The following is a 57,671-nucleotide window of genomic DNA, read 5'->3' on the forward strand; positions in this document are numbered from 1 at the left end:
AGCCCGGTATATTCGACGATCTTGTTAATTCGATTAAAAGTCCTTACGATCCTTGGATGACTGTTGCCGATTTTCGCAGTTATGTCGATGCGCAAAATCGTGCCGAGAAAGCCTTCGTAGATACTGAGCGATGGACCAAAATGAGTATCCTCAATTGTGCTTCGAGCGGAAAGTTTTCGACCGATCGAACCATAGGCGATTATAATCGGGATATTTGGAAGCTGACACCTGTTCGGATAGATGAATTATAACTCCGTTCTTGGCCTAAGAGCCGTTAAAATTTTAGACGTGGGATCTGCTTGTCAAGGAACGCAGTAAATCCAGTACCTAACGTTCATGAAGACCTGGCAATCTCCCCGGCAAATGAAAGTGCGAGCTGTGGTGGGCGCGGTCACTCGCCCGACAGGACGCCGTGAATACGTCCATGTAGGCTCGACGGCGGCTTTCCCTGCCGCCGACGCCTGTCGGTCGAGCAACCGCACCCTCTTCGGAACCGGAATTGCCAGAACGGAGATTTGCATATCAAAAAATTAGATAAAGAACACAAATCTACGAACTTTCACAGTAATTATACTCATCGTAGATCAAAATTCGGCGCCGGGGTGACCATCAAAGGACGCCGTGAACCCCGCACCTAAATTATCCAAGATAATTAACCATAGTCAATGGGCTATGGAATTTAGGTGGCTGGATTTAGGTGCCGGCTAAAGAGAAGTTGGCTTAATTGCCGTTTTTGTTGCAAGGAAGTGTCGTTAATGTTTGATATCGTGCTCTATGAGCCTGAAATACCGGCGAATTCCGGTAATATCATTAGGTTATGCGCCAATACCGGTGCGAGTTTGCATTTAATCGAGCCGTTGGGCTTTGATATGGATGACAAAAAACTGCGCAGGGCCGGTTTGGATTATCATGAATGGGCAAATGTCTGTGTTTACGGTTCGTTGGCCGATTTTGTCGATCAACGCAAACCGCCAAGGTTGTTTGCATTATCAACCAAGGGGCGCAAAGTCTATAGTGAGGTAGGTTTTGAGCCGAAAGATGCGTTTTTGTTCGGACCGGAATCGCGCGGTCTGCCCGCCTCGGTTTTGACAACGATGGAACGGGACAAATTACTGTATTTACCGATGCAGCCCGATAGTCGTAGTTTAAATTTATCCAATACCGTTTCGATTGTATTGTATGAAGCCTGGCGGCAACAGTCGTTTGTCGGAGCGTTAATCAAATAAGCTGGTTAGCATTGCGCAGGTGAGACTAAGTCCCAAGCGCCGGCGTAGATCGAAGGATGGGGTTTGAGGTCATACGCATCAAGCTAAAAACAGCCAACCCGCATCACGCTCTTTCCCAAGCTCCAGAGACTGTGAAAGTATTCCAAATCTAAGCGGCTCTCAGGTTGCCCAGCGCGGCATTTTTTTGAAAATTCAGGTTTTGCTGCCTATGGCATCGTTTTTATTTAAGCCAACCAGCCAAAATCCGTCATTTTTTATGCATATTCCATGTTTTTTAGCGTATTTCCTGGTCTCCGGACGCAATAATCCCTCAGCGCGTCAGCACCGAGAATCGTGAGTAGGCGCGTGAAGTTGTAGGCTAAAACCATCAGGCTAAATTCGCCTCGACACTTTTCCAAGCCTCGCATCAAGAAGTGGTTCATGCCCGCGCGATGCTTGAGCGTACCAAAGGGGTGCTCAACCAAGGCCGCGCGTTTCTTCATGATGCCCGGTTGTTGTTCCATCCGCTGGCGGTGGCGTTCGATGACGTCTTCATGCTCCCAGCGCTGAATTTGTTTGATCGTGGCTTTTTCGGTTAAACAGTGTTCGCGTAGGGGACACTGGCTGCAGTCGGCGGGCTTGCTTTTGTAGCCGGTCATCCATTTGCCGTTTTTTTGATGGGCTTTGCCGCTGACAGTCAATAGCTTGCCTTGTGGGCAACAATAGGCATTTTGTTCCGGGTCGTAGCTGAACTGCTCGCGCGTCAAGCGTCCCTTCGCGGCGATGGCTTTCGACTTATCGGGTATGGCCACATATACGGGAGTGTTTTGGTCTTCGCAAGATTTCAGTTGGTTGCCTTCGAAATAACCACTGTCGGCAAGCCCGGTCAGGCTTTCGGACTGCAAGGTCTCTTGCGCCTTTGCCATCATCGGCGCCAGCTGATGAACGTCATTACCGGCTTGTGTGACCTCGTCGACCACGATCAGTTTGTGCCGGTCGTCCACGGCAATTTGGACATTGTAGCCGGAAACGGTTTGTCCGCGTTTGGTCAGCAAGCGGGCATCGGGGTCGACGGTGGAGACTTGTTTGTCGCCGCTGGTTTTGAGCTGTTGCAGCAAGGCTTTTTTCTCGGCTTGTTTAGTTTGCAATTGCTCAAGCTTTGCTGGCAGCTGTTCATCCTCAACCAGGCTGCCTAGGCTGGCTCGGTCATCGGCGGAATCCTGCTCGGCGAGGGCTTGTTGGTAGTCGGCGATTTTCCGGCTTAACTTTTCAAGCTGTTTGTTGAGTTTATCTTCGGTGTAAATCCCCGCTTTACTGGCGTTGGCATTGAAAAAGCTGCCATCGACGGCGACTTGTTCGCCACCGAACAGCGTGAGTTCTTTGCACAGCAATAGGAAATCGCGGTTCGCCGCCTTTAAGGCATCGCTATTGCCTTGGCGAAAGTCGGCGATGGTTTTGTAGCTAGGCTGTAAGCCTGCGATCAGCCACATCACTTCCAGATTGCGAGTGGTCTCTCGTTCCAATTTACGGCTACTGCGAATACCTTGCAAATAGCCATACAAATACAGCTTCAATAACGCCGCCGGATCATAAGCCGGCTGCCCGGCACCAATGACCGGCTCGGTGTTTTTGAAACCTAAGACATACAAGTCCAACGTATCGACATAGGCATCAATGGCTCGCACTGGATTATTCTGACTAACATAGTCATCAATACAAAGCGGCAACAGCATGTCTTGCTGGCGGTTTAATGCGCGATGATAGCGGCGGGATGACATGGCGGTTTGTTAACGGGTAGTGGTTAAGTAATATATATTATAGTGTATGGACTGCAATAATACTTTCACAGTCTCTCCAGCTTGGGAAAGACGCACCGGAAGCTCCAGCTTCCTGAGACCGACACAAGCTCCGCACATTCTTAATCAACCCCGACTCGCCCGCTCGTTCAATCTTTCTTGATTGTCGGGACGCTAGGGCTTCCTGAATAGGTTACCCAAGCTGGAGCTTGGGTAACAGCATAAAATCTTTTCACCATTCACCATTACAAAATCATAGACCGTAGACAGTGAATTTGTAAAAATTTAGCTAGCTTTCGGCTTTTAATTCGCGGTCCAATAGGTTTTGCACGGCAGCCAGCGGCGATAAGCTCTCATAGAGTACTTTGTAGGTTTGTTCAGTAATCGGCATGTCGATGCCGTGGGTCTGCGCAAGTAAATAAGTTTCTTTTGCAGCCGACACGCCTTCGATTTCTTGGTCGATTTCTTCACGGGCTGCGGCGCGATTTTTGTTCTGTCCGAGCGCAAGTCCGAAGCGCCGGTTTCTTGATTGGTTGTCGGTACAAGTTAAAATCAAGTCGCCGAGTCCGGCAAGGCCCATGAACGTTTCTTGTCGGCCGCCGAGTTCTAAGCCGAGCCTGATTATTTCATGGAGTCCCCGTGTAATGAGTGCGGCGCGTGTGTTGGCGCCGAAATTCAGACCGTCTGCAATGCCCGAGGCGATAGCCAATACGTTTTTAACCGCGCCGCCGGTTTGTACGCCGATCATGTCGGTGCTGGTGTAAGTGCGGAATCGTGCGCTGTGGAAGATTCGGGTTAATAGTTCAGAGAAGCCGGCATGATTAGATGCAATTGTAATTGCCGTCGGTAAATCGGCCGCGACTTCGCGGGCAAAAGTCGGACCGGATAAAACCGCAGTCGGAGTCTCTTTGGAAAATATGCGTTCGACCGAGTAATGTAACAAATACCCGTCGTTTGGTGCGAACCCTTTGGTAGCCCAGGCGATTTGCACCTGTTGGCCGGTAAATCGACGTAGCTTGATCAGCGTGTCCTTGAATGCATGACTAGGAACGGCAATCAGGATTAAGTCGCTGAATGCTGCGGCTTCGGCAAGTTCAGAGCTGGTTTCAAGGGTGTTGGGAAAAACAAAACCGGGCAAGTATCGCTGATTGGTTCTATTCTGTTGTAGTGTTCGAATATGGATTGGATCGTGTCCCCACAGCAGCGTACGATAGCCGTTTCGGGCTGCTTGTATCGCTAAAGCAGTGCCCCATGACCCGGCACCGAGTACGCTGATAGTTGAGGTCATAAGTCTTTAGTTGACCTTATTTGAGCCGGGAGCTTGCTGTTTGGCTTGTTGTAAGTGCTGAGCGTAGAGCGCATCGAAGTTGACCGGGGCCAGAAGCAGTTGTGGAAAACCGCCTTTGGCAACCAGGTCCGAAACAGCTTCGCGTGCATAAGGGAATAATATATTGGGGCAGAAGCTGCCGACCATCGGCCCCATTTCTTCTTCGCTAAATCCCTTCAAGGCATAAATGCCGGCTTGGCAGACTTCAACCAAGTAAGCGGTTGATTCGCCGCATTTGACCGTGACGGTTACGGTCAAGGAAACTTCATACATGTCGTTTTCCAAGGTTTGTACATTAGTGCCAAGATTGAAATCGACTTTCGGTTCCCATTTTTCGGTAAAAATCTTCGGAGAATTCGGTGTTTCGAACGAAATGTCCTTGGTATAAATTTTTTGAATCGAGAAATGCTTTTCTGCGGGGTTGTTTTCTTCGGCCATGGGTTTTAAGTCCTGTTTTTATGAATAGAAAAATTTTAACTTTATGTCGTAAAAAGCTAGGAAAATCAGTTTTTGTTTTTACTAGCGATTTTAATAGGGAGTTTGTTTTCTTCCCAAGATTGCATGCCGCCGATGATGTTGTAAACATCTGAGAAGCCGGCCTTGGTTAAGGTTTTGCAAGCCGGTACGGAGCGCGTTCCCGTTTGACAGACCACGATGACCGGGTGGTCTTTGTGTTGAGCGAGTTCGCCAAGTTGGTTTTCCAGTTTGGCGAGCGGAACGTTGATGGCATTTTCGATAGCGCCTTTAATGAATTCATGCGGCTCTCGAACATCAATGATGATCGCGTCGCTGGCATTCATTTTTACGACTGCCAATAAAGGGGAGAGTGCTTTGAATTTATTGAACAGGCTCTCAAATAAGTCTTGAATCAGCAGGAAGGTGACGACTGCTAGTGCCAGCGACAATAAATAATGATTTAAGATGAACTCTATTAAACGATCCATTGGGTGATTGGTAAGGTAATTAGAAATTAAGGTGAAGGAAAAACAGTTGGTTTAGCAAGTGGTGCAAAAAACGTCACGCATCATTTTAATGAGTTTAAGCATGCGTTCGTCGTCGATGTAATAAAAAACCCGGTTGGCTTCTTTTTTAGAGCCTAAAATGCCTTTTTCTCTTAGAATAGACAAATGCTGAGAGATGTTGCTTTGGCTGGTTCCGACTTGCTCGACTATGTCCTGAACGTTAATCGATTCACTGCCGAGTACACAGAGTATTTTTAAACGAAGGGGATGGGACATAGCTTTCAGGCAGCGAGCAGCCCGGTCAATTTCCGCGTCGTTATTGATTAGATGATCTTCGTCATGATCCATGGAGTATCGATTCTTAAAAACCAAGCAGTGTGGGCTCAGGGGTGTCGAGAATTAGACTTCGATCGGTTGCCCTAAAAGCTGCAAATATGACCGCGAAGTATATTTATACACAACATTTGCTAACGTGTATTACTATAATTATAGTGACAAGCCGGATCTGACTATTAACAGTGAATTTCAAATAGCCAGTAAATCTAACAAAATGAGCGGCGCTTTTCAATCATTTTGACTGATTGCGACAAACACGCCATTAAAAACGGGCATGAAGCGACTCCCTATACACTCAAAAACTAGCTAAGGAATATGCACAAAATAACCTCTACAAGTAGTAGGCTTTGCGGCGTTTCGGTCGCTCGCTTGACAGGACGCTGTGAATACGTCCATGTAGGCTTGACGGCTGCTATCCTCGCCGGCACCTGCCCATCGAGTCGCCAAACCCCTTTCCAACAATTGTCGAAGTTATTTTATGTTCATTCCTTAACGAGTATGGGCATGCAGCCGCCGTTTGGAATGACGGGAAGATCCTTATTTACAGAGGCTTGAACGGCTTTATGAATAAAATTTTCGTCGGCTTCGCTTGGTTAGCGCTGAGCGGTTTAGCTGTTCAGGTTGCAGCGGAAGAAAAAAATCGGGACTTGGTTAAAATTCAAGCCGAAATCGATGCCGTCAATCGGAATATAAAGCGGATTGAAAAAGAGCAGGGCGCATTGTTGATGCAGCTGGCGGAAATTGAAAAATATTATGGTAAGACCGTCGCAACCCTAAAACAATTGCAAGGACAGATCGATAGCAAGCAACGAAAAATTAAAGATTTGCGCGAAAAAACGCGTTTATTGCAACTTGAAATTGCTGAACAAAATGAAGGGTTAAGTAATCAAGTTAAAGCCGCTTACGCGATGGGTCGGAAGGAAAAGTTGAAGTTGATGCTAAACCAAGAAGATCCGGCTTTATCCAGCCGTATTATGGTTTATTATAACTATCTAAATAAAGCGAGGCTGGAGAAATTGACAGGAATCGGCCAAACGGTCATAGAGCTCACCGAGCTGGAACGGGAAAACTTAAAGGAAAGTCAATTACTCGAGCAGACTTTGCAGTTAAAAAAAACCGAGCAAGAGGCATTGGACCGAAGCCGGTTGCAAAGGAAAGAATTACTGGTCCGTCTTGAAAAAGATTATTCCTCCAGCAAGCTTCGATTGAGTCAATTGCGGGAAGGCGAGGCTCGGTTACAAAAATTGGTTAATGGTTTACAACAAGCGGCGATTAAACAGCCGTTTGAACCGGAACCTGGAAAACCGGTCATAAAGCAGCAAGAGCCAGTCGATTGGCCTGTTAAGCCTTTCGCATCCTCGCAAGGAGACTTGCCTTGGCCTGTTAAAGGCCAATTAGTGAAAAAATTCGGTAGCCCCAGGTTGGGAAGTCGTTGGGACGGCGTTTTGATCGGTGCGGGCGAAGGTACGGAAATAAGAGCAGTTTCTGCGGGCAAGGTTGTATTCGCCGATTGGCTAAGAGGTTATGGTTTGTTGACGATCATCGATCACGGCAATGGTTATATGACGCTCTATGCGTTCAACCAAAGCCTTTATAAATCGGTCGGCGACCGAGTCGCTCCAGGCGATGTGATTGCCTCGGTCGGTAAAAGCGGCGGTAGAAGTAAGGCGGGGCTGTATTTTGGAATACGCAAGAATGGCAAGCCCGTCGATCCGGTTCGGTGGTGCCGCAAAACAGATCAGGATCGCACAGGATAAATGTAGTAATTATTCATATCCCTCTATCATTCCCACGCTCCAGCGTGGGAGTGAAGACCGAGACGCTCTAGCGTCTCGTACCGCTGGAGCGGTACTCAGGCATTCCCACGCAGAGCGTGGGAACGATAATTGCCGGGGGACTGAATAGTTACTAAATGTATTATTTAAATCGGAAATCAGAAGTTTGGAGTTTTTAGGGCTATGCAGAAAAAAAGTTTATGGGGTTTGGTTCTGGGAATGTTCCTGGGCATTTTTATCAGCGTTGGCGGTAATGTCCTGGCTGAACGCGGTAGTCGATCATCGGAGACCGAGGTGCTGCCTTTCGAGGACCTTCGTACCTTTACCGAAATCTTTGGACGTATCAAGCGCGATTATGTCGAACCGGTAACAGACAAACAGTTGCTCGAACATGCAATTCGCGGCATGTTGATCGGGCTCGATCCGCATTCGGATTACCTGACCGGCGATCAGTACAAGGAGCTTCAAGAAGGTACAACGGGACAATTTGGCGGTTTGGGCATTGAAGTCACAATGGAAAACGGTTTTGTCAAAGTCGTATCGCCGATTGATGATACGCCGGCTCAACGAGCCGGAGTGCGGGCCGGAGATTTGGTTGTCCGCTTAGACGATCAACCGGTTAAAGGGATGTCTCTTGGTGATGCCGTAAAATTGATGCGAGGTGATCCGGGTAGCAGAATAGTATTGACCATTATGCGCGAAGGCGAGGAAGCGCCGTTGAAAATTGAGATCATCCGGGACATTATCAAGGTTAAAAGCGTTAGAAACCGGCTTCTTGAAAAAGATTACGGTTATTTGAGAATCAGCAGCTTCCAATCTAAAACCGGAGAAGGTTTACGCAAGGCTATGGCGGAATTAGAAAAGGAAAACGATGGAAAACTAAAAGGATTAGTACTGGATTTGCGCAATAATCCCGGCGGTGTCCTAAATGCAGCCGTTGATGTAAGCGATGCTTTTCTTGATAAAGGCTTGATCGTATATACCGAAGGACGTATTGAAAATTCCGAGATGCGCTTCAATGCCTCTCCGGACGATGTGCTCGATGGCGCGCCTATTGTGGTGTTGATCAATGCCGGATCCGCTTCGGCATCTGAAATCGTAGCCGGTGCTTTACAGGATCACCGGCGAGCGGTCATCATGGGCGAGAAATCGTTCGGTAAAGGTTCGGTACAAACTGTTTTGCCAACTAGTGGCGGAGCGGCAGTCAAGTTGACCACCGCGCGTTATTTTACGCCTTCGGGCCGCTCTATTCAGGCCGAAGGTATCGAGCCGGATATACAATTGGCTCGCTATAAGTTGGAATCGGTAGAGGGACCTGACTTTAAGCCGGTCAAAGAAGCCGATTTGTCGCGCCATTTAACTAACGGCAACCGGTCTAAAAAGAAGCCGGAGTCAAAGGATACAGAGCAAGATCAAGAGAAAAGCAAATTGGAAATTACCGATTATCCGCTTCATGAAGCCTTGATGTTGCTGAAAGGGATCGCAATTTTGCGGAATTAACGTTTCGACTGGCGCATGAGACCCCGGCATTTCATTGGTTTATTAATCTTTGGGATGTCGGGGTTTTTTATTGCCTTGCATCCGGCCGCGGCAGAGTTAAACGAACGTTCGCGCATCGCCATTATTATGGACGATATGGGCAATAGTCTCGAAACCGGTACTGCCGCAATCGGATTGCCCGGTAATATCACATATTCGTTTTTGCCGTTTGCTTTGCATTCCAGGCGGTTGGCATTACTTGCATCGCGTCGCGGTAAGGAAATTATGTTACATGCGCCGATGCAGGCACTAAGCGATAAGCCTATGGGGGCAGGCGGGTTAACCGTATCGTTGGATCGCAATGAGGTCGTGCGTCGGTTTTCGGCGCAATTGGCGGCTGTTCCGGGTATTTCGGGTGTCAATAATCACATGGGCAGCGCCCTGACGCGTGATCCGGTAACGATGGGATGGCTAATGGAGGTCTTAGCGAGGAAGCCCGATGCTTTGTATTTTGTCGACAGTGTGACGACCGATCACTCGGTAGCCAAAAAAGTGGCGGATGCTCATCGAGTCCCCGCTTTGAGTCGGGATGTTTTTTTGGATCATGAGGGTTCGAAAATTAAGATCCGCGCACAATTCGAATTGCTTATTTCGATCGCTAAACGGCGTGGTCATGCCGTGGCGATTGGGCATCCGAGAGTGAATACATTAAAGGTTTTACGGGAAAAATTGTCGGACTTGGATCGAATCGGAGTCGAATTAGTACCGGTTTCGGCACTATTAGCGCAATACCCCAGTCCTCGGGCATTTCCGGTTAAACAGCGCAAATTGCCTGTTCAAATAGTCGAGCAAAAAGCGATGGAACCCTTGAAAAGAAGGCAACATAAGCCAATACGGATTAGGGCAATACCTTTAAAACCAAGCGTTCAAATAGCAAATGACAAGATAAAGGTCCGAGAATTTGATCTATTCTAATAGTCAAGGATTACGATATACCCATCGCAGATCAAAATTCGGCACCGGGGCCCGTCAAAGGACGCCGTGAACCCAGCACCTAAATTCCATAGGTCTTTGGCAATGATTCAAAATCATGGCTTATTTAGGTGCTGGATGAATTATCCAAGACAATTAACCATGGCCAATGGGCTATGGAATTTAGGTGCTGGGTAAATACGTCCATGTAGGCTCCATGCTGGCAAACCCTGTCAAAATTCTCACTGAGCGAGGCTTCGGCGATGAGGCGTCGGACATCGGAAAAGGCAAAACTAGTTCGCCCCTTGGCCTGGTGCCGACGCTGCGGATCCGCTTTGATGCGGTCGGAATATATCCAGGTGATGGTGGTGGCCATCATACAGAAATGCAGGTGGTTGATCACGGCCTGGGCGTTGCGGCACTGACATTTTTGGCTGCCGATGTCTTGCTTGAGCTCTTTAAATCCGGATTCGATTTTCCACCGCGCGCCATAATGGCGAATTCAAATGGATATCCCTTTTATGTCAACATTTGAATCATAGGCTATGATAGGAACGGTTGAGCGAGGGGGGTTAGCCGGCATAAGCGCCAACTTAGCGCTCATTCTATGGTGCATTTGCCGCTTTATGAAAAACAACACAGGTTCCGAGGAGGGTACGGTTGCTCGACCGACAGGCGTCGGCGGCAGGGATAGCTGCCGCCGACGCCTACATGGACGTATTCACCCAGTCCCTAAATTCCATAGCCCATCGGTCATGGTTAATAGTCTTACTAATTTAGGGGCTGGGTCCTGTCGGGCGAGTGACCGTACCCACCACAGTTTGCACTTTCATTTGCCTGGCGGTTGCTGGACCTTCATGAACGTTACTTAAGTTGGCGCCATTGGGGTTAGCCGGCATCTTTTCAGTCCGGTGTTCGATGCCGATTCTTATATTTTTTAATAAAAACAATAACTTAGATATTTTTGGGGGTGATGCTTATGCAGAAATGGCAATCGACCGATTTGGATGCCTACCGGCAAATCGGCGATCCGGACGTCGATCGCTTGGTCGCCAAAGTGTTGTCCGATCAGCAAGGCGAATCGTCCGGCAGGTTCGCATACAATGCGTTACTTTTGCTGGCCGACAAATTAATTGAAGTGCCGGAATTGTCGATCATCGAGGACTCCAGGTTGAGCCGCCAGTTGAAATCGATGCCGAAACCATTGGCAGATTACTACGATCCGATGGAGGTGCCCGATTGGGTCGACTCGGCTAAGCTGGCTATGGGCGCCAAGCTATGGCAGGAGAATACGTTGATCACCCTCATCACATTATATGCCGCTAGTCTGCCGGCGTGTTATTTGATGAAAAACGGTATTCCGGCGCTCTACCAAACCGAAAAGCTGCGCGAGAAAAAATATATATTTCAACGAATCTATGAAACAGGGTTGATGCTGGCCGCGACGATGGATCAGGGCGGTATCAAAATTGTCGAGGATGCCGAATTCGAGGACGATCGATTACTCCTGGAAGTTTTACAAAAACTGGATAGCGAGGGACAGTGGCAGCGACAGGGACGATGCTGTTGCCGGACGGCTGGAAATTCGAAAACACCGATCGATCCCGCATTAATCCGGGCGGAAATCGAGAAATTACGCGGTAAACCTAAGCGTTATTTATGGGGCAAAGGCTATATTGCCGCCAAAAAAGTCCGTTTTTTACATGCTTCAATGCGTTTCATGCTGACTCAGCCAGGAGCCTGCCGGGCCTGGGGCAATAAAGAGAACCCTCAGTCGTTGGCCGAAACCATGAGTCACCGAAAATCGCCATGGGACACCGAACGATACGGCGTCCCGGTCAATCAAGAGGATTTAGCCTATACCTTGCTGACCTTCGGATTGGTCATCCCGAGGGGGCTTGAAACCTGGGGGTTACCGCTTAGCCTTGAGCAAAAAGAGGCCTTTCTGCATTTATGGCGTTTGATCGGCTACATCATGGGCGTCGATCAGACGTTATTGACCGATAAATGGGATGAGGCGCTAGCTCTTTATGAGACGATACAGCAGAGGCAAGCAGGACCTTCCGATGAGGGAGTCGTTCTGACCGACGCGCTGATGGGCTTTCTTGGCGATTACATGCCTCATCTACCGGGATTAGCGCACCGGCTCTCGGCTGCGATGATCATCAATCAACTAGGGATGGAGCATGCATCCTTCATTTTAGATGAAACGCTAATCAAGGAAACGCGTAAGTTTTGGCGGTGGCCGATATATAAAGTCGCTGCAAAATCTTTTCGCGGCTATTTGATCATGCGAGAGAAGGTATTCAAACGATTCAAGTATCTTGGCGGTTTGACCGTTAACCGTATGCATGAGGCCAGCGAGTTATTGATCGACAGTTGGCAGGACGGTTATAGTCGAAAGCCGTTTTTCGTGCCGGCCGATGCTTCGACATGGGTGCGCGCTCCGGGAATCGATGAAGACTTTTTAAGTCTATTGCGGCAATGGCGACGTAAATTATTCGCGAATATCGGTATTGGTTTATTGTTCTTGATCATTGCGATGTTTGGACTGATGGCGTCGGTGCCGATCGGTTTGGTTTCGGGATGGGCGGCATTTAAAGCGACCTTGATCGTTGCAGTGTCGTCATGGGGTATTTCGCTAGCATGGATGCAGTTCAGACTGCCGGTCGTATTCAAGATGAGGCCGGATAACGAGGATTTTTTTAGCGCCTATCGGTAACAATAGAACACGGCTAATTCGGATCCGACAGATGTTCCTTAGGAACGAGCATGAAATAACTTAAATAACTGTTTTGGAAGGGGGGTTGGTGGCTCGATTGACCTCTAGCAGGACGGGGTTTGCAACCCCGTCCCGAAGAAGTGGCTACGACTGGCCACTGCTCGGACAATTGGCTGTATTCCTAAGTGGTTAAAAAATCCGATATGTTACCAATTAGCGTCATCAGTGTTTCTTTGTCTTTTTATTCAGTGGAGTAATTGTTGCAAATGCCTGTTCACAAACCGGTTTGGAGCCAGTTGCCCAAATTGGCCGCTAAATTAGCCGCCTTTGAGCAAGCACCCGTTGCTAATTTATGGGTCGACGCCTCAGGGGCTATCGGCTATGCCAATGAGCGCTTTTTACAGACTTTCGGTTACGCCGATGACGAATTGAGCGGTATGTCATTGGATCGTTTAATTCCGTCGCTCGATGTTGATAAATGGCGGGAAGAGTGGTGGCCGCTTATCGAAAATGATCGCTATCTTCCAATTTTTCCTTTGTCTTGGCGGCATAGCAAAGGAATCCGTATGGAATATACCGTGTCGGTGTCATGCGTCGAAGTTTCCGGATTGAGTTTTGTGGCATTTCATCTGTGGCCCAAATACTTAGAGCAAAGCAATAACGCTACATTAGCACAAAGCGATGTGTTAAGTGTTTTGCAATGTTTGGGGGAAAGTGTTTGCTTGCTGGATGATTTGGGCGTGATTCGTTTTGCCAATCCGGCGTTATGTAAGTTGGTCGGCGGTGCAGAGGCGGATCTGGTTGATGTTCCTCTTCTTGAAATCATATCGCCGGCAAAGTCGCATTTAACCAGGGTTTGGGATGTGTTAAGAAAGAAAAGGTCCGAAACCGAATGCGAATTTGAAAATCTAGCCGGAAAGTCGCTGCATGTGCGTATGACATCGGCACCCTTGCAAGCTCACGGGCAAGGTTTAGCTAGATATTTGGTCAGTTTTGTCGACATAACCGAGCAAATCAAAATAGCGCGTCAGTTGGAGGCTCAAAATGCCAGCTACGAGCGATTGGCGTCCAATGTACCTGGATTCATTTATAAATTTAGGATGACGCCGGAGGGTGTTTTTTCATTTCCTTATGCAAGCCGAGGCTGTAAGGAAATATTCGGCGTCGAGCCTGCCGCTGTCGCCAATGACGCTACGCCCATTGTACACACGATACATCCGGACGATCTGCCCGGATTTCAAAGTAGCGTTCTGGATTCCGCGATTCATTTATCCCCTTGGAATTTCGAAGCACGCCAGATGACGGCCAACGGCGAATGGAAATGGTTTCATGCCGCTTCCAGACCGCATTTACAGGATAACGGCGATATTATTTGGGAAGGCTTGGTCATGGATGTGACTGCCCGCAAGCGATCGGAGGAAGAATTGGCCAAGGCTAAATTGGCTGCGGAAGTCTCGGCAAAAGCTAAGGCCGAATTTTTGGCCAATATGAGCCATGAAATCCGGACGCCGCTGAATGCGATCATCGGTCTAAATCGTCTGGTGCTTAAGTCGGAACTGAATGAAGTACAACGGGATTATTTGCACAAAGTTCAGCTATCTTCGGAAAATCTGCTCGGCATTATTAATAATATTTTGGACTTTTCTAAAATCGAGTCGGGTAAGCTCGATGTCGAGCATGTCGAATTCAATTTGGATGCGGTATTGGAAAATATCGGCTCGATGTTAGAACCGGTCGCGGCTGAGAAACATTTGGATTTGTTGATCGACCGCGGGCTGGGGGTGCCATTATGCATGATCGGCGATTCGTTACGCTTGATTCAAGTGCTGACCAATTTGTGCAGCAATGCCATAAAGTTTACCGAACAAGGCGAAGTCGTTATTTCGGTCAAAACCGAAGGAGACGATCAATTGCGCTTTAGCGTCAGGGATACCGGAATCGGCTTGTCCGAAAAGCAAAAAAGCCGGATTTTCGAATCATTTACGCAAGCCGATAGTTCGACGACACGCCATTTCGGCGGGACAGGCTTAGGTTTGACGATCAGTAAACACTTGGTCGAAATGATGGGCGGAGAACTCGGTGTCGTCAGTGCCGAAGGCGCCGGAAGCGAGTTTTATTTTACACTGCCGTTGAATGTCGTTCCCGATAGTCAGTCAGTCGATCATATGCCGGCTGAATTGGAAGGTTGGCATGTATTGTTGATCTGCGAAAATGAAACAGCATGCGGGATATTCGAAACGATGCTGCGCGATTTGCGCTTTAATGTGACTCTGTGTTCTCTCGGAAAAATGAAATTACAGGACATATTGCGGGAACACCAAGATTCCGAGCAGTCCACGCTGGAATTGGTTTTGCTGGATTGGAAAATGAGTGATGCCGATAAGGCGGATATTCTTAAAGCTTTGGAAACGAGTGCGTTCGGGAAAAAGACACCGATCATCATCAATGTTTCGTCGCTCGAAGCCGAGAGTATCAAGAAGGTATCGGGACAATTCGCCAATATTACGCTGATGAATAAGCCGAGTACGCCGTCTTGTCTGATGGATGCGATCTTAAATGCTTGCGGTAAGGAGGCATTGATTGAAAACCTTAAAAACCGTCACGATACGGCAAACGCACTATTTTTCGAAGCAGCGGTACGAGGGATTCGAGTATTGATTGTCGAAGACAACGAAATCAATCAGGAGGTTGTGCGCAAAACTTTGGAAAGTGCCGGTGTTGTCGTTGATATTGTCAACAATGGATTGGAAGCGGTAAACCTACTTCGGCAAACTGCCGACGAGCCGATATATAATGCCGTGCTGATGGATTTGCAGATGCCGGAAATGGACGGTTATGAAGCGACGACGATTCTGCGTAAGGATTCGCGTTTCGATAAGTTGCCCATTATAGCGATGACGGCGCATACGATTGAATCGGACCGGCAACAATGTTTGGCGACCGGTATGCAAGATCACATCGGTAAGCCGATCGATCCCGAACAATTATTTTCAAAACTGGCCCGATGGACAGTATTGAGCGGGGATCATGAGTCCCCCGTATTGCCTGAAAACCAGGCGCCGACAATGGAGTCGAGTCAATGCTTGCCTGCACTGGCTTCTCTTGAGACCGTTAATGTCCAATCTGCCTTGCGTTTATTGCAGGACGACGAGTCTCTATTACTCAAACTCTTGCTTAAATTCGCAGACGAACAGGGTAGCGCAGCGGATTCGATCGCGGGGATGTTAGTCGAAGAAAAACCGGAAAATGCAGCCGATAAAGCGCATCTTATTAAAGGCGTTGCCGGCAATCTCCATATTTTGAAAGTCTTCGAGACCGCCGCTCAATTAGAATCTGAGTTGCGGCAGTCGGACGCGTCGATGGTTGCTGAAGCACTCTCTAATTTTGCTTACGAAATGAATCGATTTGTCGAGGAAATGGACGGTTGGCGACAGCTAAGCGCTACTCCAGGTCTCGTCGAAGAGTCACGGAATTGTTCGGAAATGACAACCGAGGTTGTCAATGAAACCGTGACATTGTGCGGGCGTTTGATCGATTTTCTGGAAGCGAATAATTGGCAGGCAGAAGATTGTTTAGAGGAGCTGGAGCTCCGGATGGGCGGCGGATATGCTCAAGAATTGGCAATAATAAAAAATTATTTGATGGATCTTGAGTTTGCCGTGGCTGCCGATTGCGTTAAAGAATTGAGGGACCGTTTACGTACGTCGATTTAAGTTTAACGCTAATGACACATTCACAATCCTGAGCAGCCGAATCCTAAAAGGTTATGTTCGCGCTAATGGTTGAAAGGAGGGTACGGTTGCTCGATTGACAGGTGTCGGCGGCAGGGAAAGCCGCCGTCAAGCCTACATGGATGTATTTACGGCGTCCTGTCAAGCGAGTAATCGTACCCTCTTCCACGCTCAGTGTTTTGGAAAGCAATCATAGACTATTTCCTAAATGGTTTATTTAGTAGCAAAGAGAAACGTTACAACTGCTAACGCGAACATAGCCTCCTAAAAAGGTATAACACCATGACCGAGCCCGATACCATGCAAACGATACTGATCATCGACGATGCCAAGGAAAATATCGTCGTACTGTCAAGGCTATTGAAATCGCAGGCTAATATTATTTTTGCGTTAAGCGGAGAAGAAGGCTTGAAAATAGCAGGCACGAATTTACCCGATTTGATTTTGCTGGATATTTCGATGCCTGGGCTCAACGGTTTCGAAGTGTTGGAGCATTTAAAGCAATCTCAGACCACAGCTGACATTCCGGTTATTTTTATTACCGGTATTCCCGATGCCGAAACCGAGGAAAAAGGCTTGAATCTCGGTGCTGTCGATTACATTACCAAGCCCTTTGCCTCGGCCGTAGTCAAGGCAAGGGTAAGGCATCAATTAAAATTGCAACGATTGACGACGGCATTGAAAGAAGCCAATACCCGCTTGACACAATTAGCAATGAGCGATCCATTAACCGGTGCTTATAATCGGCGTTATTTTTTGGACGCGCTCAAGAAAGAGCTCGAACGCGTGCAAAGATATCGGCATCCCAGCATTTTGATGGTATTCGATATCGATCGATTCAAAAGCATTAACGATAACTATGGGCACGACATCGGCGATAAAGTGATCATAGAAATGGTTAAAGTCAGTACGACGATGCTTCGAAAAAACGATACTTTCAGCCGTTTCGGCGGGGAGGAGTTTACGATTTTGTTGCCGGAAACACCATTGGCCGAAGCCTCGCAAATCGCGAACCGCTTATGCATGCAAATTGCCCGGACAACAATCGAATCCGGCAATAAAGCCCTTTCGTTTACGGTCAGTTGCGGTGTGACTCAATTGCGCGATGACGATCAGTCTCCGGATTCGATAATAAAAAGAGCCGATATCGCGCTCTATCAAGCCAAACAGAGTGGACGCAACCAAGTGGTCATTGCCGATGATACAGCCCCTTTGGTATCGAATTGATCGTCTATAAGCAAACGTAATATGGATATGGCTAATGGGCGCGCTGTCTACCGGCTTTTGGGCTATGTGTTTATACTCATCGTAGATGAAAATTCGGCCTCGGGGTGCCCGTCAAAGGACGCCGTGTATACGTCCATGTAGGCTCTATGCCAGCTCCATGCTGGCAAAGCCTTTACCGAGCACCCCGAGGCCTCCTCCGGCACTGCCGAAATTTGAAGTGCGAAAGGTATATAATTCAAGGCTATGTTCGCGTTAATAGTTGATACTTTATGAACTGAAAGCCAAGGATACAACTCTTAGTAACTTTCCTTTTTTCAATATCACGCCAATGGTTGAAAGGAGGGTACGGTTGCTCGATTGACAGGTGTCGGCAGCAGGGAGCTGCCGTCAAGCCTACATGGACGTATTCACGGCGTCCTGTCAAGCGAGTAATCGTACCCTCTGCTACGCTCAGTGTATCGGAAAGCAATCATTGGCTATTTCCTAATGGGTTTATTTAGAGTAGGAAAGAGGACCGTTTCAACTGCTAACGCGAATATAGCCTAATTCAAGACCGGTAGACATCATAATAATAACAAAGGGGGTAAGATGAGTTTACGAGTTGGTATTGTCGGTCTCGGTCGTATAGGTCGAGGCATGCTGCGTGCAAATTACGCCGAACTGACCTCCGGGCGTTTCGATATCCAAGTCATGTGCGACGTGATGTCGGTGGATCAGGTCGCTTATTTATTGTCGCACGATAGCACTTACGGCAATCCTCCCTTTAGCCTCGACTGCGACGGCAATAACTTGATCGTGGCCGGTAAGACGATACATTACCAACGAGTCGATAGGCGCCGTGCTTTGCCGGAGGAAGACAGCTTCGGGCATCTGCGTAAGTATGAGCTCGATGTATTGTTCGATGCGACCGGTACCGCCACTATCGAAGATTTGCGCTCGATCATTAAACATAAAGTCGCAAAAAAAGTCGTTTGTACCACCAATATAGCCGGTTGTGATTTGAGTATGGTCTATGGCGTCAACGATAATCAATACGACCCGGCTCGGCATCATGTCATTTCGGCGAGTACTTGTACCGGTAATGCGTTAGTGCCGTTGTTTTCGATTCTGGAAAAACATATCGGCATCGATTACGCGAGAATCATTACCATTCATCCCGCCCTATCCGATCAGCGTGTACTAGACGGTTATCATGCGACTTCTCATCTCGGTAGATCCAGTGCGGTGTCGATTTTGCCGACCAAGACCAATGTCGCCCATTCGGCTGCGTTGGTGCTACCGGCACTCCAGGGTAAGCTCGATTCGCTTTCGTATCGAATTCCCACCGCAATCGTTTCAGTTATCGATCTGACCGCCAATTTATCGAGAGATACGACGCGCGAAGAGTGCATGGAGTTGTTCGAACATCATGCCCGGACCGATATGGCAGGGATAATTCATTGTGACTACGGAGCCTGGGGACATGAAAAAGCCAGTATCGATTATCTCGGGCTACCCTATTCGGCTGTCTTGGTAATGAATCATTTGTCGCTTAGTAATGGCCGACACTTGGGGCTTTCGTTGATGCACGATAATGAATTGGCCTATTGTTCGCGCGTGATTGACGTATTAGGCGTGTTGAACCGTGGCGGTCTTTGATATACCCATCGCAGATCAAAATTCGGCACCAGGGTGTTCGTCAAAGGACCCAGCCCCTAAATTAGTAAGACTATTAACCATGACCGATGGGCTATGGAATTTAGGGGCTGGGTGAATACATCCCTGTAGGCTCTATGCCAGCTCCATGCTGGCAAAGCCTTTGCCGCACATCCTGGCGCCTCCTCAGGCACTGCCGAAATTTGAAGTGCGAAAGGTATAGATCACGACCGAAGAAAGCCATGGCTTGAAGCGATAAGGTTGGATTGATCTTAAGAGTCGGGGTATAGTCCAATCTTGATCGACTGATGTAATTGATTAACCAAGTAATTTAATGAGGTTATTATGGGCTTACTACAAGAATTAAATAAATTTGCCGAGGGTTTGGAGCAATTAAGGGACGAGGTTAAGGTTCAACTCCATTTGGCAAGCTTGGAATCCAAGCAGGAATGGGATCGGGCCGAAAAGCAAAGAGATCATTTTTTAGCCGAGCTGAACAAAATTAGCAAGGAAGCCAGCGGGAGTAAGGAAGGATTGATCGAAAAGGCGGAAGTGATCGGCGAAGAATTGAAATCTACTTACCAGCGTATTAAAGATAGATTATCGGAGTAGGCTATTGGGTTGAGGCGCCGGATCGTTGCTTGGCGCGTACTCCGGCTAGCAACAAATTTACTTTCCTGTTACAAAGCAACAGGGCAGACTGAATTGGGCGAAAAACTGACCTGCGCCGGCGGGAGAGCCCAATTCCAGGAATAGCGATTCGAGTTTTAGATTTCCTACTTGTCCTAATGCAGAACCGGTCAGTAAGGTACGAAAATCATTGCCACCCATCAATTGATGGGTGAGCGTCAAATACAGCCTCGATAATTGTTTGTCCCGAACTACGGTATCAAGCATTTTCGGGCCGGCAATCAGATAAATACTTTTGAGCCCAAGGCTTGCCAATATATTGAGTAAAGGCGTGCCTTCGACCATCCTGTCGGTGCCGGCCGATAACACTGGAAATCCTTGTGCTTGCCAAAAGCGAATGCGTTCGGGCGATGCATTTCTTCCGGTGGCGATATAAACTGTTTGTTTTGTTTCCAGCAGACTGCTATGGATGGGAAAGTTCAAGCTGGCGCTAGCAATAACGATTGCAGGTTGCTCGGGTAAACCGTTGATGCGTCGCCATTCGAGCAAATCTTTGTCCGTGACCTGCAAAATATTGCCTAATCGTTTTTCGCCCAATGCGCGCATGTAGCCGCCATGTGTTATCAGACAGTCGGCTTGTGCATGCAACTCCATGAATAAACTGAAATCGGAATCCGTCGTTAAATGCTTCGGTATAAAAGAAAGGCCTTTATCAATATCTTCAAGAGCGATACGCCCGTCTAAGCTGGAAAGAAAGTTAGCATAGACGAAGGGCAATCCCGGACGGCCTAATTCATGAGCTCTATGCGCTAAATACAAGCCATTGATGGCTATTTCCTGGGATGGGACGGGATAAAGACGTAAGAGTTTTTTTGTTGAGTCGGTTCGAGTCATGATTCACCGTAATACTTCTTAATCGCAAGTTAAGGCTGTCGCTTATCCCTTATCCCTTACAGCCTACACCTGGCGCTTAATCCTATAAACAAGGAAAACAGAAAATGGCCAAAAACATTAAGCAAAAACCGTCGCCGGAAACTCAAGCGGAGGCGCTGAAAATCGCCAAGGCAACACAGCGTCCGGCACAAACCAAAGAACAAACCAAGCTGATCGCCCAGGGTATTGAAAAAGGTATCGATCTTTATAAAAAGCAGCAAAAGGAAAAGGCGAGAGAGTTGAGCCGGAAGCTCAAGAAAGTTTCCGATCAACAATCGGATTCTTCCGGGTCTGAAAATCAGACTACTGTTGAGCGGATCGTTTATCGGCAACATTGGTTGCCTTGGTTATTATTGGTTCTGAGCTGGTTGGGGTGGGGATTTTATTTTTTTGGTTTCCAACAGTAGGCGAGCGCTCTTGCTATAAATTGTTACCTGATTAGCAAGTTTCTTCAGCTAAAGCCCAAAAACCAGCATATCCCTAGCAGGCACTGCCATTAAGTTAAGGACTTTTCCGTTCGCCCTGAGCTTGTCGAAGGGTGAACGGAAAAGTCCGAGTCGATAAGTTAAGCCGTCCATGGTTCGACAGGCTCACCACGAACGGCTTAACTTAATGGCATTGATCCCTAGCAGGACGGGATTTGAAACCCCGTCCTAAACGTTTTGATTTTGGCCGAAGTCAGCCGAAATGTTTAGGGCAAACCGAAACGTTGGGGACGGGTTAAATAACCCGTCCCGCAGAAGTGGCTACGACTGGCCACGACTCGGACAATTGGCTTCAGCAAGCTGAATCATCTTGCTAATCAGGAATTGTTGTAATTATTCAGCATAAGTCATGCCTGACACCAACCTACCGCATGCGCTGAATAGTTACGAATTGTTAAGGTCTGTTTTTCAAGCTTCCACGGTCCTCCGCTTGTCATAATACGCAAATCCCACGCCTTTTATCCTAAATTCGGCAATCACCCCACGCAAATCACGAAATACACAAAAGTAACCTTGCGGTTACATACTCCCATCTGATCGTAAAAGCGTCTCATTGTCGCCGAACACGAGTTACCGACCCCTTAACAAAGCTCATAGTTACAGGGCTTTATTTATCGCGAAATCCTTAGAAACAAGCACTGCCAAAAAGTTTCTCGCTTTACTGCTGCGTATGCGAAAGGCTATAAAAGTATCGAATCGATAGGTAACTTATAAATCATATATATTGTATAAGTTACATTGTTGTGCCATAGTGACCCTGCCTCGCGACTTTCATAAATCGAATATCCGGTTAATAACCACTTTTTCATTCGATTGTCGGATGTTTCGGTTAATGGAAGTCGCAGGCTTCGATATCGGGGATTTTAGAAGGCGAATTCTTGCTTTCCGATTGTGATATCGACCAATGTGTCGAAGACTGAAAATTAACAACTGCTAATACTTAGGCTTAGCGGCTTATTCCTTATTTGTTAATGCAAAGCAACAAGTCTTCGGTAGCTTTTTAACTCAATGAGGCAATCGATATGTATAAAACAATAGCAGTCTCTATGTTTGCCGGATTGATGGCAATTTCCATGCTTGCTGGAGCCGAGACGGGGTCTGTTCATTCGATCACACTGAAAGCGGTGGCTCTGGACTCCGGTCAATTAGCCTATCAAATGGTCAAGCACAAGATTAAAAGCCCTTCCGGTAAAGTCGAAGACATCACGAAACGTTACAGTCAGGAGGCATCGATACCGGGGCCGGCTATCGTCATGACCGAAGGCGATAAAGCGGAAGTTACCTTGGAACACGGCATCAAGGGCTCTAACGATCCGGTTAGTATTCACGTTCATGGCGTACATTACAAAATCGACAGTGACGGAACCATGAAAATACTCAATCACGTCAATGACCAAGCCGCCTTTCCCGGCAAACCTTACACCTATAAATGGACGGCTGCAGCCGGCACCGCCGGTGCTTGGCCTTATCATGATCATACTTTCGGCAATCCCATGCTAGGTGCCGAGGATAAAGGTTTATACGGAACTTTGATTATCAATCCGAAAAGCGGCAAGGTACCGGCTCTGATCGACGGCAAAGTCCAAAACGTGGCTATAAAAGACATTAAGCGGGAATTTATTTTGTGGATGAATGAAACCACGTTCTGGGGCATGGAAGTCAATAATATCGTGAATCGTCAGGTACCGCTTTGGACTAACCCCACTCTTGGCGCTCGTGAGAACGATCTGGTTCGTTTTCACGTCATCGGTATCGGCACAGGTTTTCATACCTTTCATCTTCATGCCCATCGCTGGATTCAACCCGGTACGACACATATCGTCGATACCTTCAATATCGGGCCGATTCAACGCGAATCGTTCGTAGTCAAGGCCGGCGAAGGCGTCGGTCCGGGCATGTGGCATTATCACTGCCATGTATTACAACACATGCAGAGCGGCATGATGGGAGCATTCAAAGTATTCGAATCGGCTCGAAATTAATCCGTAAAAAAAATACAAAAATTGGAAGGTGAATATCATGAAGAGCTACAAAAAAACTTATTTAGCAACGATGGTTGCCGGTATTATCCTGAGTTGGAATGTACAGGCGGCTAAAGCCGATTTGGATGATGCTGTCCTAAGTACGCCGGGGTTGATGCCATCGGCAACCTTGGAGATGACCGACGAGCCCGGTTTGTGGTTTAAAGATCCGGTCGACGGTGATGCCTTAGTGGTGTTAAAGCCGGGGCAAGCGGTTCAAATAAAAATGGGCGATACCCGAACGGAACACACCATAACCAGTTTGCTTTGGCCGGCGGGAGCGAAGGATTTTCCGATCGATCAAGACCAGCCGTCTAACGTGAGTATTACTAAAGCTTTGGACACGCCGGGGCTTTATGTCTTTACCTGTAAAGTTCATCCGTATATGTTCGGCGCCGTCGTGGTCGACGATCCGGCAACCGAAGGTCTCGATATCGGTTCCGAACTGGCCTTGGTAACCGGCGTAAAAGTGCCGGCCGATAGCGATATCGCCAAGCGTTTGCTGCGTACCTTTTTCGTGGTTACCACGCCGGACTTATGGCGCGATTATCGGGAGCCGGAATGGAAAGTGAACCTTCCGGATATACCCTTGAATATCAAAGGCCAAACCATCAGTCTCAGCGCATTGAGCTTGTCCATGCCGAATAAGTTGTTCAATCCCAAAACGCCTGGTGTCGGCGAGGTTTGGGTGAACACCCAATTCGAAATGATCGAAGGGAAAACCAAACCCGGTTCGGCGACCCGTATCGACGCGGCTAACTGGAAATTGGTCAACAAAGTCAAGGGTGTCGAGCAAGATTTGAATCACCCGCATAATATGTGGTCCGATAAGCGCTATCAGTATATTTATCAGACGCAATGGTTCGATAAAAGACTGATGACCTTCGAGCGCGAAAGCGGTAAAGTGACCAGTAACGTCGAAGTCGGTGAATCGCCATCGCATGTCTTGACACGTCCCGGCGATGATAATCTGTATGTCGCGATCAACAATAGCGAACATGTCGTTAAAATGAAAGGCGGTAGCCGCCCCGCGGCAATCAAAAGCATCAGCACCGGGAAAAATAGCGGACCTCATGGGCATTTTATTACCGATGACGGAAAATATATGGTGACCCCGAATGCCTTGGCAAGTAGCGTGTCGGTCGTCGACCTCGACACTGAAAAAAATACTATGATTCCGACCGGAGGCGTCATTCCGATCGCGGTGTGGGGAACGCCTGACGGGCAACGCGCCTACGCCGCCAACTTATTGGGTACGCCGCCTATGTTAAGCAGTTTGACAGTCATCGACATTCCGGGCAAAAAGAAATTGTCCGACATCGATCTGGCCGCCGATTACGACCCGATATCGGGAAAAATCAGCGGCGAGGCATACGGCTTGTTGCCGATACAGACGCCGGTTAGTCCTGACGGTAAGTATGTAGTGACCGCGAATACCTTGAGCATGAGTATCACGATTGTCGATACCGCAACGAATAAAGTCGTTAAAAGCTTGCCTTGCGAGGCGGGTTGTCATGGCGTTCATTTCGGCATGAAAAAAGGCGGCGGTTACTATGCTTATGTTGCCAGCAAGTTCGCTAATAATCTGTTAGTTGTGGATATGGATAAGCTCGAGGTGGCCGGCAGTATTTTATTGGCCGATGACAAAGATAGCAGCATAAAAGCCCATAACGGCATGGGCGGGCAGGGCGTGTTGCCGTTGCCGTTGGTTGAACACGGCTATTTGGCGCAAACTTTGAAGTTAAGCGGAAAAAAAGAGTTGAGTCCGCAAGTGGAAGGCTGGTTGAAGCAATTGACCAAGGAACAAAAAGGGATTTGATTTGCTGATTGCAGATCAAAATTCGGCACAGGTGGGCCGTCAAAGGTCGCCGTGAATCTCGATTTTGCATAACGCCATGGATGGCATGAAGTTACCTGATTAGCAAGTTTCTTCAGCTAAAGCCCAAAGATCAGCATATCCTTAGCAGGGCGGGGTTCGCAAGCCATGCGCGTCAAACTAAAAACGGCCAACCCACATCACGCTCTTTCCCAAGCTCCAGCTTGGGAAAGACACACCGGAAGCTCCAGCTTCTTGAGACCGACACAACCTCCGCGCATTCTCAATCACCCCCGACTCGCTCGCTCGTTCAATCTTTCTTGATTATCGGGAAGCTAGAGCTTCCTGAACAGGTTACCCAAGCTGGAGCTTGGGTAACAGCATACACAGCCTTTCGGAAAGCAGAAACCCAAAAGGCAAATACTTTTTAATAAAGCAAAGCATTTCGCGTAGCCCGTACGAAGTAAAAGCGAATTACGGGAAGTCCGTGCTTCGAAATTCCCGAATTCCGTTTCATTTCATCCGGGCGGCACATGATGAAAAATCCACCGAGATTAAGAGCGGCCGGTCAACTGTTCAGGTGCGAAATCGTCGACCGCGATCGCTTTCATTTTGGCTTGCTCGGCCTTTTCGAGTAATGCATATTCGTCCTTGTCGATCAATTCCGAAGCCAAAGCCTGCTGCAGTACGGATGACGGCATTCCTTTGGGCAGAAAGCCTTGTTTTTGCGCGGCGCGGATTTTGGCCTCTGCCGGTACGGCATCGAGCACTGCTCTGAAGGCGGTTTCGATGCATCCGGTAGGGTCGTCCGGATCGGTATTGATATAAATGCCGTCGGTCAAACGCTCGCGCGCCGGGTTGTCGGTCAACAATAGTTGAGCAAGGCGGCCGGTCAAGTTATCGTGCGGCGGTGAGCAGGGTTTGCCGAGCGGAAACAACAAGGCACGCAGCAAACCGGCTGAAAGTTTCGCCGGCAACAGCCGAAGTGCCTCTAATAACGATTGCTGGGCACGATGCAGGCCGTCTTGGCAGGCCCAATGCAACAGCGGCAGGTCGTCCGAGGGCGCGCCTTGATTGTCGAAATGTTTGAGTACGCAGGAACAAAGGTATAAGTGGCTTAGCACGTCGGCCAGCCGCCCGGAAATGCGTTCCTTGCGTTTGAGTCGGCCGCCCAGCGTCAGCAGCGCGACATCGGCGGCCAGCGCAAAGCCTGTGCTAAGCCGCGTCAATTGCCGGTAATAACGCTTCGTATGCCGGTTACCGGGCACGGTGGTCAGTCGCGAACCGCCAACGCCGAACCAGAGCCCTCTAAGGATGTTCCTTAGAAAAAAACGGATATGCCGCCACACTACCGAGTCGAATTCACGCAAGGCTTGGGCCGTATCGGTTCGATTCAATGATTGTATTTCTTGCTGCACGAAGGGATGGCAGCGCACCGAACCTTGGCCGAAAATCATCATTGTGCGAGTTAGAATGTTCGCGCCCTCGACCGTGATGCCGACCGGGACGACTTGATACAAACGGCCAATTGCGTTGGAAGGCCCCAGACAAATGCCCGAACCGCCTTGAATATCCATGCCGTCGTTGACGATCCGCCGCATGCCTTCGGTGAGTTGGTATTTCAATATCGCCGAGATCACCGCTGGTTTTTCGCCGGCATCGAGCGCCGCGCAGGTCACTTGGCGAGCGGCGTCCATCAGATAGGTGCTGCCGGCCATGCGCGCCAGCACCTCTTCAATGCCTTCGAAGGCTCCGATCGGCAGATTGAACTGGTGCCTGATCCGCGCATAGGCTCCGGTGTTGCGGCAGATGAATTTGGCCGCGCCGACGCTCAGCGCCGGCAGCGAAATCGCGCGGCCGGTGGCGAGGCATTGCATCAACATTTTCCAGCCTTGACCGGCTTGTGCCGCGCCGCCGATGATCCAGTCGAGCGGAATGAAAACATCCTTGCCCCAGTTAGGGCCGTTCTGGAAGGCCGAATCGAGCGGAAAGTGGCGGCGGCCGATCGAAATACCCGGCGTATCGGTCGGAATTAGCGCGACGGTAATGCCGATGTCTTCGGTTTCGCCCAACAGCCGGTCGGGATCGTAAAGCTTGAACGCCAATCCCAGCACGGTGGCGACCGGGCCTAGCGTAATATAACGCTTCTCCCAATTGAGCCGTATGCCCAATACCCGTTCGTTACCTTCGAACGCGCCGTAACAGACGATGCCGGTATCGGGCATTGCGCCGGCATCGCTGCCGGCCAGAGGGCCGGTTAGCGCGAATGCCGGTATTTCGAGGCCGTCGGCCAAACGCGGTAGATAATGATTCTTTTGCTGTTCGGTGCCGTAGGCCAGCAATAATTTGGCCGGTCCCAATGAATTCGGGACCATGACAGTGACCGCGGCGGTCGTGCTGCGGCTGGCGAGTTTCATGACGATTTGCGAATGCGCGAAATCGGAAAACTCCAGACCGCCGTAGCGTTTCGGTATGATGATGCCGCAAAATTTATGTTGTTTTATATAGTCCCAGACTTCCGCCGGTAAGTCTCGGCGCTTGAAGGTGATGTCCCAGTCGTCGAGCATCGCGCACAGGGTTTCCACAGGTCCGTCGATAAAGGCGCGCTCCTCGTCGCTGAGGCTTGCTGCGGGCAGCGCCGCGAGTTTGGCCCAGTCCGGACGGCCCGTGAACAGTTCGGCGTCCCACCAGGTATTGCCGGCTTCGAGCGCTTCGCGTTCGGTTTGCGACATCGGCGGCAGATTGCGGCGCATGACCTTGAACAGCGGCCGGGTCAGCAGACTGCGGCGTATTGGAGCGTAGGCAACGATCCCGGCTAAAATAAGCCCGCTCGATACGGCGATAATGAATTCGGTCATGGCTTAATTCCTGTTGCTGTGTCAGTTCGTAGATTTGGGTTCTTTATCTAATTTTTCGATATGCAAAACTCCGTTCTGGCAATGCCGGTTCCGGAGAGGGTGCGGTTGCTCGATCGACAGGCGTCGGCGGCAAGGACAGCCGCCGTCGAGCCTACATGGACGTATTCACCCAGCCCCTAAATTCCATAGCCCATCGGTCATGGTTAATAGTCTTACTAATTTAGGGGCTGGGTCCTGTCGGGCGAGTGACCGCACCCTCCGTCACCAGACTACTTTCATTTGCCGGGGCGATGGCCAGGCCTTCATGAACGTTACGTTGCTCGATTGCCCCGTCAGTTTCTCAACGGCTTGCCGGTTTTTAGCATGTGTTCGAGCCTTGCTGCAGTGCCGGGTTGCTTGACCAGGTGCAAAAAAGCTTGTCGTTCCAGGTTCAACATGTCTTGTTCGCTAAGCGGATCGAGGGAGTCGGTGTCTCCGCCGCTCAATACGAAAGCCAGTTGGCCGGCGATTTCCCGGTCGTAGGCGGTTGCTTTACCCGAGAGCGCTAAGTTGCGCACGGCTATGTCAAGCGCCGCGCGGGCCGATGCGCCCGGTAAATAATAAACATAAGGTTCCGGCGGCCGATAATCGGCGATCATCGCCAGGGCGCGCGCTTTTGCGTCGGCCAGCAGACGGTCCTTGTTCATTGTGATGCCGTCGTGTTCGGATAAATAGAGTAATTCCTTCGCCAGCAAGGCCGATTTGGACGTCTTGGCGAGCGCGATGGTCTCGAAGGCTTGCGAAATCGCCGGCATCGGTCCGCCCGGCCGGTTAGGCAAGCTAAGCCATCGGCGCAATAATTCCTTACAGCCGCCCCAGCCCGGCACCAGACCGACTCCGGTTTCGACGAGGCCGGTATACAGTTCGGCATGGGCTTGCACTGCATCGCAATGCAGCAGGATTTCGCAGCCGCCGCCCAGCGCTAAACCGGACGGCGCGCCGACGACCGGGAAAGGCGCGTATTTCAAGGCTTGATAAGTTTGTTGCCCGAGCTCGACGATTCGGGCGACGGTGTCCCAATCTTGCCGCAGCAATGCCGGGGCCAGCAGAGTTAGATTGGCCCCGGCCGAAAAATGCTCGGCTTCGTTATGGATGACCATGCCATCGAAATTGTCACGGACGACGCCGATACTTTGTTGTGTCAGGCTCAGGCTGTCCGGGTCCAAAGTATTCATTTTGCTATGAAATTCTAGGCAAACGATGCCGTCGCCGATGTCCCACAGACTGGCCGATGCATTTTTGAGCAAGGGCGCAGTACGCCGTTTGATGTCGCCGAGCGACAGCATGCCCTCGGGACGGTGGATCGGCCGATAGCGTCGCTCTTCGTTCTTACACTCCAGGAGGCCTTGCTTGTCGGTGCGATACAGGCTTTGCCGGTCCGCGAGCAGATAGGGAATCGGTTGGTGTTTTTCTTGAAGCCGCTCGACGAACCAGTCGACTCCGAGACGATCGAGTAGTTCGAACGGACCGTAACGCCAGTTGTAGCCGAGGCGCATCGCGGTATCGATCGCAAGCGGATCGTCGGCGATTTCCGGAATCAAGCTAGCCGCATAGCTTAGCGTGTCCGACCAGACTCGCCAGGCATAGCGATTGAGCGTTTCGCCGCCGGATAAAAATTTTTTCAAATCTTCGGGTCTGTGACTAACGCCGTCGATGCGAAATTTTTCACTGACACGATAGTCGCCGGTTTGAAGGTCGACCGCTTCCTTGATTTTGGTGTCGGCATCGGGCTTGAGACGATAAAATCCGCCGAGTCCCTTGCGACCTGTGTAGCCTTTTTCGATCATGGCGCGTAGCAACGGCGGCACGGCGCCGATCGCACGCAAACGGTCCTTGGCCGGCAGGCTTTGCTTGAAGCCGCTCAGAACATGCGGCATCAAGTCCAGGCCGACCAGGTCCAGCAAGCCGAACACGCCGGTTTTCGGAATGCCGAACAGCGCCATCGCGGCATCGCATTCTTCGACGGTCAAGTTATTCGCGATCGCTTCAAGCAATGCCGTTTGTATCCAAAAAGTGCCGATCCGATTCGCGATGAAGCCCGGCGTGTCCTTGCAAGTGACGCAGCCTTTACCGAGGCGCAGGTCTGCGAACTTCGCGACCGCATCGAACAAATCGGGTGCAATGTCTACCGGCGCGATCAGTTCCAGTAGGCGCATGTAGCGCGGCGGATTGAAAAAGTGCGTGATCATGAAGCGCCGCTTGAAGCTTTCGGATTGTTGCAAGGTCAGCACCTTCAGCGGCAGTGTCGAGGTGTTCGACGATATCAGCGCATCGGATCGGCAAACCGCTTCCAGCTGTCGATAAAGGTTGCGTTTGATGTCAGGATCTTCGAGCACGGCTTCGACGATCCAATCGGCCTCGGCCAGTCGGCTTAAATCGTCCTCTATGTTGCCGGGCGAGATCAGCCGAACGTTGTTCGGGTGCATCAGCGGCGAGGGTTGGGCGGCAAGCATTTTGGCGATCGCTTGCTCGGCTATTTGATTACGGTTCGCTGCGTTATCCGGGACAATATCCAATAAGACGACCGGAATACCGGCATTGGCGATATGCGCGGCGATGCCCGCACCCATTACGCCGGCGCCGACGACTGCGGCTCGTTCGATGTTCATGATGCTGCCTCCAGAATGGTTGCAATGCCTTGGCCGCCGCCGATGCACTGTGTAGCCAGCGCATAGCGCTTACGCTCCCGGTGCAGTAGGCTGGCCGCCTTGCCGGTGATGCGCGCGCCGGTCGCGCCGAGCGGGTGGCCTAGCGCGATCGCGCCGCCGTCCAGGTTGAGTTTTTCGATAGGGATAGGCAATTCTTGTAATACGGCCAAAGCCTGTGCGGCGAAGGCTTCGTTCAATTCGACCAGATCGATGTCTTCCAGTGTTAAACCTGCTCTCTGCAAGGCCTTGTGCGTCGCGGCAACCGGGCCGATACCCATGATTTCCGGCTGGCAGGCGGATACCGCGATCGATTTGATACGGGCCAGTTTCGGCAGTCCGTGCGCGTCGGCATAGGCTTCGCTGCATACCAATACCGCCGCGGCGCCGTCGGTCAGCGGCGACGACGTCGCGGCCGTGACGCTGCCGTTTTCCAGAAATGCCGGTTTGAGTCCGGCCAGACCTTCCGCAGTCGAATCGGGGCGCGGACAGCCGTCCTGATCGATGCGATCGCCTCGGTGCGTTAGAATAGGCACGATCTCATCGGCAAAGCCGCCGCTTTGTCGGGCGTGCTGCGTTTTGCGCTGGCTGGTCAACGCGAAATTTTCTTGATCCCGGCGGGCTATGGAATAGCGGCGCGCTAGGTTTTCGGCGGTCTCGCCCATGCTCATGTAGGCCTCCGGGTGATTTTTATAAAGCCCCGGGTGCGGCAAGGTATTGAATCCGCCCATCGGCACGCGGCTCATCGATTCGACGCCGGCGCAAATGAAAACTTCGCCGGCGTTCATTTGAATCGCGCCGGCCGCGATATGAATCGCTTGCATCGACGAGCCGCAGAAACGGTTCACGGTCATGCCCGCGACTGAAATCGGCAATTCCGCCAGATGCACGACGAGGCGCGCGAGATTGAGGCCTTGCTCGCCTTCCGGAAAGGCGCAGCCGAGAATCAAGTCTTCGATGGCGTTCGGATCGACGCCGCACTTGTCGATCAGGGCCTTGACCACTTGCGCGGCCAAGTCGTCGGGTCTGACGTGGGCTAACTCGCCTTTGCCCGCCGGCGTGAACGGCGATCTGGCATATCCTGCGATGACTACATTATTCATGATGCTGTCTCCTCTTCGGGAATGGCTTGCGTTATGGGGCGGCTGGTGTCCTCGGTTTGTTGCAGCGAGCTTAAAAAATCGTCGATCACCGACCAAGTCTCGCCGATGTTTTCCATCAGAATGCCGTGCCGGTCGGCATCGATCGAATGTAAATATTTTCTTGCCGCGCCTAATTTGGCGAATACGGCTTCGGCGCTTTCCGGCGCGACGATTGGGTCCCGGTTGGCATAGAGTAATAAAGTCGGCGTTACGATACCGGGCAGTAATTCGTCAAGATGCTGAATCAGTCTGCGTAATTCGAATAGCGCCCGGATCGGCGTATTGCAGTAATTGATGTCGGGATGTTCCGGCGTGTTGTCGATGAACGGCTTGACGCCCTCGAAAGAAGACAGCCAGCGTACCAGGCTATTGGTGTTGTGCAGTAAAGACACCAGCATAAAAGACGGATTCAAGAATTTGACAGGCACTGAAACCGCGACAACACCGGCGATTTCGGGACGGTTTTCCGCCGCGAGCTTGAGCGCCAAAGCGCCGCCGGTCGAAAAGCCGATCAAGACGATTTTTCCGCAGTGCGCTTTGAGGATAGTAAAGCCTTTGAGCACGCTGTCGAACCATTGCTCATAACTCAAATCTCTCAAGGCATTGGGTGACGTGCCGTGGCCCTTCAAGCGAATCCCAAGCACCGTGAAGCCTTGGTGCGCCAGCTTGCGGCCGTAATCGCGAAGTTCCGCGGGGCTGGCCAACAGACCGTGTATCAACAGAATACCGATGCCGTTGGTTCGGGCCGGTTTCATCAAGAATGGAGACGGGTCGGCTATGGCGCTTTCGTGTTGCTTGATCGCGCCGTTTTGCAGCGTGCTGTAGGTCTGCTGTTCGTAGGCCAGCGCGATCAGTTCGTCGTCGAAATGCCAGGCCGCCAGTTGTTCGGGAGAGATCTTGGCATAGGCTTTGTCGGCGGCCGAAAGCGTATCGCGCACGGTGCTAAGCGGCGCCGCTTCGTTATTGTAGACCGCGATCGGATTTTCCAGACGGATTTGGTCGAAGTCGTGGTCCTCGCACAATTTCGGCAAGAAATGGTAGCATTCATCTTGTTCGGCAATCAGTTGAGCTTCCTTGGCGATGCATATGAAGTGCTCGAAGCGGTCGTTGACGCAATGGATAAGATCGCTGTAATCATCCGGATTCAACAGACTTCGATGTAAATGAATGTCGGGCTTTTTTTGCAGGTTTTTTATTGCGATATAAAGTACGGTATAAAATCGGCATTTTTCGATATGCTTGAGCCCTGCGCCGATGTTGCTCATGATCAGCGTCGAGGCCAGATGGCTGAGGTTCACCGTAACATTGGCATAGATCGCTTTCATGTATTGATTGCGCGAACAGCTTGCATTTTTGACGAATAGATATCCGAGCAGGCGTTCTTTCCAAGTTCTCGGCGCGCTTGTCAAGTTGAACGCATCGTCCGGATCGCGTATGTCCGGCGCCGTTTTGTCCATGACCCAATGCGTGCGCCAATCCCAGACGCAACAAGGATTGACCGGCTCGCCCATGCGGATGTCCATGTCGGTGTCCTTGAGCAAGATATTGCCTTCGATCAAGAGTTCTTCGGTTTGCCGAAGACTCATCGTGTCCGAAAACAATTCGACGCTTTTGAACAATAGGTTTTCGGAGTTGCGAATCGGATAAAATGTGATGTTGGCCGGTACGATCAAGGTCGGTTTTAAGGCGGCCGCCATTAATTGATCCAAGCTGTCGAATTCGAGCAGGGACTGCCAGTGCAGCAAGCGCTCTTTGTCTTTTGTTTTGAAGGCATGGCGAATCGCCGACTTCAATGCTTCTACCCCTTGTCCTAACACGGCAGGACCGGTGTGATGCTTACGTCGAAGTCCGGTCATGCGCGAATAAATACTGTATTCGCCTTTTTTGTCGATGACGCGCCGGTCCTTGACCATGCCGCCTTCGGGGAAAATAATGACTTTACGCCCGCGCAGGATTTGGCTGGCCAAGATAGCGAACAATCGGGGATGGTCGTGCGGAAATACGCCGACATGCTTCAAATAATTCGACAGTACATTGTCTTCCTTGAAGAATTCGCCCGACGCGATCGAGCAGCTGTAAGCGCCGGTTTGTTCGAAAAATAGAAATTGAGGAATGAAGGTTTCGAAGCGGGAAAAATGGTTGAACAGGAAAATATCGCCTTGCAATACCTGGTTGTCGGCGAACAGTTCGAATTTGACGCTCAATAAGTTTTTGACGGCTCTGAACAACTTGACCGAGCGAATATAGAGCGCGGTGTCGATGTCGTGCCAGTTTTCGGGGTAATCGGCATACTTCATGGTGCGGTGACTCCCTGGCGTCTTTCGAGAGACGCCGTTTGAGGTCTTGCATAAAACCGGTCGAACCGATCGATGTCGAATGGTAGCTTTATTTAAAGACTTTCTACTTTTGCATCGGTTCCCTAAGATTGAACGTATACTTTTCGCACTTCAAATTTCGGCAGTGCCTTAGGATGCACCGGGGTGCTCGGCCCCTCACCTAACGCTAGGTGAGGGGCTGGCATAGAGCCTACAGGGACGAATTTACCCAGCACCTAAATAAGCCATGATTTTGAATCATTGCCAAAGACCTATGGAATTTAGGTGCTGGGTTCACGGCGTTCTTTGACGGGCACCCCGGTGCCGTATTTTGATCTCCGATGAGTAATATGCCTATCGTAGATCAAAATACGGGGCTGGGTGATTGCGTTCTTATAGGCTCTTGCCAGCAACTATGCCGGCAAAGTATTTAGCAAAATATGTACAAAATAACTTCTATCATTTGTAGCTGTTCTTTATGAACCGGAGCATGCAAGAAAAAATCGAGCTCGAACATGAGGCGGCCAAGCTGTTCATGCGGCTTTACGAACAAAAAACAGGCATTCCAATGCGGCATATTTGGCATAACGAGCCGAAAAAGCCGGATGTATCGTGTTACCTAGGTGATCGGCGCTTGGATTTGGAAATTGCGCATTTGTACGGTAGTGAAGAAGAAGCCCAACTGATTTTGGGGCGCAAAGTCAGTATCCGGACGCTAGAGGCGCTGCATCGCTTGATTACCGTTCCGGTCGGCGATCGTTTGTTGAATGCGTTGAATGCGATTTTAGCCAGCAAGGCCGAAAAGTCCTATCACAGCGACCGGGTTTGGCTGGTTTTGCGTAACGCCAATCCGCTTTGGAGCCGTGAAGAACTGGAAGATAATTTGCACCGGGTAACGCTACCCGAGTCTCATCCGTTCGAGCAGATTTGGGTCGTCGGAGACATGGAAGGAAAGTCCGGTATTTTGCGGCTGTTTCCTTGAGCTATCCTGGTTCTCACGCTCCTTCCGTCGCGACGCATAAACTGTAGGGTACGCTGCGCGTACCTTCATGCCGTTAAGCACCGAATCCCGCCCTGGATCACACCATTGAGGCTTGAATTAACAATGGTGGGATGCCATGGTACGCGCAGCGTACCCTACTGGCTGATACCCTCGGGGGCCCGGATGCCCTGTGGGAGCGATCCCCTGATCGCGATTTCGAGGTCGAGACGGTTGGATAACAATAAATGGTATCGAGGCCGCAAAAACTAAAATATGCTGTTACCCAAGCTCCAGCTTGGGTAACCTGTTCAGGAAGCTCTAGCTTCCCGAAAATCAAGAAAAATCCTGATTAGCAAGGTTCTTCAGCTAAAGCCCAAAAAACCAGCATATCCCTAGCAGGATGGGGTTTGCAGCCCCGTCCTAAACGTTTTGACTTTGGCCGAAGTTAGCCGAAATGTTTAGGGCAAACCGAAACGTTGGGGACGGGTTAAATAACCCGCCCCGCAGAAGTGGCTACGACTGGCCACTGCTCGGACAATTGGCTTCAGCAAGCTGAAGTATCTTGCTAATCAGGAGAAAGATTGAACGAGCGAGTCGGGGGGATTGAGAGTGTGCGGAGCTTGTGTCGGTCTCAGGAAGCTGGAGCTTCCGGGGTGTCTTTCCCAAGCTGGAGCTTGGGAAAGAGCGAAGTTTCTTCAGCTAAAGCCCAAAAACCAGCATATCCCTAGCAGGACGGGGTTGCAACCCCGTCCTAAGCGTTTTGACTTTGGCCGAAGTTAGCCGAAATGTTTAGGGCAATCCGAAACGTTGGGGACGGGTTAAATAACCCGCCCCGCGCGGAAAAAAGGTTTAGCTTTGCTCTTCTTCTTCTTCTTCTTCCTCCTGATCCTTTTCAATCGCCTCGAGCGAGAATCTTGAAGTCAAGCCGCCAGTCGATTTAGCGACCGCTTCGGTCGCCGATCCCTTGCCTTCGCTGAGGTTGATTTTCAATTTCAAGTTATTCGGCGAGTCGGAGTTTTGCAAGGCTTCTTCGAGTGAAATTTTGCCTTCCTTGAAAAGTTTGAGCAAATGGCTGTCGAAGGTTTGCATGCCGATGTTTTCGGATTTTTCCATCGCTTCCTTGATCGTATGAATTTCGCCTTTATGAATCAAGTCTTTGACCAATTGCGTCCCCAGCAAAATTTCGATCGCCGCGACCCGTTTTCCGTCCACGGTAGGAACAAGTCTTTGCGAAACAAAGGCCTTCAAATTCAGCGATAGATCCAGCAATAATTGGTTACGCCGCTCTTCCGGGAAGAAATTGATGATACGGTCCAGGGCCTGATTGGCGTTGTTGGCGTGCAGCGTCGACAAGCATAAATGCCCGGTTTCGGCGAAGGCGAGTGCATGTTCCATCGTTTCTTGAGAGCGGATTTCGCCGATCAGAATCACGTCCGGTGCCTGGCGTAGCGTATTTTTCAACGCGTCCTCGTAACTGAGCGTATCGACGCCGACTTCGCGTTGATTGACCAGGCAGCGTTTGTGCGGATGAAGATATTCGATCGGGTCTTCGATCGTGATGATGTGCCCCGACGAATTGCTGTTGCGGTGATCGATCAGTGCGGCCAGGGAGGTCGACTTGCCGGAGCCGGTGCCGCCGACGAATAGAATCAAACCGCGCTTTTCCATGATGACTTTTTTCAGCACTTCGGGCAGGCCTAATTGATCGGCATTCGGAATATCGACCTTGATGTTTCGAATGACCAAGGCCAGGTTGTTGCGCTGTTTGAAAATATTGACCCGGAATCGGCCGATGCCCTGTTCGGTGATCGCCAGATTCATTTCCGGGACGTGTTCGAAGTCTTTTTGCTGATCGGCATCCATTAAACTGTAAGCGATAGCCTTGATGCGTTCGCCGGTCAGTTTTTCGCTTTCGAGCGGTTTCAATGCGCCTTGAAATTTTGCCGCGGCCGGCGCGCCGACCGTTAAGTAAAGATCGGAACCGTCTTTGTTGACCAAAATTTTTAGATAATCTTTAAAATCCATAATGAATCCATTAGTTTACATGTAGGATGGGTAGAGCGGAGCGAAACCCATCGGGGAGCGCCACGAAAGCCACTGTAACGCTTATGAAGGCCTGGCAATCGCCCCGGTAAATGAAAGTGCGAGGGTGTGAGGGAGGACGCGGTCACTCGCCCGACAGGACCCAGCCCCTAAATTAGTAAGACTATTAACCATGACCGATGGGCTATGGAATTTAGGGGCTGGGTGAATACGTCCATGTAGGCTCGACGGCGGAATCTGATTGCCATGGATGGCATGAATGCAGATTTTGCAGGAGCAAAAATCTGCCCTGCCGCCGACGCCTGTCGATCGAGCAACCGCACCCTCTTTGGAACCGCCATTGTTTTTCATATCGAAAAATTAGAGCCACGGTGCCAAAAATTTGATGGCTAGCTATTCTAGGCGATAATCACCGAAGTTGAACCCAGTTTAGCCAAGAAATGCGTATAATGACGCAATTTTTTAAACAAGCATTTTAAACACGATAATAGCGTTATGTCCGAACAAAGAAAAGCGGCGGCATTGATATCCGGAGGATTGGATTCGATGTTGGCCGCCAAAGTAATCATCGAACAAGGGGTGCATGTCGAAGGCATCAATTTTTTCACAGGCTTCTGCGTGGAGGGACACACGCATGCGATTCGCGAACGGGACCGCGCCAAACCCAAGCGCAATAATTCGCTGTGGGTGGCCGAACAACTCGGCATCAAATTGCACATCGTCGATGTCATCGAGGAATACAAGGATGTGCTGATCAATCCTAAGCACGGCTACGGCAGTAACATGAATCCTTGTCTGGATTGCAAGATTTTCATGGTCAACAAGGCCAAGCAATGGATACAAGAGAACGGCTTCGATTTCATCATCACCGGCGAGGTCATCGGTCAACGGCCGATGTCGCAGCGCAAACAAACGATGCCGATCATCGCGCGCGAATCCGGTGCCGACGATTTGCTGCTCAGACCCTTATGCGCCAGAAATCTTCCGGAGACTCTGCCGGAGCGCGAAGGCTGGGTCGACCGCGCCAAATTGTTCGGCTTTAGCGGACGATCTAGAAAACCGCAAATGGAATTAGCGCAGCAGTTCGGCTTCGTCGATTATGCGCAGCCGGCCGGCGGCTGTTGTTTTTTGACCGACGAGAGTTATTCGGCGAAATTAGTCGATTTATGGCAAAACCGGGGTACGAAAGACTACGAACTCGACGATGTAATGTTGTTGAAAGTCGGGAGGCATATCCGTCCCAAGTCCAATTTCAAAGTCATCGTCGCGCGCGAGGAGGGCGAGAGCCGTTTTCTCGAAGGCTATAAAAAAGAATTCACCAGCTTGATCAGTAGCAGTCACAGCGGACCGTTAGCGTTGATCGACGGCGAACCGACCGATGAGGACTTAGCCTTGGCCGGACGCATCATTGCACGTTACGGACAAGGGCGCGACGCCGATCAGGTCGATATTTTGGTTAGAAGTCAAAAAGGTCTGGAACAAACGATTCAGGTGGCCCCGTTCGCGCCGGAGCAAATTGTCGAGGAGTGGTTCGTATGAGCCGGGAAACCCTAAATGCGCGGCGTCTGCTTTGCCCGTTGCCGGTAATACGAACGCAAGACCGGGTCAAACGCATGGCGGCCGGAGAACAATTGGAAGTTATTTGCACCGACCCCGGCGTGATGCAGGACATCCCCGCCTGGTGCCGCATCAATGGACACGCGATCCTTGAAACCAAAGCCGAGGACGGCGAATATATTATTGTTCTCGAAGTAGGCGAATAATGATCGAAGCGCGCCAGTCAGTCGAATCCGATCGGCTAAAAGCGAAGGTCAGTATCGTTGCTGCATGGACCAACCTAGCATTGTCGGTTCTGAAAATCGGCTTCGGTATACTGGGTCAATCGGCGGCCTTGATCGCGGACGGTGTCCACTCCTTATCCGATCTGGTCAGCGATTTACTGGTCATTACCGCGATTAAACTGGGCGCGCGAGAGGCCGATTTCGACCACCCGTACGGGCATCGGCGTTACGAGACGATCGCGACGGTCGCGCTAGGCGTCGGGTTGATTATAGTGGCCGGCGGCATCGCCTATGATGCAATGGAAAGAGTTCGCCAGCCCGAGCGCTTGTTGATGCCGGAATTCGAGGCGATGGCGATAGCCGCCTTATCGGTATTGACTAACGAATGGCTCTATCAATACACCAAGCGCATTGCCAAGCAAACCCGGTCCAAATTATTACTGGCCAATGCCTGGCATCATCGTAGCGATGCGATATCTTCGATCGTGGTGATCATCGGCGTGGCCGGCGTTTGGGTCGGTTATGAATATGCCGATGCGGTCGCCGCCGGGATCGTCGCATTGATGATCGCTAAAATCGGTTTAAGTCTGGTGATTCAAAGCATCAAGGAGTTGGTCGATACCTCATTGCCCGAGACCTTGATCCGCGAGATACGCAGAGTGATCAAAACGACTCCCGGCGTGCGCGGCATTCATCTGCTTAGAACCCGCCAAATGGGCGAAGATGCCTATATCGACGCGCATATCGTCGTCGATGCCAGAATCAGCGTTTCCGAAGGACATATGATCGGCGATGCGGTCCGGCAAAATCTGAAAGCCGAATTCGACGACGTGGTCGACGTATTGGTCCATGTCGACCCCGAAGACGACGAATTCATCGACGAGCCGGTCGATGTGTTGCGTGCGGATGTGCAGGGTTACTTGCGTAACTATCTGGCCGAATTATTCGAAGATATCGAAGATTTCAAGATTCATTATCTGGAAGGGACGATCGAAATCGAAGTGATTTTGCCGCATCTGATGGGGAGTCAGCCGGAACGGATGGAAAAAGTTAAGCAACAATGCGCGCTGATGCAAGGCGCGTTTCCCAACATTAGCAAAATAAGCGTTTTATTGAAGATTTAGTATCTAATCAGTGTATGTGGTTGGTGTCAGGCATTAATTTCTAAGGACGCGTGAATATATCCCTGTAAGCTCTGACTGCAACGTCCTGTTGCAGACTGCCTTATAAATTAATGCTCGACATCTTCTTACTTATCCTAATGATTATGAAAAAGCTGTCATCACACTGGCAAATAAGAGTGCGAGGGGTGGGGGTGGGTACGGTTACTCGCCCGACAGGACCCAGCCCCTAAATTAGTAAGACTATTAACCATGACCGATGGGCTATGGAATTTAGGGGCTGGGTGAATACGTCCATGTAGGCTCGACGGCGGCTTTCCCTGCCGCCGACGCCTGTCGGTCGAGCAACCGCACCCTCTCCGGAGCCGGCATTTTCTCTGCCGAGCTTCTTATATCGAAAAATTAGATAAAGAGCCAAAATCTACTAACTTTCACAGTAACAATTACAAGATTTAAAGGAGTCTATATGGCGGTGGGGCAGGTGGTGTTTCCGGTAATGCACCGGGTGGACGGGATCGAATTGGGCACGGCGTGCGCGGGCATCAAGCAAACGCAACGCGACGATCTGTTGCTCATACAAATGCGCGAAGGATCGACTTGCGCGGCGGTGTTTACACAGAACGCGTTTTGCGCGGCTCCGGTAGTTGTCGCGAAGGAACATTTACAACAGGCACCGCGTTGGCTGCTGATTAATTCCGGTAACGCCAATGCCGGCACCGGAAAAAGGGGGCTTGACGATGCCTTGTCGACCTGCGCGGACTTGGCAGAACTTGCCGGCGCGGATGCCCGGCAAGTTCTGCCGTTTTCGACCGGCGTGATCGGCGAACCGTTGGCCGTCGATAAAATCAAGGCGGCTTTACCGAAGGCCTTTGCCAATCTGGCCGAGGATCATTGGGAACAGGCCGCGCGCGCGATCATGACCACCGATACCTTTCCGAAAGGTGCATCGTTTACTCTCGGAATCGGCGGCGAGACGATCACGTTGACCGGCATATCCAAAGGCGCGGGCATGATTCAGCCGAACATGGCGACGATGCTGTCTTTCATCGCGACCGATGCCAAAATCGAGCGGGAGTTGCTGCAAGCTTGTTTGGCGCGCGCCGCCGAGTTATCGTTTAACCGCATAACCGTCGACGGCGATACCTCGACCAACGACGCCTGCGTCTTAATGGCCAGCGGGTGTTCCAAAGTACCCGAATTGACCGAAGGCAGCCCGGCCTACCAAGTCTTTGCCGACGCCGTGTTGAAGATTTGCAAGCAACTCAGCGAAGCGATCGTCCGGGACGGCGAAGGCGCGACCAAGTTGATGCGAATCGTTATAAATCAAGCCTTAGATGATGAAGAGGCCGTGCGCGTCGCCAAGACCATAGCCCATTCGCCGCTGGTCAAAACCGCGTTTTTTGCTAGCGATCCGAATTGGGGTCGCATTCTGGCGGCGGTCGGCAGGGCCGGCGTCGACAACATGGACCTGGAGCGGGTCGATATACACCTGGGCGACGTGTGCATCGTGCGAGGCGGCGGCCGCGCCGAAGACTATACCGAAGCGGCCGGCCAGCGAGTGATGAACGAACCGGAAATTACCGTAACCGTAACGCTCGGACGCGGCAGCGCCTCGCAAGAAGTCTTGACCTGCGATTTTTCCTACGACTATGTGCGGATCAATGCGGAGTATCGGACTTAGGAGGGAAAGGTGAAAGAGGAAAGAGGAAAGAGGAAAGAGGAAAGAGGAAAGGAAGCCCGGCGCTCTGTGGGAGCGATCCCCAGATCGCGATTTCGAAGCCCGAGAGTGTTAAGTGACAATAAATGTTATCGAGGTCTCATTGGCTAAGATTATCCTTCCCACGCTCCAGCGTGTGAACCATTTGAAATACCGGAAATACTTATAAATCCAAAGTGAATTGTAGGGTACGCTGCGCGTACCTAACGTCGGCACAACGGAACACATGAGAACACATTAATCTATGGGCGGGTCTCCTGCGGTACGCACAGCGCACCCTACAGTTTTTTCACCGTTCCCACGGTCCGGCATCCAGCCGTAGGATGGGTAGCAGCGAAGCGGAAACCCATCAGGGGGGCACGATAAGCGGCAGGAAAACGTTACGGAGTCATTCGAATAGTCCCCCCTATTAACTTTGGCCGAAGTCAGCCGAAAGGTTAAGGGCAAACCGAAACGTTGGGGACGGGTCAAATAACCCGTCCCGCAGAAGTGAAAGAGGTAAGAGGTAAGAGGTAAGCCCGGCGCTCTGTGGGAGCGATCCCCAGATCGCGATTTCGAAGTCCGAGAGTGTTAAGTGACAATAAATGTTATCGAGGTCTCATTGGCTAAGATTATCCTTCCCACGCTCCAGCGTGTGAACCATTTGAAATACCGGAAATACTTATAAATCCAAAGTGAATTGTAGGGTACGCTGCGCGTACCTAACGTCGGCACAACGGAACACATGAGAACACATTAAGCAATGGGCGGGTCTCCTGCGCTACGCACAGCGTACCCTACAGTTTTTTCACCGTTCCCACGGTCCGGCATCCAGCCGTAGGATGGGTAGCAGCGAAGCGGAAACCCATCACGAAGCACAATAAACGGTAGGGAAACATTAAGGAGTCATTCGAATAGTCCCCGGAGCGTGAAAACCATTTGAAACAGCATCAACAAGAACAAAAACTTATGAAATCGGTTTTAGAAGTCGCCGTTGGCGCGGTTGTCGACCGGCACGGCAAAATTCTGATCGCCAAGCGCCCCGACGATAAACATCAAGGTGGCCTATGGGAATTTCCGGGCGGTAAAATCGAGCCGGGCGAAACGCAGCGACAAGCATTGGACCGCGAGCTCCATGAAGAACTGGCCATCGACGTTAAAACCGCAACGCCGCTGATCACGATTCATCACGACTACCCGGACCTCAGCGTAAGACTCAAAGTTTGGCGGATCGACCGGTTCGAAGGCGACCCGCATGGCAGAGAAGGACAAGCGGTCGAGTGGGTCGCTCCGACCGATCTTCAAAACTATTCCTTTCCGGCGGCGAATCGTCCGATCGTGACCGCGCTCCGCCTGCCGCCGTTTTATGCCATCCTGGACGACAGCACCCCCTCGGCGTTATTCTCTAACTTAAAAACCATTCTCGCCAACGGCATCAAACTGATTCAATTGCGCTTGAAAAAAGTAACGGCCGGCGAAGCGGCGGAATTTATCGCGCGCATCCTTCCTTTATGCCGCCGTCATGGCGCATCAGTCTTGCTCAACTCGGCCGTATCCGGAATCGAGGCGAGTGCAATAGACGGCATACATTTAACCGGAAAGGATTTAATGGCGTTACGCGAACGGCCGGACAGCCAAGGCTGGCTGGCCGCCTCTTGCCATAATGAAGCGGAACTGCGCCATGCCGAAACCGTCGGCGTCGATTTTGCCGTCTTGGCGCCGGTATTGCCGACCGCCACGCATCCGGGAGCCCGAATACTCGGTTGGCAAGGCTTTACAGCGCTCGCCGAAACCGCGAATATTCCGGTATTCGGCTTGGGAGGCTTAGCAAAGGACGATCTGGCGCGAGTCCGTGAAGCCGGCGGCCAAGGCGTGGCCGGTATCCGGGCGTTTATCGAAACAGAATAAAAGCGTTCCCATGTTCCGGCATTCAGCAGTAGGATGGGTAGGAACCTCGCAAACGGTAGGGAAATATGACGCGGCCGAATCGATAAAACTCGCCCGACGGGAAATAGGAGTTTAAAAACCCGTATGGCGGAGGATTTGCCGGCGGGGTGAAAACGATGGGTTTCGGCTTCCGCCTCTACCCATCCTACGCAAGAACGGCGATGCGGGGTGTGCTGTAGGATGGGTAGGAGCAAAGCGGAAACCCATCATGGGAACCTCGCAAACGGCAGGGAAACATTACGCGGCCGAATCGATAAAACTCGCCCGACGGGAAATAGGAGTTTAAAAACCCGTATGGCGGAGGATTTGCCGGCGGGGTGAAAACGATGGGTTTCGGCTTCCGCCTCTACCCATCCTACGCAAGAACGGCGATGCGGGGTGTGCTGTAGGATGGGTAGGAGCAAAGCGGAAACCCATCATGGGAACTCCGCAAACGGCAGGGAAACATTACGCGGCCGAATCGATAAAACTCGCCCGACGGGAAATAGGAGTTTAAAAACCCGTCCGGCGGAGGATTTGCCGGCGGGGTGAAAACGATGGGTTTCGGCTTCCGCCTCTACCCATCCTACGCAAGAACGGCGATGCGGGGTGTGCTGTAGGATGGGTAGGAGCAAAGCGGAAACCCATCATGGGTGCCCGCAAACGATAGGAAAACCTTACGCGGCCGAATCGATAAAACTCGCCCGACGGGAAATAGGAGTTTAAAAACCCGTATGGCGGAGGATTTGCCGGCGGGGTGAAAACGATGGGTTTCGGCTTCCGCCTCTACCCATCCTACGCAAGAACGGCGATGCGGGGAGTGCTGTAGGATGGGTAGGAGCGAAGCGGAAACCCATCATGGGCGCCCGCAAACGGCAGGGAAACATTACGCGGCCGAATCGATAAAACTCGCCCGACGGGGAATAGGAGTTTAAAAACCCGTATGGCGGAGGATTTGCCGGCGGGGTGAAAACGATGGGTTTCGGCTTCCGCCTCTACCCATCCTACGCAAGAACGGCGATGCGGGGTGTGCTGTAGGATGGGTAGGAGCAAAGCGGAAACCCATCATGGGCGCCCGCAAACGGTAGGAAAACCTTACGCGGCTGGATTGATAAAACCCGTCCGGCAGGGGGGGCGATAAATTAAGCCATCCATGGTTCAACAGGGCTCACCACGAACGGCTTAACTTAATGGCGAAAAAACGATGGGTTTCGGCTTCCGCCTCTACCCATCCTACGCAAGAACGGCGATGCAGGGTGTGCTGTAGGGAACCTCGCACACAACCGGCACCCCAACAGTTTAAGACCCTAAAAGGCAAAACCAATGCGATTCGACCCCCCTCGATTTTTCTTGATAATGTTCTTGCTGACGCTCCTAAGCCAAACGGTTACGGCAAAGACCGACCCTGAACTCGTCATGGACGTGTTTTGGGGCCAAAACTGTCCTCATTGCCTGGATCAAAAGCCCTTTCTGAGCGAATTGGCAGCCCGTTACCCGCAATTGCAAGTCCGGCAGCATGAAGTGTGGCGCAACCGCTTCAACCGGGAACTCTTTCAATTGACCGCGCGAGAACACGGCGTAGAAGCCGGCAGCGTGCCCGCCGTATTTGTCGACGGCAAGGTTTTTTTCGGCGATGCGCCGTTTATCCGGAAACAAATCGAAGATACGGTTAGGACCTCCCTAAGCCGAAAGCAGCAGCCGGACGACAGGCTAAAGGAAACGTTGGCGCAGCAGTCTCAAACTGACCTAGGATCGCCAACTAACGTCTCAACTACAATCGAAGTCCCCTGGCTCGGCACCATAGACCTGGTCCGGCAACCGCTGATATTCAGCACCCTCTTGATTGCCTTTGTCGACGGCTTTAATCCATGTTCGTTATGGGTGTTGACGCTGCTGTTAGGCATGGTGATACATTCAGGCTCCAGAAAACGAATGTTGCTGGTCGGCCTGGTGTTCTTGTTCACCACGGCAACCCTCTACGGCGCCTTTGTCGCCGGCGTCTTTAAAGTGCTGGGCTATGTCGCCTATCTAATCTGGGTGCAGTGGCTGGTGGCCTTGTTCGCACTGCTATTCGGTTTGGTCAATGTCAAAGATTATTTTTGGTTTAAAAAAGGCATTTCGTTCACGATATCGGACAAACATAAACCGGGTATTTATCAATCGATAAGAGGCTTGTTGAATCCGGAAACAAAAGGTCTTGCGCTCGCGGGCGCTACCTTCGTCATGGCCTCGGGCATCGCATTGGTCGAATTGCCTTGTACGGCAGGCTTTCCGGTGATATGGAGTCAACTGGTCAGATCGCAGCAAGTCGGCACGATGGAATTTTTAGGCTTATTGCTGGTTTATCTATTGATCTATCTTTCGATCGAAATCATTATTTTTTTGACGGCCTTGATAACGCTGAAAAGGCAAAAATTTGAAGAAAAGCACGGTCAAACGCTCAAACTTATCGGCGGCATGATCATGATCGCGCTGGGGATCGTCATGATCGTCGCCCCGGATATGATGAACGATCTCACCGGAACCTTAATCGTATTCTCGGCCGCCTTGTTCGCGGCGGCAGTAATCATACTCGTCCAAAAAATGCGAACCGATGCGAAATAAGCCGTATAGCGCAGTAGGATGGGTAGGAGCAAAGCGGAAACCCATCATGACAGCCATTGCAAAAGATGCGTCTAAAACAAGATTGTCGTAATGAATACAATAAAGCCAACACTTAAATACAAACTCATTGCCGCATCGCTGATGGGGTTCATTGCCTTGATTGCCATCACGCCGTTATGCGGCTTTCTATTTCAATGCGGCTGTGATTGGCCTTGGCTGGGTTTGGATGCCGGGTGTAATTATCACGATTTGCATGCCAAGCATAAATGCCCGTGGTGCGCTTCGCTGGGGACGGGAGTTTTGTCGACAGTCGCGGCAACGTTGCTGTCGGTGTTAACCGTAATGATCGCGCCTGTTCCGCGCTTCTTGCGGTTCGTTAATGAATGGGTTTTAAGGATTTCCTTTGGATCGGCAATTTTTGCGGGGACCGCTTTGGTAATGGCCGCAATCGCCGCAGTCCGGCAAGACTACCCTTTAGGCGTGGGAAGATTGTTGATAAACGCTACGATCTAATCCTTATCGCACCCACGCTTCAGCGTGGGAGCCATTTGAAACCTTGATGAAGAATAACAGAAAATAATCGAGCCAATTGTCATTGGTCTATCAAATTGGCAGAATATGCCAACACTAATCATCGGAGCTTACTATGCCTACGCGCAATGTTGTTCTTACCGATCCACAAATGCAATTTGTGGAGCAATTGGTCCAATCGGGTCGTTATCAGAATGCCAGCGAAGTGCTGCGAGAAGGATTGCGCTTGATGCAGCAGCGAGAACAAGAGCAAACTGTCCGCTTGCAAGCGTTGCGTGAGGCTGTCGCTGTGGGTATCGACGATATGGAGGCGGGCCAGTATACGACGCTGGAATCGGCCGAGGCCATTCGCATGCATATGGCTGGGTTGGTCAAACACGCTACGTAACCGCGCTGATGACCTGCTGGACGGTCCGTCTTGCTCGGCAAGCCGAACAAGACATTGCGGATATTTTAACCTGGACAGCCGAGCGATTCGGCCCGCAACAGGCCGAGGTCTATAGGGAAACCCTGACTCAAGCATTGGCAGCCCTCATCGATGGACCCGGTGTTATGGGTGCCAAATGCCGTGATGACATTCAGCAAGGGGTTTTTGTTCTTCCCGTTGCGAGGCACGGGCGGCGCGGTCGCCACATCCTTGTCTTTCGGCAAAGCGAAGCATGCTTTGTCGATGTTCTTCGCGTGCTTCACGACAGCATGGACATGGCTCGTCACATCGAGTGATAAATCGCTAAGGTCGGTGTTTACATGACTTTCATCATTCCCACTCTCCGGCTAGCGTTCACACGCTTCAGCGTGGGAGCCATGTAAAATGGCTCAAGCCGCCTCGCGCGGCAAAACCTCGCGCTCTATGGCGTCAAGCGAGGATTGCTGTGCCCGGCGTAAGTCATAAGCTGTTTGCAGGTTCAGCCAGGATTGTGCATCTCCGCCAAAATAACGCGCCAAGCGCAAAGCGGTATCCGGCGTAATCGCGCGGCGTTCCTTAACGATTTCATGCAAACGCGTGGTCGGAACGTGCAAAGCGGTTGCCAACCCGTTTACGCTTAATGCCAAGGGATTCAAAAAATCTTCACGCAGGATTTCGCCGGGGTGTATCGGACGCATACGGTTTTCTATCATGAAATTTTTTCCTCAATGGTAATCAACAATTTCAACCTCAAAAGCATCGTTATCCAACCAGCGAAAACCCACTCGCCACTGGTCATTGATGCGAATGCTGTATTGTCCCGCACGACTCCCTTTTAGCGCTTCCAGGCGATTGCCCGGAGGGCTGCGTAAAAACGCCAGGCTAGCCGCGGCATGCAGTTGCGCCAACTTACGTTCGGCAATAGCTTGAAACGCGCGAAAACGTTTAGGCGATTCTCCTTCGAACAAGGCTTGGGTGTCTTTGCAGCGAAGCGACTTAATCATTCGGAAGAGAATATTACGCAAAGCGTAATACGTCAAGCAGGCGATTTTTATCGATTCCACACTCCAGTGCCCAGAAAAACGATGGGTTTCGGCTTCCGCCTCTACCCATCCTACGCAAGAGCCACCTTGTAGGATGGGTAGTAGCGAAGCGGAAACCCATCATGGGCGCCCGCAAACGGCAGGGAAACACTACGCGGCCGAGTCAATAAAACCCGTCCGGCGGGAGATTTAGCGGCGAGGGTGAAAACGATGGGTTTCGGCTTCCGCCTCTACCCATCCTACGCAAGAGCCGCCTTGTAGGATGGGTAGCAGCGAAGCGGAAACCCATCATGGGCGCCCCCAAACGGCAGGGAAACACTACGCGGCCGAGTCAATAAAACCCGTCCGGCGGGAGATTTAGCTATCGTTCCCACGCTCCAGCGTGGGAATGCATCCCACACCGCTCCGCGGTGCGAGGACGCTAAAGCGTGAGAGCCATTCGAATTAAGTCATTTCACACAGTTTAGGTGTGTGATATCACACAGTCCCATCCTTTATTTTTTCGAGCCCTCAGAAATAACCTTATTATTCAATAGGATAAAAGTTGGCATGCCGTTTGCTTTATATGCAGGGACTGACCAAGTTGGTTCCGGTTAAGGAGGCACATAGCCCACGATGGGCGAATAGAAGGAGTTTCGGAACATGGGGGAAGGGCTTCCCCCCCGCTGCCGTTACGCTCTGCTACAGCCAAGGGCAGCGACTTCGTTAGCGTAACTTAAAACACTAACTAACGAAAAATGGGGAGAAACCCAACAATGAAAGATTATAAAGTAAAACGCATTGCAAGACAGGCCGGTTTGACCTTGATCGAGTTGACCGTCGTGCTGTTGATCCTGATCGGCCTGGCCGGTTTGATGCTGCCTTATGTCGGCGGCTTCGTCGATAAAACCCACGACAGCGCCAACTCGGACAGCTTGGTGGAAGTGAGCAAGGCGATTCAGCGTTATGACGTGCAGTTCATGGGGCAGCCTAAGGACTATGATTCGTTGATTGTTCAAGATACGGCGGGCGAGTGGGCTGCAGGCACTCTCTATCCCCACATGATGAATGCCATGGGTAGTGGTTATCTTCAAGTTACATCAGTTCCAGCTAATGCCTTAAAAAGTGTCGGTATTACCAGTTTGTTGCCTATGGATGCCACTGCTGACGATAAGACATTCGATGCTGCTCTTCCTGCAGTTGCTTTGCCTGCTATTAATTCAGATCCTGTTGCCGTGGCGGCGCTTCGGGTTAATAATGCTCCTTGTGCGGGGGTAATGGGCTGTATTGACGGCGATGCGGCCTTGGCTAAAATCTTGGGTCGTCCAGTAGGATCGATCGACACCAGTGCAAAAGACTATGTGGCATTCGGTGTAGGCCAAGGTTCCGGCATGGTTGGTAAAACCATCTCTGAAGCGCCTGTTCATTTCGCGAAAACGGGAGCAATGAGTGCGGCTAACAAATACAACCGTATTCTGGCCATTTATGAAGTGCCTAGAGCTGAGTTTTGTGAGGGTGGTACTCGTGCAGATCCTTTGGTACCAGCCGCAGACCAAACTGATTGTGAATCTGATACGGGAAATATGTCTGTTGCCGGCACTTGGCGCGAACTTACTCCAATGGAACGCAGAGCCAAATTCCTGACTACCGTCATGCCGATGATGAGACTGGAAGGCTTGGGCGGCGCATTGTCTAACCACTATCAAAACGTGGATGGCTAATCTTTGAGCCAAGCAGGATGGCTTGAGCATGGCTCTAGCCGTCTTGCCCGCCACGGACGGCTTTTTCTTACCCCGCCGGAGCGCACGACAGTCATGTCGCCCGCGCTCCGGTTTCGATACTCCCCGATAGCAATGCGTTTTTTTTCGCGAGAGCGTATCGCTATCGGCCGGTTACAAAATCCATGCGATGCCGAGCGGTAACGACGGGTTTCGGCTTCCGCCTCTACCCATCCTACGCAAGAGCCACCCTGTAGGATGGGTAGCAGCGAACCGGAAACCCATCATGGGCGCCCGCAAACGGCAGGGAAACATTACACGGCCTATTCAATAAAACCCGTCCGGCGGGAGACTTAGCGGCGAGGGTGAAAACGATGGGTTTCGGCTTCCGCCTCTACCCATCCTACGCAAGAGCCACCCTGTAGGATGGGTAGCAGCGAAGCGGAAACCCATCATGGGCGCCCGCAAACGGCAGGAGCCACGCCAATCCCGTATTCCGCTACGCTGCATACGGGCTACGTGCTCCGTGTTGTGACCATTGTGAAGTTTCGCCAAGACTTTAGTTGATGTTTGGTGTTGATGTTGTTGCATGCATCTCTGTTGGGGTGGCAACACCCCTTTTTTTGAATTTATCGTTCGCACGGTCCGGTTATCGTTCCCGCGGTTCGGCCTCGTTTCCGCTCTCTAGCTATCGTTCCCACGCTCCAGCGTGGGAATGCATCCCGCACCGCTCCGCGGTGCGAGGACGCTGAAGCGTGGGAGCCAATTTGATAGGGAGTTGTAAAACCCGTCCGGCGGCAGATTCGGCGGCGGGGTGAAAAAAGATGGGTTTCGGCTTCCGCCTGTACCCATCCTACGCAAGCTTATCGTTACCACGCCGGAGCGTGGAAACGAGATGGGGGAAAGTTGTCCTCATTCCTTAGCGCAGGCTTCGGAATGGGGTTTTTATTTACATTTGCATTGAGATTTGAAACTTTATGAAAAAGAGCACTTTACTTATTACCGCACTGCCCTTGTTGCTTGCCGCGAGCGTGGCTAACGCCATGCAGCCGCCTGCGCCTATCGTCATCAACCCGTTCGGAAACCAAGGCAATGGCGGCTGCAATATCGCCTCGGAAGCGGGCGATAGCGTATATCACGGTCCTGCCAGCGTTAAAGTCACCATCAACAAAAATTTCGCGATCGCTTCTTGTACCGTCACTCCGGATACCGACGGCGATGTGCAACCGGCTTTCGTCGAACGCGACGACGTGCCTTGCCGGATTAAATATGATCATCCAGGGCCTTACTTTTACAACGGCTTCGGCGGCTTCACCGCCACGCCTAGCGGCAATGTCATTGCCCGTTGCAAGGCCGAATTAACTTCTGAATAGGTTGCGTGGATAGAAGGATTTGGCGGCGGGGGTGAAAACGATGGGTTTCGGCTTCCGCCTCTACTCATCCTACGCAAGAGCCTCGTTGTAGGATGGGTAGGAGCGAAGCGGAAACCCATCATGGGGCCCCCGCAAACGGCAGGGAAACGTAACTTATAGAGAGAATAGATTTACATGGCGCTACCTTTTCGTTTTTTATCGTTGCTGTTACTCGCGGCATGTACGGCTTTCGCATTGGGCCCTTGGTGGGCGATGCGTTCGATTGCCCAGGCCGCGGACGAGCGGGACGAGGCGCAATGGCATGCGCTGGTGAGAACCGATCATTTGCAAACCTATGCCGGTAAGTTGCTCGAAGCCATGTTGGATTTGCGCATGTACGCGGATATGAAAAACGACACGCGCGAAGCATTGCGCGACAATTCGGACGGCAAGCGGCTGGTCGAAAGCACCGCGCGGCTGTTGGCCGGGCCGCAAGGTTTCAGGCATTTGCTGTGCGGCGAGTTGACCGATGACCCGAACGGCGAAGCGCAGGGCCAAGCCGGTTGTTGGGCGTTGGACGGTTCGGTTCGGTGGGAGTCGCCGATCAAGGCGCGGGTCGGCTTTACCAATCCCGAAACGCTTTGGCAATCCGAGTTGGTTTTGCTGCGCATCGGTTTGTTTCAATGGCAAGCGATCGCGGTCGATTTGCCGGCCGATGCCATTTTAAAACGCTTTACTCAGTCGCTGGGGTTGGAGTCTAAGTAAGTTTTAAACGATGGGTTTCGGCTTCCGCCTCTACCCATCCTACGCAAGAGCCTCGTTGTAGGATGGGTAGGAGCGTAGCGGAAACCCATCATGTGCGGCAAACAATAGCGAAACGTTGCGGACGGGTTTATAAAACCCGTCCGGCGGCGGTGAGCCTAAGTAAGTTTTAAACGATGGGTTTCGGCTTCCGCCTCTACCCATCCTACGCAAGAGCCTCGTTGTAGGATGGGTAGGAGCGCAGCGGAAACCCATCATGGGCGGCAAACAATAGCGAAACGTTGCGGACGGGTTTAAAAACCCGTCCGGCGGCGGGATGCCATTTTAGGTCGCTTTTCCCGTTCGGTCGGTTTGGAGCCGAAACCTATGGTTTAGTAAGAAGACGGGTTCGGCTTCCGCGTTGAAGCCCTATGAGAAGCCCGGTATTTTCGCCTGTTTTTCGGTAGTCGGATAATTATTACTCTAAATGAAACTGCCTCAATTTTTTTCACGTCCATCCCATACGCTGCTGTATATCACCGAAGTCAAAACGTTCCGTATCGATACCGACCGCAAGGGCGCTATCACAGACGCTTTGAACGTGTTCGACATTGACTGCGACAAGGCCGGAAAGCTGCCGACCGCGCTTGAACAGATTATTTCCGAATCGCCTCCGCTGGGCCGCAAGGTCTGGGTGTTCTATGTCCGTTTGAATACGCACGCGTTGAGTTTGCCTTCGGCGCAGGTTGAAGGCATCGAGGGCGACATGCTGGAGCAGGCCTTGCAATTCGAATATGAGGCGATGACCGGCAGGTCTATCGGCAAAAACCGTTTGGCGTATTGCTTTCTCGGCAGCGATGAAGACATGAGTCATTATTGGTTGAATTTGATCGCGGAGGAAACTTTGGCCGACACCGCGGCCGTTTTAAAAAAAGCCGGTTGCGCGTTGGCCGGTTTGTCTCATCCGGGCGGCTTGCCGGTGCTGTTGTCCGAAGACGGCAAGTCGAGTTGGTGGCGTATCGAGTGTTGGTCGACGACGGTTTTCGCGCTTGCAAAAACGCCGGATCAGGGGATGACGTTGCAAATCATGATCAAGGAGCAACATCCGCAGTGGCATGAAGAACTCGATCAATGGCTGCTGGAAATCGGCGCGGTCGATAAGACCGAAGTGTTGTTGAATAATCAGATCGAATTTACTCCCGAGTCCGATGCGAAATTTCATTTGACCGATGAGGCCGCTTTGACGCAGTGGCTGGCGCATTGGGCGAAGCATCTGATCAAACAGGATGCAGTCGGCGTACCGCTGTTGAATCCTAAAGCGCCGATCAATCGGGAGTTGTTTTATATGATCGGCAGCGGCGTTTCGGCGGCATTGCTGTGTGTAGGTCACGGCGCCTGGCTGTTGTATCAAACGCAGGATTACGAATACAAGACCGAAGCGTTGACGCAAGCGGAACAAGATCTGAAAGTCTATCGCGAGTCGGTTTATAAAAATCAGCAGGAAATCGGCAAGCTCGAAAAGAAGATAAAGACTTTGCAGGGTAATGTCGATTTGGTTCCGAAGGCGTTGAGCGCGTTTAAGGCGCGTCCGGCCGCGCTATTGAAGCATTTGGCCGTGGCCAGCCCCGATGATTTGTTGATCGAGAGCGTTGAGGTTGTCAATGGGGGTTTGCGGGTGTCGGGCGTCGCGCTAGAGGCCGATTTACCGAACCGGCTGAGCAATCGCTTGGAGCCGGTTTTGTCGACGCTCGGTTGGCGTGTCAATGCGCCGTCCAAGAAGGATATGGTCTTGCTTGAAGGGGGCGGTCCCTGGGAGTTTTCCGTGATGATCGACGATAACGGGTTGAGCGGTTTTATCGAGCATGCGGAGCAGACGCCGCTATGACGCCCGAGCAAAAGCGCGAGCGTCTGCTGAAACGGATTTTACCGGGCATGGCGATTACTGTGATTTATTTTGTGTTCGTTAGCGGGTTGCTATCCGAAAAGATGCAAAAGGCCGAAGAGACTTATCAGGGGCTGTATCGGCAAGGGATTTCGCCGGCGGCGCTGCCGGGCGTGATGAATCAGGTCGATCAAACGCGGCAGCAAATCGATACGCTGCAACGGCAGCAGTCCGATCTGGGCAAGAAAATGTTGGAGATTGCCGGTTTTTTAAGCGGCGAGTCGTCGATCAACGAGGCGACGGCGCTGCTTTCCGAGATCATGATGCGGCATAACATTTGGGTGATCGAGGAAAAGCGCGAAAGTTTTCCGGCGGAGCAATTGAGCGTGTCATTGCGGGAGGTGTTGCAATGGGTCGAGCCGGAGGGCGGTTCGGATAGTTCCGGAGCCGGTAAAGGTCAGGGCAAATCGGCGCGGACGATTCAGGTCGGCCGGTTGTCGTTGCGCGGCGCTTATTTGGATATGTACCGGGCGATGGCTGAGTTGGCCGCGAGCGGTTTTAAGGGGGTGCCGGTGCAATTGACGATGCAGACGCCGGAAGACGGCGCGCTCAGGCAGGGCGAGTTGGAGTGGGAGTTGATTTTGTGGATGTAGTTATCGTTCCCGTGTTTCGGCGTGGGAATGCAGCCCGGTAGAGCTGTAGGATGGGTAGCAGCGAAGCGGAAACCCATCATGGGCGCCCGCAAACGGCAGGGAAACACTACGCGGCCGAGTCAATAAAACCTGTCCGGCGGGAGATTTAGCGGCGAGGGTGAAAACGATGGGTTTCGGCTTCCGCCTCTACCCATCCTACGCAAGAGCCACCTTGTAGGATGGGTAGCAGCGAAGCGGAAACCCATCATGGGCGCCCGCAAACGGCAGGGAAACACTACGCGGCCGAGTCAATAAAACCCGTCCGGCGGGAGATTTAGCGGCGAGGGTGAAAACGATGGGTTTCGGCTTCCGCCTCTACCCATCCTACGCAAGAGCCACCCTGTAGGATGGGTAGTAGCGAAGCGGAAACCCATCATGGGCGCCCGCAAACGGCAGGGAAACATTACGCGGCCGAGTCAATAAAACCTGTCCGGCGGGAGATTTGGCGACGAGGGTGAAAACGATGGGTTTCGGCTTCCGCCTCTACCCATCCTACGCAAGAGCCACCCTGTAGGATGGGTAGTAGCGAAGCGGAAACCCATCATGGGCGCCCGCAAACGGCAGGGAAACATTACGCGGCCGAGTCAATAAAACCCGTCCGGCGGGAGATTTAGCTGCGAGGGTGAAAACGATGGGTTTCGGCTTCCGCCTCTACCCATCCGACGCAAGAGCCGCCCTGTAGGATGGGTAGCAGCGAAGCGGAAACCCATCATGGAAGCGGCTCAGCGCCGGGTTGCTGGAGCGTGGGGAAGCATAGTTTTAGCCGAAGACGGCACAATGAATTCTAATAAGTTGAAGATATGACGCAATTACCGGGGTTTTCGTTGAAGAATTGGCAAAATCAGGCGCAACAAAGCCATGAGGAATTACGTGCTCAGGCGCGGGAGCCGGTTCAGGATGGCGAGGCGATTTTATTTACCGACGATGTTCTGTCGCTGACCACGGCTGTCGAGGATATCTCTTCGGGCGGAGCCGGTTTGGTGCTGCGCGACGAGGTTTGCGCAATCCGGGAAAACGTGACCTTGACCTTGACGATACAGTCGGGGCATCAGCGCATGACGCGTCAGGCGGTCGTGCGATGGGTCAGGGTGTCGGGCCCGGAAACGCGCTTAGGTATCCAATATATCGATCATATTTGTTTGTCGCCGGATTCGCATCGGTTGGACATTGAAAGCGTGCGCATCGATCCTTCTTGCGCGTTGCGCATTCCGGCATCGATCGCGGTGCGCCGAAAGTTGCTGCCGTTTTTGGCGATGGACGGGGTCGTGCATGTCGCGACGGGAAGCCTGATCAATGCCGGCTTGACCAATGCGGTGGAGCGGCTGGTCAAGTCGCCGGTTCGTTTATGGGATGTCGACAAGTCCGCATTGGATAAGGTCATTCACGAGGTTTACGGCAACGCCTTGACGGTCAAGGCGTTGCCGGTGGCGGGCGCGGCAAGCAACGATGCGGTCGACTTGGGCGATAAGTTGCTGTATGCGGCCTATATTCGCCAAGCTTCGGATATTCATATCGATCCGGGTTTCAACGGGGCGCGCATCCGGTTTCGCGTCGACGGTCAATTGGAAAATTACGATGTGGTTAAACACGGGGCCTATACCGAGTTGGCCAGCCGTCTGAAAGTCATGGCGAATTTGGATATCGCCGAAAAACGTTTGCCGCAAGACGGACGTTTTTCGCATCAATTCGTCAGAGGCGGGCGGCGCGTCGACATTCGCGTCGCGACACTGCCGACCAAATACGGCGAACGCATCACGATGCGGCTGTTGGCCTTGCAAACCGGCGCGTTGACGTTGGACCGGCTGGGCTTTATCGGCGAGCATCAGCGCATTATCGAAAGTTTTCTGCGCCGGACTCAAGGCATGATGATTTTGACCGGGCCGACCGGTAGCGGCAAAACGACGACGTTGTACGCGGCGATTCGGATGCTGCTCGAAAGCCGCGATTTAAACGTCATTACGATAGAAGATCCGATCGAATACGAAATCGAGGGCGTCGCGCAGTGCGAGGTCGATCCGACGTCGAACAAGGTCGATTTCGCGAAGGCCTTGCGCAGTATTTTACGGCACGACCCCGATGTCGTGATGCTCGGCGAGATTCGCGATCAGGAGACTGCGAATATCGCGATCAAGGCCGCGTTGACCGGGCATATGGTGCTTGGAACCTTGCATACCAATTCGGCGGCGGCGACCGTGACGCGCTTGATCGATATGGGCGTAGAGCCTTATTTGGTCGCGGCGGCGTTGCGTTTGGCGGTGGCCCAGCGCTTGTTGCGGCGCTTGTGCAAGCATTGCCGCATTCCGCGTCCGTTGACGGAACAAGAGGCGTTGATTTTAGGGCGAGCTAATTTGACCGGCGCGCGAATTTACGATCCGACCGGTTGCGTGTATTGCGGCAATCGCGGTTATGCCGGGCGTATCGGTTTGTACGAGTTGTTGGAGCTGCGTGCGGATTGGGCCCGCGATGTCGCGCAAGGTCGCGGCGAGGCGCAATTGGTCGAAAATATGCGCGAAGCCGGCATGCACGGTTTGATAGACGATGCGATCGACAAGATGATAACCGGGGAGACGTCGTTTCATGAGGTGCTGCAAGTGGTTTCTTCATGGTAGTGCGCGGCGCTATTCCAGCAATTCCCAGGTTGAGCAGTTTCGCCGATCTTAGGGTGTGGGGTATGCCTGTCGAGGAACGCCGTAAACCCATCCATGGGGGCTTGGCGGCAGCTAAGCGCCAAGGATGGCGTGAATGCAGATTTTGCATTACGCCATGGATGGCGTGTATTAGGGCAATGCAGGAGCAATTGCCGAGGAGCAAAAATCTGTCCCGCTGCCGACATCCTCGCCAAGCATACCCCACACCCTTTTTGGTCCCCAAATTGGGAATTGCTGGCGACATTCATCGGTGATTGCATAATGGCGTTATTTACTTATACCGCCCGCGATCGTAGCGGGCAGCAAGTCGCCGACAGTATCGAGTCGCCGAACCGGGAGCGCGCGATTGCCGCTTTGCGCAAGCAAGGTCTGTTGGTGCTGGGTATCGACGAGCAGAAACCCAAAGGCGAAGGCGGGCAATTTAGTCTGAATCCGCTGGATTATCGGTCGATGCATAACGGCGATATCGAGCATA

Annotated in this window: 44 protein-coding genes (2 of these 44 only partly in view); 30 read left to right on the forward strand and 14 right to left on the reverse strand. The window is 51.5% G+C overall.

Annotated features, from left to right (window positions below):
* Together MEALZ_RS02120 and MEALZ_RS02125 are read left to right on the forward strand one after the other, a co-directional pair.
* Window positions 1-251, forward strand: partial view of a glycogen/starch/alpha-glucan phosphorylase gene (locus tag MEALZ_RS02120; protein ID WP_046061319.1) — the 3' portion only. It extends 2,254 nt beyond the left edge of the window; only the last 251 of its 2,505 coding nucleotides appear in the window; its start codon lies beyond the left edge, outside the window; the stop codon is at window positions 249-251.
* Window positions 252-755: 504 nt separating this feature from the next.
* A complete protein-coding gene (locus MEALZ_RS02125; RefSeq protein WP_014146940.1) occupies window positions 756-1,226 on the forward strand; it encodes a tRNA (cytidine(34)-2'-O)-methyltransferase in 471 nt (156 codons plus the stop codon).
* 254 nt (window positions 1,227-1,480) lie between these two features.
* Here the strand turns inward: MEALZ_RS02125 and MEALZ_RS02130 are convergent, their stop codons facing one another.
* The 5 genes from MEALZ_RS02130 to MEALZ_RS02150 form a co-directional block, all read right to left on the reverse strand.
* Window positions 1,481-2,983 carry an IS1182 family transposase gene (locus MEALZ_RS02130; protein ID WP_014146941.1) on the reverse strand — a complete coding sequence of 501 codons (1,503 nt, stop codon included), beginning with the start codon at window positions 2,981-2,983 and terminating at the stop codon, window positions 1,481-1,483.
* Window positions 2,984-3,290: 307 nt separating this feature from the next.
* The gene (locus MEALZ_RS02135; protein WP_014146942.1) at window positions 3,291-4,289 is read right to left on the reverse strand and encodes an NAD(P)H-dependent glycerol-3-phosphate dehydrogenase; all 999 of its coding nucleotides are present in this window, start codon (window positions 4,287-4,289) and stop codon (window positions 3,291-3,293) included.
* Window positions 4,290-4,295: 6 nt separating this feature from the next.
* The gene (gene secB / locus MEALZ_RS02140; RefSeq protein ID WP_014146943.1) at window positions 4,296-4,766 is read right to left on the reverse strand and encodes a protein-export chaperone SecB; all 471 of its coding nucleotides are present in this window, start codon (window positions 4,764-4,766) and stop codon (window positions 4,296-4,298) included.
* A 65-nt stretch (window positions 4,767-4,831) separates the two neighbouring features.
* Window positions 4,832-5,272 (reverse strand): rhodanese-like domain-containing protein, encoded by a 441-nt coding sequence (locus MEALZ_RS02145; RefSeq protein ID WP_014146944.1) that lies wholly within the window; start codon window positions 5,270-5,272, stop codon window positions 4,832-4,834.
* Between the two features lie 51 nt (window positions 5,273-5,323).
* On the reverse strand, window positions 5,324-5,638 hold the full coding sequence (locus MEALZ_RS02150) for an ArsR/SmtB family transcription factor (RefSeq protein ID WP_014146945.1): 315 nt from the start codon (window positions 5,636-5,638) through the stop codon (window positions 5,324-5,326).
* A gap of 551 nt (window positions 5,639-6,189) precedes the next feature.
* On the opposite strand from MEALZ_RS02150, the gene MEALZ_RS02155 reads away from it, so the two are divergent.
* From MEALZ_RS02155 to MEALZ_RS02165, 3 genes are all read left to right on the forward strand, one after another.
* Complete coding sequence (locus MEALZ_RS02155; RefSeq protein ID WP_014146946.1) at window positions 6,190-7,383, forward strand: murein hydrolase activator EnvC family protein; 1,194 nt, start codon at window positions 6,190-6,192, stop codon at window positions 7,381-7,383.
* A gap of 201 nt (window positions 7,384-7,584) precedes the next feature.
* Complete coding sequence (locus MEALZ_RS02160; protein WP_014146947.1) at window positions 7,585-8,901, forward strand: S41 family peptidase; 1,317 nt, start codon at window positions 7,585-7,587, stop codon at window positions 8,899-8,901.
* A gap of 15 nt (window positions 8,902-8,916) precedes the next feature.
* On the forward strand, window positions 8,917-9,855 hold the full coding sequence (locus MEALZ_RS02165) for a divergent polysaccharide deacetylase family protein (RefSeq protein WP_014146948.1): 939 nt from the start codon (window positions 8,917-8,919) through the stop codon (window positions 9,853-9,855).
* Window positions 9,856-9,979: 124 nt separating this feature from the next.
* Here the strand turns inward: MEALZ_RS02165 and MEALZ_RS23890 are convergent, their stop codons facing one another.
* A complete protein-coding gene (locus MEALZ_RS23890) occupies window positions 9,980-10,354 on the reverse strand; it encodes a transposase (RefSeq protein WP_162473000.1) in 375 nt (124 codons plus the stop codon).
* A gap of 477 nt (window positions 10,355-10,831) precedes the next feature.
* Between MEALZ_RS23890 and MEALZ_RS02175 the strand changes: the two genes are divergently transcribed.
* The 5 genes from MEALZ_RS02175 (at window position 10,832) to MEALZ_RS02195 (ending at window position 19,779) form a co-directional block, all read left to right on the forward strand.
* The gene (locus tag MEALZ_RS02175) at window positions 10,832-12,574 is read left to right on the forward strand and encodes an oxygenase MpaB family protein (protein WP_014146951.1); all 1,743 of its coding nucleotides are present in this window, start codon (window positions 10,832-10,834) and stop codon (window positions 12,572-12,574) included.
* Window positions 12,575-12,840: 266 nt separating this feature from the next.
* Complete coding sequence (locus tag MEALZ_RS20540) at window positions 12,841-16,287, forward strand: PAS domain-containing hybrid sensor histidine kinase/response regulator (RefSeq protein WP_048481310.1); 3,447 nt, start codon at window positions 12,841-12,843, stop codon at window positions 16,285-16,287.
* A 300-nt stretch (window positions 16,288-16,587) separates the two neighbouring features.
* Complete coding sequence (locus MEALZ_RS02185) at window positions 16,588-17,532, forward strand: GGDEF domain-containing response regulator (protein ID WP_014146953.1); 945 nt, start codon at window positions 16,588-16,590, stop codon at window positions 17,530-17,532.
* A 588-nt stretch (window positions 17,533-18,120) separates the two neighbouring features.
* Window positions 18,121-19,170, forward strand: a complete 1,050-nt coding sequence (locus MEALZ_RS02190) for a type I glyceraldehyde-3-phosphate dehydrogenase (RefSeq protein WP_014146954.1) — start codon at window positions 18,121-18,123, stop codon at window positions 19,168-19,170.
* A gap of 342 nt (window positions 19,171-19,512) precedes the next feature.
* On the forward strand, window positions 19,513-19,779 hold the full coding sequence (locus MEALZ_RS02195) for a hypothetical protein (RefSeq protein ID WP_014146955.1): 267 nt from the start codon (window positions 19,513-19,515) through the stop codon (window positions 19,777-19,779).
* A gap of 57 nt (window positions 19,780-19,836) precedes the next feature.
* Here the strand turns inward: MEALZ_RS02195 and MEALZ_RS02200 are convergent, their stop codons facing one another.
* Window positions 19,837-20,691 carry a RibD family protein gene (locus tag MEALZ_RS02200; RefSeq protein ID WP_014146956.1) on the reverse strand — a complete coding sequence of 285 codons (855 nt, stop codon included), beginning with the start codon at window positions 20,689-20,691 and terminating at the stop codon, window positions 19,837-19,839.
* Between the two features lie 104 nt (window positions 20,692-20,795).
* Here MEALZ_RS02200 and MEALZ_RS02205 point away from each other — a divergent pair, with 104 nt between their 5' ends.
* The 3 genes from MEALZ_RS02205 to MEALZ_RS02215 all read left to right on the forward strand — a co-directional run bounded on the left by MEALZ_RS02205 (window position 20,796) and on the right by MEALZ_RS02215 (window position 25,055).
* Window positions 20,796-21,137 carry a DUF2956 domain-containing protein gene (locus tag MEALZ_RS02205; protein ID WP_014146957.1) on the forward strand — a complete coding sequence of 114 codons (342 nt, stop codon included), beginning with the start codon at window positions 20,796-20,798 and terminating at the stop codon, window positions 21,135-21,137.
* 1,100 nt (window positions 21,138-22,237) lie between these two features.
* Entirely contained in the window at window positions 22,238-23,197 is a 960-nt protein-coding gene (locus tag MEALZ_RS02210) for a multicopper oxidase domain-containing protein (protein ID WP_014146958.1), read from the forward strand.
* A gap of 37 nt (window positions 23,198-23,234) precedes the next feature.
* Window positions 23,235-25,055 (forward strand): multicopper oxidase type 3, encoded by a 1,821-nt coding sequence (locus MEALZ_RS02215; RefSeq protein WP_014146959.1) that lies wholly within the window; start codon window positions 23,235-23,237, stop codon window positions 25,053-25,055.
* Window positions 25,056-25,606: 551 nt separating this feature from the next.
* On the opposite strand, the gene MEALZ_RS02220 is transcribed toward MEALZ_RS02215, so the two are convergent.
* The 4 genes from MEALZ_RS02220 to MEALZ_RS02235 all read right to left on the reverse strand — a co-directional run bounded on the left by MEALZ_RS02220 (window position 25,607) and on the right by MEALZ_RS02235 (window position 34,033).
* Window positions 25,607-27,910 carry an acyl-CoA dehydrogenase gene (locus MEALZ_RS02220; protein ID WP_014146960.1) on the reverse strand — a complete coding sequence of 768 codons (2,304 nt, stop codon included), beginning with the start codon at window positions 27,908-27,910 and terminating at the stop codon, window positions 25,607-25,609.
* Between the two features lie 332 nt (window positions 27,911-28,242).
* Window positions 28,243-30,558, reverse strand: coding sequence for a 3-hydroxyacyl-CoA dehydrogenase/enoyl-CoA hydratase family protein (locus MEALZ_RS02225; RefSeq protein ID WP_014146961.1), 2,316 nt, complete (start codon window positions 30,556-30,558; stop codon window positions 28,243-28,245).
* Window positions 30,555-31,697, reverse strand: coding sequence for a thiolase family protein (locus tag MEALZ_RS02230; RefSeq protein ID WP_014146962.1), 1,143 nt, complete (start codon window positions 31,695-31,697; stop codon window positions 30,555-30,557). The genes MEALZ_RS02225 and MEALZ_RS02230 overlap by 4 nt, the downstream gene beginning before the upstream one ends.
* Window positions 31,694-34,033, reverse strand: a complete 2,340-nt coding sequence (locus MEALZ_RS02235) for an alpha/beta fold hydrolase (protein ID WP_014146963.1) — start codon at window positions 34,031-34,033, stop codon at window positions 31,694-31,696. The genes MEALZ_RS02230 and MEALZ_RS02235 overlap by 4 nt, the downstream gene beginning before the upstream one ends.
* 508 nt (window positions 34,034-34,541) lie before the next feature.
* Between MEALZ_RS02235 and MEALZ_RS02240 the strand changes: the two genes are divergently transcribed.
* A complete protein-coding gene (locus MEALZ_RS02240; protein WP_084685258.1) occupies window positions 34,542-35,033 on the forward strand; it encodes a hypothetical protein in 492 nt (163 codons plus the stop codon).
* Window positions 35,034-35,882: 849 nt separating this feature from the next.
* On the opposite strand, the gene MEALZ_RS02245 is transcribed toward MEALZ_RS02240, so the two are convergent.
* Window positions 35,883-37,058: a PilT/PilU family type 4a pilus ATPase gene (locus MEALZ_RS02245; RefSeq protein ID WP_014146965.1), complete on the reverse strand. Its 1,176-nt coding sequence runs from the start codon at window positions 37,056-37,058 to the stop codon at window positions 35,883-35,885.
* Between the two features lie 513 nt (window positions 37,059-37,571).
* On the opposite strand from MEALZ_RS02245, the gene MEALZ_RS02250 reads away from it, so the two are divergent.
* The 9 genes from MEALZ_RS02250 (at window position 37,572) to MEALZ_RS02290 (ending at window position 47,458) form a co-directional block, all read left to right on the forward strand.
* Window positions 37,572-38,615, forward strand: a complete 1,044-nt coding sequence (locus MEALZ_RS02250) for a tRNA (5-methylaminomethyl-2-thiouridylate)-methyltransferase (RefSeq protein WP_014146966.1) — start codon at window positions 37,572-37,574, stop codon at window positions 38,613-38,615.
* Window positions 38,612-38,839, forward strand: a complete 228-nt coding sequence (locus MEALZ_RS02255) for a sulfurtransferase TusA family protein (protein ID WP_014146967.1) — start codon at window positions 38,612-38,614, stop codon at window positions 38,837-38,839. The genes MEALZ_RS02250 and MEALZ_RS02255 overlap by 4 nt, the downstream gene beginning before the upstream one ends.
* The gene (locus MEALZ_RS02260; RefSeq protein WP_014146968.1) at window positions 38,839-39,981 is read left to right on the forward strand and encodes a cation diffusion facilitator family transporter; all 1,143 of its coding nucleotides are present in this window, start codon (window positions 38,839-38,841) and stop codon (window positions 39,979-39,981) included. Before MEALZ_RS02255 ends, MEALZ_RS02260 begins: the two co-directional genes overlap by 1 nt.
* 463 nt (window positions 39,982-40,444) lie before the next feature.
* Window positions 40,445-41,659, forward strand: coding sequence for a bifunctional glutamate N-acetyltransferase/amino-acid acetyltransferase ArgJ (gene argJ, locus MEALZ_RS02265; protein WP_014146969.1), 1,215 nt, complete (start codon window positions 40,445-40,447; stop codon window positions 41,657-41,659).
* A 984-nt stretch (window positions 41,660-42,643) separates the two neighbouring features.
* Window positions 42,644-43,582 (forward strand): Nudix family hydrolase, encoded by a 939-nt coding sequence (locus tag MEALZ_RS02270; protein WP_014146970.1) that lies wholly within the window; start codon window positions 42,644-42,646, stop codon window positions 43,580-43,582.
* 1,341 nt (window positions 43,583-44,923) lie between these two features.
* Window positions 44,924-46,204: a hypothetical protein gene (locus MEALZ_RS02275; protein ID WP_014146971.1), complete on the forward strand. Its 1,281-nt coding sequence runs from the start codon at window positions 44,924-44,926 to the stop codon at window positions 46,202-46,204.
* Between the two features lie 90 nt (window positions 46,205-46,294).
* Complete coding sequence (locus MEALZ_RS02280) at window positions 46,295-46,717, forward strand: hypothetical protein (RefSeq protein ID WP_162472905.1); 423 nt, start codon at window positions 46,295-46,297, stop codon at window positions 46,715-46,717.
* 133 nt (window positions 46,718-46,850) lie between these two features.
* Window positions 46,851-47,123, forward strand: coding sequence for a type II toxin-antitoxin system ParD family antitoxin (locus tag MEALZ_RS02285; RefSeq protein ID WP_014146973.1), 273 nt, complete (start codon window positions 46,851-46,853; stop codon window positions 47,121-47,123).
* A gap of 8 nt (window positions 47,124-47,131) precedes the next feature.
* A complete protein-coding gene (locus MEALZ_RS02290) occupies window positions 47,132-47,458 on the forward strand; it encodes a type II toxin-antitoxin system RelE/ParE family toxin (RefSeq protein ID WP_014146974.1) in 327 nt (108 codons plus the stop codon).
* A 93-nt stretch (window positions 47,459-47,551) separates the two neighbouring features.
* On the opposite strand, the gene MEALZ_RS02295 is transcribed toward MEALZ_RS02290, so the two are convergent.
* Window positions 47,552-47,854 carry a HigA family addiction module antitoxin gene (locus tag MEALZ_RS02295; RefSeq protein WP_014146975.1) on the reverse strand — a complete coding sequence of 101 codons (303 nt, stop codon included), beginning with the start codon at window positions 47,852-47,854 and terminating at the stop codon, window positions 47,552-47,554.
* Between the two features lie 12 nt (window positions 47,855-47,866).
* The gene (locus MEALZ_RS02300; protein ID WP_014146976.1) at window positions 47,867-48,145 is read right to left on the reverse strand and encodes a type II toxin-antitoxin system RelE/ParE family toxin; all 279 of its coding nucleotides are present in this window, start codon (window positions 48,143-48,145) and stop codon (window positions 47,867-47,869) included.
* Between the two features lie 794 nt (window positions 48,146-48,939).
* Between MEALZ_RS02300 and MEALZ_RS02305 the strand changes: the two genes are divergently transcribed.
* The 7 genes from MEALZ_RS02305 to MEALZ_RS02335 form a co-directional block, all read left to right on the forward strand.
* On the forward strand, window positions 48,940-49,884 hold the full coding sequence (locus MEALZ_RS02305) for a hypothetical protein (protein ID WP_014146977.1): 945 nt from the start codon (window positions 48,940-48,942) through the stop codon (window positions 49,882-49,884).
* A gap of 974 nt (window positions 49,885-50,858) precedes the next feature.
* On the forward strand, window positions 50,859-51,254 hold the full coding sequence (locus MEALZ_RS02310; protein WP_014146978.1) for a hypothetical protein: 396 nt from the start codon (window positions 50,859-50,861) through the stop codon (window positions 51,252-51,254).
* A gap of 174 nt (window positions 51,255-51,428) precedes the next feature.
* Window positions 51,429-51,998, forward strand: a complete 570-nt coding sequence (locus tag MEALZ_RS02315) for a DUF2939 domain-containing protein (RefSeq protein ID WP_014146979.1) — start codon at window positions 51,429-51,431, stop codon at window positions 51,996-51,998.
* Window positions 51,999-52,461: 463 nt separating this feature from the next.
* Window positions 52,462-53,859: a hypothetical protein gene (locus MEALZ_RS02320; protein WP_014146980.1), complete on the forward strand. Its 1,398-nt coding sequence runs from the start codon at window positions 52,462-52,464 to the stop codon at window positions 53,857-53,859.
* Window positions 53,856-54,509, forward strand: a complete 654-nt coding sequence (locus MEALZ_RS02325) for a hypothetical protein (protein WP_014146981.1) — start codon at window positions 53,856-53,858, stop codon at window positions 54,507-54,509. The genes MEALZ_RS02320 and MEALZ_RS02325 overlap by 4 nt, the downstream gene beginning before the upstream one ends.
* An 839-nt stretch (window positions 54,510-55,348) precedes the next feature.
* Window positions 55,349-57,157 (forward strand): ATPase, T2SS/T4P/T4SS family, encoded by a 1,809-nt coding sequence (locus MEALZ_RS02330; RefSeq protein ID WP_014146982.1) that lies wholly within the window; start codon window positions 55,349-55,351, stop codon window positions 57,155-57,157.
* Between the two features lie 300 nt (window positions 57,158-57,457).
* A protein-coding gene (locus MEALZ_RS02335) for a type II secretion system F family protein (RefSeq protein WP_046060945.1) crosses the window boundary here: on the forward strand, window positions 57,458-57,671 show its 5' portion. It continues 1,004 nt past the right edge of the window; the window shows 214 of its 1,218 coding nt (coding positions 1-214); its start codon is at window positions 57,458-57,460; the stop codon falls past the right edge of the window.

This window comes from Methylotuvimicrobium alcaliphilum 20Z (genome assembly GCF_000968535.2).
Taxonomy (GTDB): Bacteria; Pseudomonadota; Gammaproteobacteria; order Methylococcales; family Methylomonadaceae; genus Methylotuvimicrobium; species Methylotuvimicrobium alcaliphilum.

What these genes read in the sequence shown, in the direction of transcription:
- MEALZ_RS20540 (WP_048481310.1), top strand. Translation starts at nt 12,841, where the DNA reads ATGCCTGTTCACAAACCGGTTTGGAGCCAGTTGCCCAAATTGGCCGCT.
- MEALZ_RS02320 (WP_014146980.1), top strand. Translation starts at nt 52,462, where the DNA reads ATGAAACTGCCTCAATTTTTTTCACGTCCATCCCATACGCTGCTGTAT.
- MEALZ_RS02250 (WP_014146966.1), top strand. Translation starts at nt 37,572, where the DNA reads ATGTCCGAACAAAGAAAAGCGGCGGCATTGATATCCGGAGGATTGGAT.
- MEALZ_RS02315 (WP_014146979.1), top strand. Translation starts at nt 51,429, where the DNA reads ATGGCGCTACCTTTTCGTTTTTTATCGTTGCTGTTACTCGCGGCATGT.
- MEALZ_RS02185 (WP_014146953.1), top strand. Translation starts at nt 16,588, where the DNA reads ATGACCGAGCCCGATACCATGCAAACGATACTGATCATCGACGATGCC.
- MEALZ_RS02130 (WP_014146941.1), bottom strand. Translation starts at nt 2,983, where the DNA reads ATGTCATCCCGCCGCTATCATCGCGCATTAAACCGCCAGCAAGACATG.
- MEALZ_RS02280 (WP_162472905.1), top strand. Translation starts at nt 46,295, where the DNA reads ATGAATACAATAAAGCCAACACTTAAATACAAACTCATTGCCGCATCG.
- MEALZ_RS02165 (WP_014146948.1), top strand. Translation starts at nt 8,917, where the DNA reads ATGAGACCCCGGCATTTCATTGGTTTATTAATCTTTGGGATGTCGGGG.
- MEALZ_RS02270 (WP_014146970.1), top strand. Translation starts at nt 42,644, where the DNA reads ATGAAATCGGTTTTAGAAGTCGCCGTTGGCGCGGTTGTCGACCGGCAC.
- argJ (WP_014146969.1), top strand. Translation starts at nt 40,445, where the DNA reads ATGGCGGTGGGGCAGGTGGTGTTTCCGGTAATGCACCGGGTGGACGGG.
- MEALZ_RS02150 (WP_014146945.1), bottom strand. Translation starts at nt 5,638, where the DNA reads ATGGATCATGACGAAGATCATCTAATCAATAACGACGCGGAAATTGAC.
- MEALZ_RS02310 (WP_014146978.1), top strand. Translation starts at nt 50,859, where the DNA reads ATGAAAAAGAGCACTTTACTTATTACCGCACTGCCCTTGTTGCTTGCC.
- MEALZ_RS02275 (WP_014146971.1), top strand. Translation starts at nt 44,924, where the DNA reads ATGCGATTCGACCCCCCTCGATTTTTCTTGATAATGTTCTTGCTGACG.
- MEALZ_RS02290 (WP_014146974.1), top strand. Translation starts at nt 47,132, where the DNA reads ATGACCTGCTGGACGGTCCGTCTTGCTCGGCAAGCCGAACAAGACATT.
- MEALZ_RS02145 (WP_014146944.1), bottom strand. Translation starts at nt 5,272, where the DNA reads ATGGATCGTTTAATAGAGTTCATCTTAAATCATTATTTATTGTCGCTG.
- MEALZ_RS02325 (WP_014146981.1), top strand. Translation starts at nt 53,856, where the DNA reads ATGACGCCCGAGCAAAAGCGCGAGCGTCTGCTGAAACGGATTTTACCG.
- MEALZ_RS02135 (WP_014146942.1), bottom strand. Translation starts at nt 4,289, where the DNA reads ATGACCTCAACTATCAGCGTACTCGGTGCCGGGTCATGGGGCACTGCT.
- MEALZ_RS02305 (WP_014146977.1), top strand. Translation starts at nt 48,940, where the DNA reads ATGAAAGATTATAAAGTAAAACGCATTGCAAGACAGGCCGGTTTGACC.
- MEALZ_RS02175 (WP_014146951.1), top strand. Translation starts at nt 10,832, where the DNA reads ATGCAGAAATGGCAATCGACCGATTTGGATGCCTACCGGCAAATCGGC.
- secB (WP_014146943.1), bottom strand. Translation starts at nt 4,766, where the DNA reads ATGGCCGAAGAAAACAACCCCGCAGAAAAGCATTTCTCGATTCAAAAA.
- MEALZ_RS02225 (WP_014146961.1), bottom strand. Translation starts at nt 30,558, where the DNA reads ATGAACATCGAACGAGCCGCAGTCGTCGGCGCCGGCGTAATGGGTGCG.
- MEALZ_RS02125 (WP_014146940.1), top strand. Translation starts at nt 756, where the DNA reads ATGTTTGATATCGTGCTCTATGAGCCTGAAATACCGGCGAATTCCGGT.
- MEALZ_RS02230 (WP_014146962.1), bottom strand. Translation starts at nt 31,697, where the DNA reads ATGAATAATGTAGTCATCGCAGGATATGCCAGATCGCCGTTCACGCCG.
- MEALZ_RS02240 (WP_084685258.1), top strand. Translation starts at nt 34,542, where the DNA reads ATGCAAGAAAAAATCGAGCTCGAACATGAGGCGGCCAAGCTGTTCATG.
- MEALZ_RS02235 (WP_014146963.1), bottom strand. Translation starts at nt 34,033, where the DNA reads ATGAAGTATGCCGATTACCCCGAAAACTGGCACGACATCGACACCGCG.
- MEALZ_RS02190 (WP_014146954.1), top strand. Translation starts at nt 18,121, where the DNA reads ATGAGTTTACGAGTTGGTATTGTCGGTCTCGGTCGTATAGGTCGAGGC.
- MEALZ_RS02260 (WP_014146968.1), top strand. Translation starts at nt 38,839, where the DNA reads ATGATCGAAGCGCGCCAGTCAGTCGAATCCGATCGGCTAAAAGCGAAG.
- MEALZ_RS02255 (WP_014146967.1), top strand. Translation starts at nt 38,612, where the DNA reads ATGAGCCGGGAAACCCTAAATGCGCGGCGTCTGCTTTGCCCGTTGCCG.
- MEALZ_RS02295 (WP_014146975.1), bottom strand. Translation starts at nt 47,854, where the DNA reads ATGATAGAAAACCGTATGCGTCCGATACACCCCGGCGAAATCCTGCGT.
- MEALZ_RS02220 (WP_014146960.1), bottom strand. Translation starts at nt 27,910, where the DNA reads ATGACCGAATTCATTATCGCCGTATCGAGCGGGCTTATTTTAGCCGGG.
- MEALZ_RS02300 (WP_014146976.1), bottom strand. Translation starts at nt 48,145, where the DNA reads ATGATTAAGTCGCTTCGCTGCAAAGACACCCAAGCCTTGTTCGAAGGA.
- MEALZ_RS02155 (WP_014146946.1), top strand. Translation starts at nt 6,190, where the DNA reads ATGAATAAAATTTTCGTCGGCTTCGCTTGGTTAGCGCTGAGCGGTTTA.
- MEALZ_RS02195 (WP_014146955.1), top strand. Translation starts at nt 19,513, where the DNA reads ATGGGCTTACTACAAGAATTAAATAAATTTGCCGAGGGTTTGGAGCAA.
- MEALZ_RS02330 (WP_014146982.1), top strand. Translation starts at nt 55,349, where the DNA reads ATGACGCAATTACCGGGGTTTTCGTTGAAGAATTGGCAAAATCAGGCG.
- MEALZ_RS02215 (WP_014146959.1), top strand. Translation starts at nt 23,235, where the DNA reads ATGAAGAGCTACAAAAAAACTTATTTAGCAACGATGGTTGCCGGTATT.
- MEALZ_RS02160 (WP_014146947.1), top strand. Translation starts at nt 7,585, where the DNA reads ATGCAGAAAAAAAGTTTATGGGGTTTGGTTCTGGGAATGTTCCTGGGC.
- MEALZ_RS02285 (WP_014146973.1), top strand. Translation starts at nt 46,851, where the DNA reads ATGCCTACGCGCAATGTTGTTCTTACCGATCCACAAATGCAATTTGTG.
- MEALZ_RS02200 (WP_014146956.1), bottom strand. Translation starts at nt 20,691, where the DNA reads ATGACTCGAACCGACTCAACAAAAAAACTCTTACGTCTTTATCCCGTC.
- MEALZ_RS02210 (WP_014146958.1), top strand. Translation starts at nt 22,238, where the DNA reads ATGTATAAAACAATAGCAGTCTCTATGTTTGCCGGATTGATGGCAATT.
- MEALZ_RS02245 (WP_014146965.1), bottom strand. Translation starts at nt 37,058, where the DNA reads ATGGATTTTAAAGATTATCTAAAAATTTTGGTCAACAAAGACGGTTCC.
- MEALZ_RS02205 (WP_014146957.1), top strand. Translation starts at nt 20,796, where the DNA reads ATGGCCAAAAACATTAAGCAAAAACCGTCGCCGGAAACTCAAGCGGAG.